Here is a 47423-nt window from a genome sequence, read left to right on the forward strand (position 1 = left end):
GCCAGCGCCGATGGTACTGCGTAAAAGTGGGAGAGTAGGCCGCTGCCGGATTTATCCAAAGCCCATGTTCTTTGAGCATGGGCTTTTTTATTGTTTAATATTTTCCATCAGATAATTATTCTTGTTTTTTTTCGTTCATTTCTTGAACTAACCCGGTAAAATATGGAGCAAAAAACTGTGTTGCACAATAAATGGAGAGAGAACGTGTTTTTCGTATCTCTGATAGTTGCGGCTTCAGTTTTTCCTTTTTCCGAAGCATTGGTTAGTATTTCCGCCGGATTGCTCTTGTTTCAGTCTCTGGCTTTCCAATTGAGTAAGAATAGAAATAAAGAGCTACAGTACCGAAGTATTATACTGTATCCAATTTCGATATTTGGAGTTTATTTAATCGGTACAATTTTCACACTGGATTTTTCTTTCGCATTATACGAACTGAAAAAAGTTGCCTTTTGGCTAATTATACCACTTGCCTTTTATTTGTCTCCCCGGCTTTCGGATAAGAGAGTTTATTTGGTTTTATTGATATTCGTAATTTCGGTTACAGTTGCCAGTTTGTTTTCTGTAGGGAAAGTTGTATTAAATGACTATTTGCAAATTGGCGATTTTCGCTCAAATAGTATGGTTTCACACATCAGATTTTCGTTTCAGGTTATACTATCGCTTATTTTGGTTTCGTGGTTTGCCCTTAATAGCCGTAAGATTCCAATTAAGATCCATCCATTAGTTTTTGTTGGGGTGTTTTTGTGGTTAGGCTTTTTTCTTTTCTTTTTGAAGTCGTTGTTGGGGATTCTCGCATTCATCGGAACATTGTTGGTTTTTCTTGTTTTTATGGTTTTTTACACCAAGCGTAGAAAGCTGAAGTTGTTGTTGATTGCCCTTGTGTTGCTGGTTATTCTAATTCCTTCGGTTTTTGTTGCTAATGTGGTGAAGGGTTTTTACAACTTTGAGAATATCGACGCAAGCGAGGTGGAAAAATACACCCCTTCTGGAAACACCTACAGTCATAATTTTGAAGATGGCACACGGGAAAATGGACATCTTGTTAATGTGTATGTTTGTGAGAAAGAACTTCGGCAGGAGTGGAACAAGCGCAGTGAAATAAAATACGACGACGATTTGAATGGATACATGCTTGGCGCAACGCTTATTCGATATTTAACTAGTTTAGGATACCGGAAAGACAGTGTAGGCATGAGTAAGCTGACCGAAAATGATATTCAGCTTGTGCTTGAAGGGGTTACCAATTACAAGTTTAAAAACTATTCGTTTTCTATTTACCCACGGATTTATGAAACTGTTTGGGAGTTGGATTACTACACCCGCACAGGCGATCCCAACGAAAAAACATTAGCTCAGCGTATCGAATTTGTAAAGGCGTCGGTGGTTCTAATTAAAGAAAACCCGCTTTTCGGGATTGGAACGGGAAATTGGGTGAAAGAGTATAATGAGGTTTATGACCGGATGGAAACGAAGCTTTTGCCCGAGAAGCGTGGTCCTTCCCACAATCAGTATCTGAATTACCTGGTTAAGTTTGGCCTTATTGGTTTTTTGTGGATTATTTTCGCAATTCTGTACCCGGTTTTTCGATTAGGACATCGCACTAATTTTACATTTATTTTGTTTCTGATTGCTTACGCGTTTGCCAACCTTGGCGATGCCAACCTTGAATCACACATGGGATTGTCATTTTTTGTGTTTTTCTACAGTCTATTCTTGTGGAATTCCACCAGCGAAATGAAGAAATCTATTCTTTAATTCCAATTACAGCTAAATACAACTATATGGCTGGTATTCTATTGATTAAGAATACTGCCCTTTCTGGCTGCATTTGTGCTTTCAACAATTTCATAATTTTTTTCAACATAACTTAAAGTGTTTGCTCCAATTCTGTAAGTAATATGCAGAAAACCAAAACACATTCATTTGTTGAGGCGATACATTTGTTCTGTATCCTATTTCTAAGAATTAACTGATATCACAAATGAAGATGAGTACTATTCGCAATTGCACTTTATTCCTTTTCGCCTTTTTCATAATTTCATGTCAACAAACAGATGAAAACTGGTTTGACAATGCTTCGAAAACTGTCGACAGACAACTGTCATTAGCATCGGAGCATTATACTCCCGAAAATAATCCACGGTCGATTTATCCAGATGGTACCGTTCGCTTGTGTCACCTAAAAGACTGGACTGTTGGTTTCTTTCCCGGTTCTTTATGGTACGCCTATGAATTAACCGGAAATGCTTCGTTAAAAGAGCAGGCCGTTAAGTACACTGAAGTTTTGGATTCTATTAAATATTGGACCCATACTCACGATCTTGGGTTTATGCTGTATTGCTCATACGGCAACGCATATCGTTTAACTAAAAATGAATCTTACAAAAATGTACTTAAGACGGGTGCCCGCTCACTTATTTCACGGTACAATTCCAATGTGCAAAGCATTCGCTCATGGGATTTTGGTGAATGGCAATTCCCGGTTATTGTAGATAACATGATGAATTTGGAGTACCTGATGTGGACTGCAGAAGCGACCCACGATAAAGTCTATTCAGAGATAGCTGTTAACCATGCTAATACTACGCTTGCCAATCATTTTAGAGATGATTTTAGTTCGTACCATGTTGTTAGCTACGACACCTTAAGCGGCAAACCCATAGAAAAAGGAACGCACCAGGGATATTCAGATGAATCTTCGTGGGCAAGAGGCCAGGCATGGGGTTTGTACGGGTACACAATGATGTACCGTTTCACCAAAGACCCTGCTTACCTGCAAATGGCAGAGAATATTGCTAAGCTGATAATGAGCCTCGAAACCATGCCAGATGATAAAATTCCATACTGGGATTATAACGCACCGGATATTCCGAACGCCCCCAGAGATGCTTCTGCTGCTGCTATTACAGCAAGCGCTCTTCTGGAATTGTCTGAATTCACCAAAAACGGCCAGCCCTATTTCGACTATGCAGAGTCGGTATTAATGAGTTTGTCATCGCCTGAATATTTAGCTAACCCGGGGGAAAATGAATTTTTCCTATTAAAACACAGTGTGGGCGCATTGCCGAATAATTCGGAAATAGACACACCTATTAATTACGCAGACTATTATTACATCGAATCACTTCTTCGTTATAAAAACCTGAAAAAAATCTAAACGAAAAAAATGAGCATGAGAATGGAATTTACACACCAAACGAGATGATTAAAATCTCATGCGAATTCCGTCTGTTGCCATAAAAAACTTAAAAATTAAAACAGATGAAAACAGGTATTCTGTTAACTGCACTTCTGGTCGCAACTGCTTTTTTAAATCCGGTTTTTGCCGGTGATACTCCAAAAGTATATGAGATACTTAATCTCGATTTTCCTGGTTTTGAAAAAGTAAAACAGCACGTCGAAAATAAAGATTATACAAAAGCACAGGAAGCACTGCTCGATTATTATCGGCAGCGAACTTCAATCAAACATCCGGATGTAAATCGTGAGGATAAGCAAAAAATGAAGGGTAAACGTCTTGATGAATCGACCCTTGAAAAAGCCAATAACGGACTTAAACACCATTTCTTTGTTCATAAAGGGTATGGTTATTTTGATTTTGGCGATACTATTAACTGGCAATACTGGCCGGTGAAAGACAACGAAATACGCTGGCAGTTGAACCGAATGTACTGGTGGATTCCGATGGGAGAGGCCTACTGGTCAACCGGCGACGAAAAATATGCTAAAGAATGGGTCTGGCAAATGCGTGACTGGATTAAAGATAATCCGCGCGGGCTATCTAAAGAAAACGACCGTTTTGCCTGGAGGCCTCTGGAAACAGCACGAAGAGTGCAGGATCAGACAAATCTGTTTAACTACTTTATCGATTCTCCTAATTTTACGGCTGACTTTTTAGTGGAGTTCCTGGTTAATTATTACGTGCATGCTGAATGCATTCGCCAAAATTATTCAGAAAGGGGCAACCATCTTTTATTTGAAGCTCAACGGTTGATTTACGCCGGTGGCTTTTTCCCTGAATTCATTAACGCCGGTACCTGGCGTAAAGAGGGAATTGACATTCTGAATACCGAAATTGAAAAGCAGGTTTACGCCGATGGCATGCAATACGAGCTTTCGCTGAATTACCACATTGCCGCCATCAACATTTTTTTAAAGGCGCTGTATATGGCTCAGTTGTGCAATATGGAAGACGAGTTTCCCAAAAGCTACTCAGCCTGTATCGAGAATATGATAATCGCAATTGCCAACGCATCTTTCCCCGATTATACCTACCCGATGTTTAGCGATGCTAAAAGAGTTTCAGATGGTAGCATGCAAAAAAATTATCAGAGTTGGCTGAAAGTTTTTCCTGATAATGAGGTTATCCGTTATTTCGCAACCAAAGGAAAAAACGGGAATGCGCCTGGCCATCTTTCCAAAGGGCTTACTAACAGCGGAATTTATACTTTTCGAAACGGGTGGAAAAAAGATGCGACCGTACTGATATTAAAGGCTTCTCCGCCGGCATTTTGGCACAGCCAGCCCGACAATGGAACTTTTGAGCTGTGGGTTAAAGGCCGGAATTTTATGCCCGATGCCGGCTGTTATGTATATAGTGGCGACGACGAGATTATGAAGCTTCGGAACTGGTATCGTCAAACGAAAGTACATCAGACATTAACGCTGAATAATGAAAACATAAATGTTGATGCACATCAAATTCGCTGGTCGGTATCTCCTGATTTGGATGAACTGAAGTACAGCAATCCCAGCTATGATAATCTGGACCATGAGAGAAACGTATTTTTTGTCGACCAATCATTTTTTGTACTTGTTGATAAAGCCATCGGAAAAGGTACCGGGCAAGTTGATTTGCACTACCAATTAATAGAAGGAAATGCAAATGTAAATGCCAAAGCAAAAAGCATTGCCACAACATTTGATGATGGAAACAATGTAATCATCCGGTGCTTCGGGCCAAAAACAATGGAACTGATTGAAGAAGAGGGTAAAGTTTCCTATTCGTACCGGAAGGAAATTGAACGGCCGGCTGTGGCTTTCAGGCAACCGAAACCGGACGGAAAAACAGTAAAGTTCATTACCGTAATCTGTCCGTTTGACGGGCAAAAAGCTCCTGAAATAAAAGCTGCCTTTATTACTTCAAAAGACAATAAAGAGCAGGTTGAATTGGTCGTTAACGGCAAAAAACATCTATTAGATATTTAAAAGAATAAGCTTCGAACCACAATACTCAGTTAATTCAACTCAGACATTATCTATTAATTTTTAATCAATATGAAGAACCAAATAACAAAACTCGTTTTAGCCGTATGTATTATGGCTATGTCGACTAGTATTTTTGCCCAAAAACCGCAAAACGTGCCCTACAAAGCTGGATGGGAAACGGATTTTGAAGACTGGCAGGTGGTGGATGTAAAATATCAATCGAAAACCTGGAGATGGAAAGCCAGCGAAACCGTCACAATTACAGATAGTAAAAAAGAAAATGACGACTGGTTAATATCTCCGGCCATTAATTGTTCAGGTAAGAAATCTCTTAAAGTAACCTTCAATGCCGGTTGGAACAAAGCTCAATCATCAAATATCGGGCTTTATTGCGCTTTAAATTATGATGGTAATTTCGATACGGCTGAATGGATTTTGGTGGAAGATAATATTATTCCTGACAGCCATCCTTACGGATTTAAGTCTGATGACTACCTGCGATACAGTAAAAATGTAAAAGTTAGCGGAAAGGAAATTCATTTCGCCATCAGGTACCATTCTAACAATTCTCCTGAAGATGTTCAAAATGAAATTCGTATCAGGCGCTTTAAAGTGGCTGGTAAATAATTATAACTAAAATTAAACATACAATGACTACAACTACAAACATTACAAAATCAGCATTGCTGCTATTATTAACGCTGGCAGCCACATTTGTAACCAAAGCACAAACAACCGTTTATTCCACAAATTGGAACGACTCATTTGACGGGTGGACAGTAATTAACGACAAAGAAGACTCAAAAACGTGGGATCACAGGGGCTCAACCGACGGACTACAGGTAGATAATGAGTTAAATGCCAGAAGTGAAGAGTGGATTGTCTCTCCTGAATTCGATTTCTCAGACGGTTCAGCTTATTCGCTGACTTTCGACAGGGCACAGGCCGATAATCCGACTCCCGCCGGAATTCTCGATGTATATTTTGCAGAAGACTGGACCGGTGATGTTTCTACAGCAACCTGGCAACTGATTGGCGAGGATATTACAAACGGTTTGCCGGTTGGATGGGACGGTGGAGCCGGTTACCGTGAATATACAAAGCAGATTAGCAGTTCTTCTGCTTCGGTTCGCATTGCTTTTAAATACCACTCTGAAACCGGTTTTGATGAAGTAGACAACAATAAAAATCGTATTCGCATAAGAAATTTTGCAGTAACAACCTCGGCTAGTGTCGACAAGTGGGAATTACCTTATGTTGCTGCTTGGGCTTCTGATTTGGAAGACTGGACTGTTGAAGACAGAGGAACAATCGGGAGAGTTTGGAAATGGAACAGATCTTCTACTGTTAGTATTACCGACAGTAAAAAAGAGAACAACGGCTGGCTAATTTCTCCTGCCATTAGTTGCGCCAGCAGCAGCCCCAAAGTTATCTCTTTCAATGCGGGGTGGAACAATGCCCAATCGTCAAACATATCGTTGTATTATTCCGTTGATTATGATGGCGACTTCGAAAGTGCTACCTGGGTACAAGTTGATGAGAACATTATTCCTGAAGCACACGAATTTGGGTTGGGAGTGTCATCAATGTATAGTTATAGCAAAACAATAGAACTTGAAGCCGCTGTTGCTCACTTTGCTATTCAATATGCACCTTTTGGAGAAGCAGGAGACTCTCAAAACGAAATTCGCGTTAACAACTTTACGGTTGAAGAGGGCACAACTACAGGCATTGACCAACACAAATCTGCAACGTTAAATATATATCCGAATCCGGTTAAAGATGTTCTGAACATTACTACGGTAGGACATTGTAAAATTGATATTTATAACCTTACCGGGCAGCTGGTGAAAAAAACTGCTGGCGAGCCAATGCAAATAGATGTTTCAGCCTTAACAAATGGTCAGTACATTATTACGGTAACGCAAGGTAATGAAGTGACTACTTCCAAATTTGTCAAACAGTAATAGTCCTAACGAGATAAAGAGGTTGCCAAAAAGAGAACTGGCGTTGAACTAGTACTTTCAATTTGTAGCCCGTAACCTGCGAATCCCTTTAAACCTTCCTGTAAAATGGGAGGTTTAAAGGCTTCTGTGGTTGATGTAAGAGGCGACTATGTTGTTACTTGTAATTTGTAAGTTCTTCTGTTTTGACTAACGCTTTTTGGGGTGCCTCTTTCTCGTTAAAAGTAGAGCGTATGAAACAAACATGAATTTTCTTCATTCAAAATTCACAAAAGGGAATGATTAAAATTTATGTGAGTTCCTGAATGTCTTCAAATTTTTTGAACATTCATAAATCAAAAAAATTATACCGATGAAACGGATTTCTATATTCTTATTCCTGGTTCTGATTTGCCGGATATTATTATTCGGGCAGGAGTATAATTACAAATCAACTTTACCCCAAAGTTCTAAACCCGGTCGTATTAAGCTTGACGCTAACGGAACTCTGTTTGTTACTCATCCTCTTACTCACCAGGTGCTACAAATAAATATCGAGGACGCCTCTGTGATAGCTGAGGTAGGAGTTGCTGATACACCGGGGCGCAGCGCCACATTATTAGATACGCCAACAGATATTGATACTGACAGTGAGGGCAATATTTACATAGCCGACAAAGGCAACTTTCGCATTGCAAAATTCTCTGCTGATTTAACGTACCTCGAAGAGTTAGAGCTTGGTACTAAAGCTCCGGAAGGAGTTACCGTTGGCCCCGATGGCAAACTGTATATTTGTTATTCAGGAAGTGAAGTCGGGTTGGCTATTTATAATGAATCGATTCTCGAACAAAATATTACTACTCTTTCAACCGATCGCTTCAGAAATCCTAAAAAAGTTCGGTTTACTTTTGATAGTCAGCTGTACATAGTGGATCGAAATACAGGCATCATTAAAGTATCTTCTTTTACTAATGAACAGGCAAATGTAAGTCAACTGATTAAAAAAGAAGACGGCGCAACAGTTCTCGTCAGAAATGAGGATTGTGCTTTTTCATCGCAAGGCTCAATGATTGTAACCAGCAACGGCGATAATGATTCACATGGCTTGTACCAGGGATTGTATCGGTTTAACAGGATGGGGCTGTTTGTTGACAGAATTGGTTTTGCCGGAGCAACTGAAAGTAACGACGGTTTCAAGGCTCCTGTTGGTATTGACATTGACAGCAATGACAACATTTACATTGCCGATTACAGCAACAGTCGGATTCAGATATGGGAAGCCACTGATGTTAATGCCCCTGAATTTATGAGTTTTAATATAATCAATAATTCAACTACCGGTGTCACTTTTTCTTTTTCGTTAAACGAAGCAGGCACGTTATATGGCATTATTCAGGAAACTTCTCTGTCAGCGCCCGAAATAGAAGAAATTCGTAACCCAACAACTGAACAAATAGCATTTCAGGTGCCTTGTCGCACGCCCAATCAAAGTATAAACTATTCCGAGGGAAATCTCAGTACAAATACAGATTACACCATTTACTACATTGCGGTTGATGAAGCAGGCAATACTTCATCCCGTTTTAATTCCAGCGTGTTTTCAACAACGGCTCAAATTAACCATTTAGTGAGCCTGGAGAAGAATGTTACTTCGGTGAAATTAGCACTTAATGCTTCAATGGTGGGTACAGTTTGGTACACTATCGAATCTTATTCGGGGCAGGAGCCTGCGTACACTACTTCCAACCAAATCAAAAACTCGCCTGACGGGAAAAGGTGTAATTATCCAGATGCCGGAAAAGATATTGAATTAAGCATTAATAATTTGTCTGAAGCATCAATATACCGCATTTCATATTTTATTGAAGGCGAAAACGATGTGAAAACGCAGGTTTCCCATTATGTATTTAGCACCTTCAATAATTTTGAAAAGATGCTGCAACGCTATCGTTATTGGTGTGTGGGAGATAATGAAGTCGATTATGAAAATAGTTTGATTCAGGCGCGTTACCGAGCTATTGTTGCTGCCGGCGAAAAGGCTTTGGGAAATCTCTATTTGTACGATGTTAACAATCCCGGGAATGTTTACGATTTGGTAAATAGCAGCGACGATATAAAACACATCAGGGAATTGATTCGCGAAACCCTGTTCCCTTTGGCATTGTTATACAATACACCCGGTTCGGTTAATCTTACAAATGCGTATTATAAAAATCCGGACACAGAACGACAATTGATGGACTTGTTCCGCTACCTCAACGCCCGCGGCTTTGCAGAAGGATGCAACAGCAATTTTAAAGGCGGCGGTGTTTATCTTGGCTTAACCGGCTATTTTTATGCATCAATGCTGATGAAACAAGAGCTTGATAAAGCCGGACTTCTGGAGCAGGTTAGTGAGAATATGCAATGGTGGACGCGTTGGGAATTGTTAGAAATAGCGCCTCAGCCATGGTCGTACGAACAAAAGTCGGCTCTCAAACAAGCTGATTATGTCAGAACCTTTTACAACAATCATTTAATGACCATTTTAACCTTGCCAGACCATCAGCTGGATCGAAATTCAAAAATGTTGTTCCTGTCTGATATTTACAATGAGTCCTGCGAAATATCGTACGGCTGGGGTGGCTATATAAAGCCTGATTTTACCGGCTATCATCATCATGGAATCTGGGGAAGTGCCTACGTTACAGAAGCGCTCCACGTATCGTCGCAAATGAGCATGATTACAAAAGATACACCCTATGCTTTTAGCTTAAGTGCCCTAAATAACCTGAGTGAAGCAATGTTAGCGTATCGTTTTTATTGCAATACATATGATAATCCCGTTGGAATTTGCGGGCGCTTTCCTGCTAATCAGGGCAATTTGTTGTTGCACACTCCTGCATTTGCTTACCTGGCTGAGTCGGATATCAACAGCGAAAAAACAGTGGAATTAAAAGGAGCTTTCAATCGCTTAATGGCGGCTCCTCAGAGTTTTTTGATTAATACCCTTGCTCCCGATGTACGTTCAGACATTCAGTTTAGAGGAGGAATAGGCGGTTTACAGAAAGTTGTTGAATTGTATGCTGCTACTGAAGCTGAAAATTCCCCGGAAGGGAACAGAACTTTTCCGTATGGAAACTTGCAAATTCATCGGCGAAACAACTGGATGGTTAGTGTGAAAGGCTTTAGTAAATATGTTTGGGATTACGAAAACAATGGTGAGCAGAATTGGTTTGGCCGCAATCAGTCTGCAGGTGCTCTTGAGGTTTTTGCAACCCGTGAATCTGAGTCTGATATTGTTACAGCCGAAGCAAGTGGTTGGTCCGAAGCTGGGTATGACTGGAATCATGTGGCTGGAACAACCACGTTCAATCTTCCAAACTGGACCGATCATGACAAATCGTATATTTGGGCGAAATTTTCGCCTGAATCTTTTGTAGGCGGGGTGTCATTAAATAAGCAGAATGGAGTTTTTGCCCTCAAGTATGTAGATGTGAGAGAAACCGGCTGGGTAAAGCGTGATTATAAACTGAATGCCAACAAGTCTTACTTTTTTTTTGATGACCAGGTTGTTTGCCTGGGGTCTGACATCCAATCCATTCATCCGGATTACGAGGTGCATACAACCTTGTTCCAAAACTACCTGGAGGATACTTCAACGCCTTCTGCAATAAATGGGAACGAAAGCACAGGCACTGGCCTCAATTATGTTCAACCCGAAAGTAATCCGGTGTATCTGACTGATGTTACCGGCAACGCCTATTTTGTAAAAAACGGAGCCAATCTGAATGTGACCCGCTCTTTACAAACATCGCGCGACAATCGGGATAAGAATGATACCGAAGGTAATTTTGTTAAAGCGTGGATCAATCACGGAAAACCTGATGGCGCCGGCTATGAATATCTGTTGTGGGTTCAGGCTCCGGACGGCAGAATTAAGGAACTTGCAACCAATCCGTCAGAATATTATTCTGTGGATCAGAAAGATGACGTGGCGCACATTGTAACGCATCATCAAAAGAAAATGACTGGTTTTGCCATTTTTAAAGGCAATGAAATAATCGACAAGAAGCATATTTACAGCACGTCTGACGATTGTCTGATTATGACGCATCAGGTTGATAATAACACGTTGAACATAAGTGTTGCACATCCCGATTTGGGGTGGCTGGATAAAGATGAAAGCCTGTATCAGTGTTGGAGTGTTAACGACGGCAATCGGTGGCTGAAACCACAGGAACAACCGGTTGAGGTAATTTTAAGTGGCAAATGGACTATTGCAGAAGAACATCCTTCGGCGATATTTGCCGGCTATGATGAAATAAAAAATCAGTCGGCGTTTTTATTTAAATGCTACAACGGGGAGAGCATCGACTTGGAAATTCACGCAGAAAATGCCACTGCAATACAGCGTCTTTTAGACGATTTTCGGGTGGAATTGTATCCCAATCCCAGCAATGGAGTATTTACACTGGAAATATCAAAACCTGCAGAAAAAATGGAAATTGTAAGCAGTTGTGGAAAAGTTGTATCGTCTTACAACCAACTGCCAGCCGGAACACATCGTTTTGTGCATCAGTTTAAATCCGGTGTTTACTTTATTCGTCTTACGGACAATGCGTACTCGGCAACTAAAAAACTAATTATTCAGTAATTGGTTGTTTTTCGTTTTTAATGTTTGAAATTCGGCGTTGGGTTAACTAACCATCGTTTGGAAAGAAAGGGAAGGTTCATAACATAATTGAAAATGTACAGTTGTGTTAGGAACCTGATTTTTTCCTCTCCAGTGACAGGGACGATTTGCGGAAGATTCTGTTTGTTTTTAGGAAAGATGGGCAGGTTCTTTTTTTAATCCGTAACTGCACCATTTCAGCTTTTCGGTTACTGTTTTTTCCAATAGAAGCTGGTTTGTTGAAACCTTTTCTCTGCTTTCAATTTTATGCCAAAGGTGATAGGTAATGGCCTGAAATTTTATTTTTTTGAAAATGAGTCCCTGGTTAAATAGTCTGGCCACCAGTTCAGTGTCTTCCATTCCCCAACCCTGAAAATCCTCGTTCCAGCCATTTACCGCCAGAATGTCTTTCTTCCAAACGCCAAGCAATCCTCCTCGCAGTCGCGATGAATATTTTAACGGTTTTAAAAATTTATTTATAAGGGGGAATCGAAGCGAATTTAAACGGTTCGTTTCAATTTCTTCTGACAATAGCGGAAATACAGCATTCGCGCGCTGATTTGCTATTCTTGAATCTGTTGCTGTTTTTTTTAGAAAAACCCGGGAGCCAATGAGCGCTTCGTTTTTTCTGGCATGGGTTTTAAAATCCCGAATAAAATTTTTGTGGAAGAACAGGTCGCCATCAGAAAAAATAAGGTAGTCGCCCGAACTCGATTTTATGGCCGAGTTCCGAATGGCCGCAGCTCTGAATCCTTTGTCTTCGTGCCAAACATGGAGAAGAGGCACCGGAAATTTTTTTTGAAATGTGTTAATAATTTGCAATGTGTCATCCGTTGAACCATCATCCGCAATAATTACTTCTGTCGGCAACACCGTTTGTCTTTCGATGCTTTTCAAAATTAAAGAAAGGGCTCCGGGGCGGTTGTATGTTACAATGATAAGTGACGTTTTCATAATTTACAGAATCTTTCGGTAAAAATAATCAGATTCAGCAACTGCTTCTCATTTAGTAAAAATAATTGCACATTTTTTAGAGCGAGTAGGGCGCATGTTTTTTTGCAACGAGAAGACAAAAAAATACGAACTTTTTAGTGCTAATATTGTTCTGGGTTAAAAGAAAAAAGACAAAAAAGTATGGAAAGGAGAAAATTTATTGCCGCCATTGGTGCCGTTGCTGTTGCTTCGCCTTTTATCGGAAGCTTCACTTCTTGTGCGTCAGAAACAAAAAGTTTTGAAGGACACAAGTTCCCCGAATTAGGTTATGATTTTAACGCATTGGAACCTTATATTGATGCACAAACCATGGAGCTGCATTACACAAAACATCATCAGGGATATTTTAATAAATTTATGAAAGCCGCAGAAGGCACAGAGTTGCTTAACACCCCGATGGAAGATATTTTTGCGAAAATTAGTCAGCAACCCGGAGCAGTCAGAAATAACGGAGGAGGTTTTTACAATCACTCGTTGTTTTGGGAAAATATGACTCCTTCGAAAACTGAAATTTCGGCGGAGCTGAAACAGGCTATAGAAAATGATTTTGGTTCGGTTGAGGCATTTCAGGAAGAGTTTGGAAAAGCTGCAAAAACGCGCTTCGGAAGTGGATGGGCGTGGCTTGCGGCCGGTACTGACGGAAAACTGTTTGTCACTTCAACGCCGAACCAGGACAACCCGTTAATGGATGTTGCAGAGAAAAAAGGTTCTCCGTTGTTGGCGCTCGACGTGTGGGAACACGCCTATTATTTGAACTACCAAAACAGACGGGCGGACTATGTGGACAATTTCTGGAATATTGTAAACTGGGACGTTGTTAAAAAAAGGTTCGATTTGGCGAAAGCCTGAGATTTAATTGGAACATTAGCGGTGGCGCATTATTTTTGAGGTCTCAAAATCAAAAAAATGAACCATCGTTTTGTTTTTATAGGCGCAGGTAATTTGGCTACCCGGTTGTCAACCCGGTTTCAGGAAAAGGGCTTTTCCATCGAACAGGTTTACAGTCGCACTGAAGATTCCGCTAAAGCACTTGCCGACCGGCTCCAAACAGCTTACACAACCTCACCTGAAGATATTATTTCAGATGCAGATATTTACTTTGTAGCGTTAAAAGATTCCGCTTTTCAAGAGGTCCTTCCAAAACTGGATATTCAGAATAAACTGCTGGTTCACTGCTCCGGAAGCATGCCGCTTTCCTCGCTTGAAGCGTATTCTGAAAACATTGGCGTAATTTATCCGCTTCAGACTTTCTCCAAAAAAAGGGAAGTCAATTTTTCGGAAATCCCTGTCTTTGTTGAAGCCAATTCTCCCGAAAACGAAAAGAAGTTGCTTCAGGTTGCAGGCGCAATTTCAGAAAAAGCCACGGTCTTGGATTCTGAAAACCGGATGTATCTGCACCTTTCGGCGGTATTTGCCTGTAATTTTGTAAATCATTTTTATACAATTGCCGGCGAATTGCTGAAATCGAAAAACATTTCGTTCGACGTGTTGCACCCATTAATTCTTGAAACCTCGCAGAAAGTTCAGGCAATGGAGCCTGCTTTTGCCCAAACCGGGCCTGCTGTGCGTTTTGATAAGAATGTTATTGCAAAACACTTGAACGTGTTAAGAGAGTTTCCCGAGTTTGGGAATTTATATGAGATAGTTTCGGAAAGCATTTTTAAATTTCATCAAAATAAATAATTCATGTCATTTTTTAAAGAAGAGCTCAAAAATGTAAAAGCCTTTGTTTTCGATGTTGATGGCGTATTGTCGAAAGACACGTCGCCCCTCAATGAAAAAGGAGAGCCGGTAAGAACAGCAAATGTAAAAGACGGGTTTGCCATGCGGGTTGCAATTGCCGCCGGATATCCGGTTGCCATAATTACCGGAGGTTTTGTGGAGCGGGTTCGGCTGCGGCATGAGCATTTGGGCGTGAAATTTTATTACGAAAATGCACACGACAAGGTGGAAAGCCTTGAAGATTTTTGCCGGAAAACCGGAGTTGCCCCCGAAAATGTACTTTTTATGGGCGACGATTTGGTTGATTATCATGTTATGCTTCGGGTCGGAATTCCGGTGTGTCCGCACGATGCAGTGTATGACATAAAAAGTGTTTCTAAATACATTTCTCACAAAAATGGTGGCGAAGGTTGTGTGCGCGACGTTATTGAGCAAACTCTGCGGGCTCAGGAAAAATGGCTGATTGATACGGCAACAATTAAAAATGCATTCTGATGAACTGGCTGCCCCGTTACAATTATATTCTGGCGTCAAAATCGCCACGCAGGCAGGAACTGCTCCGTTTGTTGGGCCTAGAGTTTTCCGTGAAGATAAAAGAAGCCGACGAAGTTTTCCCGGATGGATTATCGAAATGTGAAATTCCCGAGTTTCTTGCCCTACTGAAAGCGAAACCCGTTTTGCCAGAGCTTCAGGAAAATGATTTGCTGATTACTGCCGATACTATTGTTTACCTTGAAGGTGAAGTTTTGGGTAAGCCGGCAAACGAGCAGGAAGCCATACAAATGTTGCAAAAGCTGAGCGGAAAAGAGCATCAGGTTATTTCGGGCGTTTGTTTGTCGTCGGTTCATAAACAAGTTGCTTTTCATGCAGAAACAAATGTTCGTTTTAAAGAGTTGAAAGAAAGTGAAATTCAATATTATGTGACCACCTTTAAACCCTTTGATAAGGCAGGTGCCTACGGAATTCAGGAATGGATTGGCTTTATCGGAATCACAAATATTGAAGGGTCTTTTTATAACGTTATGGGGCTCCCCATTCAGAAGCTTTACGAAGAGATTCTCCGGTTTTAGGCGATTAATTGTATTTGAATAGTTATTGTTTTCTGTTGGAGAAAAAACATTTCGTTTTGTCTTACGAATTTTTGTTCCATCTTTTTCTATAACATGAAACTGTTCTCTTTTAATTTAATATAAAGTTGGAGGGGTGTGTTGAAAATTACCACTTCGTTTATTTTGATTTTTTAAATTTTTTATACTTTATTAGCTAAATAATTGTCGGATGTTTTAAACATCTGCTTTTTATATTAGGAGAGTTATTTTTGTTAATACTGAGGAATAGTTTTTAAGTTATATTACTCTGATTGTGTTTTTATTGGGAAGAATCGAAGTAATATAATTGAATCAGAGTAGTTTGTTGGTGTGAAAGTGTGGAACTGAAAAAAGGATTTTTAATTCATTTTTTTCAGTATAGGTTTTATGTCGTGCTAATAGCGCGATGTTTTTTTTATTGTTGCTTTTATGTCAGAAATTGGAGAATGGAAACGAAAAATGAGGCTTAGTATCTGTTTCGTGGAAGATTATTAGAACTTTGTGATGCAGTAGAGCTTTGCTGTATTGAGCTTTAATAACCATAAATGCTACCGGAACGCGTCCCATAGATTATTCGATTGGAGCGTTAAAAATATTTTTGTTTAATACATAAACTGTTGAAAAGAGAAAAACTAAAAACTGACTTGCTGATACTGTTGAAAAAAGGAGATATGCTCGCTTTTGATACTATTTATAAACAGTACTCTAAAAGGTTATATGCTTTTGTCTTTCGATACTTGAAACAGGATAACGATACAGAAGAAATTGTTCAGGAAGTTTTTTTGAAAATATGGGAGTCTCGGAAGAAGATTGATTTGTATACGTCATTTGATTCTTTTCTTTTTACAATAGCATACAACAGTACCATCAGCCTGTTAAGAAAAAGGGTTAACGAAAAAAAATATCTCGACCACATAAAAAGTCGGCAACAGGTCAATAATGCGGAAAATATAATTGATGATATTCACTTCAAAGAAATGAGCAGGCAGGTGGAAGTATTGTTAGACGAGTTAACCCCGAGGCAAAAAGAAGTGTTTGTGTTAAGCCGGGAGGACGGACTGACACATGACGAAATAGCAGAGAAATTAGGCATCTCTTCAAATACAGTAAAAAATCATCTGGTAGCTACTTTGGCGTTTCTGAAGTCGAAACTGAAAGGAGATTTGATGATAAAACTATTATTTATTTCTCTTTTCTTCTAAAAAGTTACATTTTCTATAGTCCTGTTTTCAGGCTTGTGCGTATAACTGTTCAAATTTATAAAAAGCAGGGGCTTAGTTTAAGTGTTGTGCCAAACAGAAATGTTTACTGCTCGTGCAATTTTTTAGAGAGATGAGAGAGGAATTACTCATAAAATTTTTGAACGACGAATGTACAGAGGATGAGTTAAAAGATGTAATTCATTGGATAAAATTCGATTCATATACTGACTATTCGAAAGAAATGGGATATGGTCAATGGAATAATTATGATTATGAATCAGATGCAGAATTGCCGGAAGAAAGAAAACTTGAGTCGTTACTGGATCAAATACATCACAAAATTAATGTAAAAGAACATTATAAAAGTGAGAAGTCAGTTGCCCTTTTCACCAAATGGATGACAAGAGTCGCTGCTGTTTTGCTATTGCCTGTATTGGCATTATACATTTATACAATTACATCCAAACCTGACACAATTTCGCAACTTGAGGAATTTAGTGTTGATTCTCTTGAAATAGTTGCACCAACCGGTTCTAAAACATTTGTCCAGTTTTCCGACGGGTCAGAAGTCTATTTAAATCATGGAAGCAAGCTGAAATATCCACAAAAGTTTGCAGGAGAAACCAGAGGCGTTGTGTTAAGTGGCGAAGGTTATTTTAAAATAGCACATAATCCTCAAAAACCTTTTGTTGTAAAAACTAGAGGTGTCAATGTAAAGGCTGTTGGTACAACTTTTAACGTTTATGCTTATCCCGACGAAAAAACCATCGCAACAACTTTAGTCGAAGGCAAAGTCATCCTTGAGAAAAAGGCTCCCGGGATAACTCCCTCCCCAATAGGATCCATGGTTCCCGGTCAGCATGTTGAATATAATACAGAGAATGGAAACATTAACAGCACTATCGGTGATATAGAAAAATATATATCATGGAAGGATGGGAAATTGATATTTAAGCGAGATAGTATAGCACGAATAGCAAGCAGACTTAGCCGATGGTACAGTGTAGATATTGATGTGGCAGATAACGATGCCAGAGAATATACATATACCGCAACTTTTACTGACGAACCTCTCTGGCACATTCTTGATTTGTTGAAGAATGCAGCTCCTATCGAATATGAAAAAGTACCTCGTAAACGCTTGCCTGACGGAACATACTCCAAACAAAAAATTATAATATGGAAAAGAGACTAATTAACTTCTAACAAAATGAATTTGCCTATGGAGAAAAATTGAAGCGGAAAAACAACAGGGAAATGCGCCAACACTTCCCTGTGATATGTGAAAAACAAACTCCTGTTATCCGAAATCCAACAGGAGATTTTCTAACTAAAAACATTACAAAAGTATGAAAAAATTAAGAAAGAAGATGGCACGGGAGAGCTGTTTCCCATGCTTTTTTAAACTATTAAAGGTTATGAAACTGTCACTTATATTGATTTTGGTTTCTACTTTAAGCATTTTTGCCGGAGAGTCATATGCACAAAAGAAAAAGCTTACTTTGAAAATAGAAAATGCTAAGGTAGAGGAAGTCTTGTCTGATATTGAAAGGCAAAGTGAATTCTATTTTTTTGTTTATAGTGAAAAAGTGGTTGATGTAGACCGGAAAGTTTCAGTTGACTTAAAAGAAAAAAATATAGAAACGGTTCTGAATACACTTTTTGCTGAAACTGAAGTAATATATTCAATTGAAGATCGGTTAATCGTGCTATCTACTCCCGAAGTAACCGGAATTAAAGAGGTAAAAAGTGCTCAGCAGCGCGCTGTTTCCGGGCTTGTTTCCGACTCAGGAGGCCTGCCTCTGCCGGGCGTGTCAGTTGTGATTAAAGGTACTACCCGCGGTACAGTTTCCAATACAGACGGAGAGTTTACATTGCCTAACGTTCCTGCCGGGTCAACGCTTGTGTTTTCTTTTGTGGGAATGCGCGTCGAAGAGGTGGTTGTTGGAGACCAGACCAGAATTGATGTGAAAATGGCTGAAGAAACAATAGGAATTGAGGAGGTTGTAGCTATTGCGTATGGTTCAGTAAAAAAGAAGGACTTAACAGGTTCCATTTCTACCGTTAGTGCTGAGCTTATTGAAAAGCAATCAAATTCTACGGTAACACGCATGCTCGAAGGTGCTGTTGCTGGGGTACAGGTGTCGGCCGTTGACGGACAGCCGGGTTATGATATGGGAATCCGTGTTCGTGGGGTTGGTTCAGCAAACCTCAACAGTTCCGGTGCTTTGGTTGTTATCGATGGAGTACCTGCTCAGACCAATAATCCGTTATCAACCCTTAATTCTTCTGATATTGCAAGCATTACCGTATTGAAAGATGCGGCCTCAACTGCATTGTACGGTTCTAGGGGAGCCAATGGAGTTGTATTGGTTACCACAAAAAAAGGAGATCAGGGAAAAACTAAAATTTCTTTTTCTTCGCGTATTGGTGTGAACTCAGTAGGCCCCTATAAACTCGGAAAGATTGATAATGCGAAAGATTATTATGAATTTGCATGGAGATCAATTTATAATTCTTACCGTTACGGAGTTGACGGAACAGGAAAACCACAAGACTGGACAACAAATGTGAATAACCCCAACTATTCGCACGAAGAAGCCGCTGAATTTGCAAGTCAACACCTGTTCAATTATATTAATTCCGAAACTGCTTTTGGTCGTAATAAACTAGGTAATTATATGGCATATAATGTTCCGGGGGCCGTTTTTACCCCTGATGGGACAGGAACAAAAGCAAGCGCAACAATGACGGGGGCATATCTAGTAAATCCGGATGGAAGACTAAATCCTGCAGCCAGCTTGTTATATTCCGATAATTATAGCAATGAACTGCTCGAGAATGCGTTCCGGAAAGAATATAATGTTGCAGCCAACGGAGGAAATGAAAAAGTTGATTATTTCCTGTCTGCAGGCTATCTTCAAGATCCTTCGTACATTAGAAATTCCAGCTTTGACCGTTACAGCGGGAGAGCCAAACTGAATGCAAAACTCTATGACTGGTTGAAAGTGGGTACAAATGTTGCCTATACTCGTACTTCTACCGATTTGATGACAACCACTTGGGGACGTAATCCCGGCTCAAATCCTGGAAACGTTTTCCGTTACATTAATGGAACATCTCCGATTGTTCCGGTGTATGCTTATAACGAAGACGGAAGTTACCGAACACAAGACGACGGCACAATTTATAATGCATACGAAGGCAGCACATATTCTCCACTAGGAACTACAGGAGCAACCTACGCAAGTACTCCCATTATTTATGCAATGGATAAAGATACCTATCGCGAAAAAATGGATGTATTAAATACTCGGTCGTATATGGAAGTTAGTTTTCTGAAAGATTTTAAATTTACTTTTAATTTCTCTTTGGACAAAGAAGATTTCAATCAGACAAAATACTTGAGTAGTGTTGCGAGCTATTATGGCAGGGCATATCATGGAGGTATGTACAAGAATATGTACGACAGGATGATTATCAATACTCAGTCTATACTGGGTTACAATAAAGATGTTGATAAGCACCATTTTGATGCAATTGCTGTTCATGAATACAATGATTGGCACGAGGAAGCAATACGTTGGGGATCTAGTTATGAGTTGATTCCCGGGTTTATGTCTGTTGCGAATTTTGTTGGAAAATATGTAAATGTAAGAGGGTTGGGAACTCCGTATTATTCAGAAGACATTGAACGTATGGAAAGTTACCTGGGCCGGGCAAACTATATTTTTGATGAGAAATATTACCTGTCAGCTTCAGTACGTGCCGATGGTTCTTCAAAATTCAAGAAAGATCGCTGGGGAACATTCTGGTCTGTTGGCACAGGCTGGCGTATTACTTCCGAACCGTTTATGGAAGGCACAAAAAACTGGCTGGATAATTTGAAATTGCGTGCCAGCTACGGTGTGATCGGTAATGCAAACGCCATCGGACGATACAGCGGTTACCGTACATGGGGTTATGGAGCAAAATATACTACAACTTCGGCTGGTACAGGAACTCCAGCATCTTACACATTGAGTCCCGGAGGAATGGTGAATGACGCGTTAACATGGGAAAATACAAATACCTTCGACTGCGGTATCGACTTTTCTTTGTTTAACAGGGTGTATGGAACATTCGATTTCTACAACAGGGTAACTGATAATACCTTCTACAATCAACCTGTTAGTTATATGGCAGTAGGTCAGGAATCGTTACAATCCAATAGTGCTACATTGCAAAACAAGGGAATTGAAATTGAGTTAGGAACAGATATTATACGCAACAGGGACTTTGTTTGGAATGTTTCTTTAAACGGAACGCATTTTACCACTGTATTAATCGATGTCCCGGCAGGTTCTATTCCTGAGAAAACAGAAGGACTTCCTGATAACACATACGAAGCAAACGGTGAAGGCTGGAGCACAACTGGTTCTGGAAATGCAGCCAGCGGAGCCTACTATTTGCGTGGTGAGGGTAGAGACTGGTATAACCTGTGGATATACAAATACGCAGGAGTAGATCAGGAAACAGGGCTTCCTTTGTATTATCATCGTGTAACCGACGAAGATGTTACTGCCGGAACATATTCAGGAGCGAAGGCGGGTGACGATGTAAAAGTGAAAAATTACAACCAGGCGTCTAAATACGAGGTAGGAAGTGCTATTCCGAAATGGATTGGCGGTCTTACGACTTCTTTGAAATACAAAGATTTTGATTTGTCTACTGTATTGGCTTACCAATTGGGTGGTAAATTTTATAGTGTAGAGTATGGAAACGGATTGTATCGTAGCAGTTTTTCGCTCTCGTATAGCCCGGGAGCTATTGCTGAAGATTTGATTGGCAATACCTGGACTCCCGAAAACAAAGATGCAAAATACCCGATGCAGTGGTATGATGCAGACAATTATGACGGAGCTACTTTTGGCTCTTGGAAATATACCGATTTGTCTTTATTCTCAGCATCATACCTGAGGGTGAAAAATATTACACTTGGCTACAACATTCCTAAACGCTTACTATCAAGAATTGGTATTGGAAACCTGAGAGTTTATGCTTCAGGAGACAACCTGTTTATGATTTCTGCTGCAAAGGGAATTGATCCCAGTATGTCTTTAACCGGTGGTATGGAAGTTGGAGCTTACACTTATCCAACGATGCGTACTATTTCTTTCGGAATAAATCTGGACTTGTAAAATTTTAAAATTGTTTGAAACATGAAAAAGTATTTTTATTTAATATACATTGTTATCATAGGGGGATTTTTATTTTCCTGTAGCGACAAACTTGATGTTACACCTCCTAATAATCTGACAGATGAGCAAATTCTGAAAATTCTGGCTTCCGGAGATGAGGATGATATTGAGCTTGTAATGAATAGTTTGGCTTCAGATTTAGATGCAAGCTTTCGATTGAACGGTAATTTTTCAGGATTCAGCGGCAATGCTTTAAATCCGCTTCAGAATCAGGATTTATTCGGAAATTTGCGCGGTAATGATATCGTAATGGGTGAATCCGAATTGGGAGCAAGCGGGTATTATCAATCGTTTTATAATATTGATTCCAGCTTTGAACCCTGGAGATCGACAGACAGAACATTCAATTACACCTGGTGGAAACTGGCTGCCACTCCTCACATTAATGCAAACAAAGTATTACAATATCTGGATACTGAAACCGTAGGTGCAAACAATACATTGAAGGATTATCGTGCTCGTTGCCTGACTGTTAGAGCGTATGGTTATATGATGTTGATGGAACGTTACCAAAAAGCGTATTTGCACGGAGGAAAGGACGGTAAAGGAATGCCGATTTATACCGAGTATGGAATCAACACTCCTTTGGCTCCTGCTTCTGCAACAGATACCTACGATTTCATCAAAAAAGACCTGAAAGAAGCGGTTAATCTGTTTACTGAGTCAGAAATTGGCGAAGGCGCAGACGGCTATACGATGGAAATTACGAACGATATTGATTGCGCTGTAGCACAGTTTTTACTGGCACGTGTCGCATTGTGGACCGGCGATAATGAAACTTGTATCTCTTCGTGTGATGCAATACTAAATAAATATCCGGAATTGATCCAGGAAAGTGCGTATGGTGTTCCTACTTCAAGTAAACGTGCCTTGGCCGAAGGGACCCAGGATGCAGAAGCTTTAAACAATGCTTTTGCCAGTCTTGAAAAAAATCCTGAATGTATATTGGGATGGGTTGATGGCAACGGAGCTCAGACATACCAATACAGTAATTTTAACTGCTTTGGCGAAGGTTCTGGTGGATTAAGTTCTTATTTCATGCGGATTGATGACAGGTTATACAACAAAATCGCAGAAAACGATTATCGTAAAACTGTTTTTCTTGATGATACGTTAACCTATGTTTATCCGACAGATGGTATTAGCAGGCTTATTCCTAAATACACTAACTTGAAATGGGCAGCAACTATTTCGTTGCAGCAGTTGGAACGTAACAATCAGCTAAATTGCGATTTCTGTTATTACCGTTCATCAGAAGTTCTGTTAATGAAAGCAGAGGCTCAGGCAAACAGCAGCAATGAAACAGGAGCCAAAGAAACGTTGAATATTCTTTTGGCCGCCCGCACAAAAGACGGAACACCAACATTAACCTGCGATAATTACCCGGCAATGGCTGGCTTGTCAGCGTTAGATATGGTGAAACTGCAGTGGCGTATTGAAATGTGGGGTGAAAATGGAACCGAGTACAGCAATAGTAAACGTTGGAACGTTAATATTGACAGAACTGGTTCGACCACACACTGGTCAAGTGGAAAAACATATAGTGTAGATCATATGACGTATGAAATTCCAATTGAAGAAACATCTACAAACGGGAATTGGAATAATTAAACATGAGTTTATTCAATTCACTGAGTAGATAGTACTAAAACAATCAATTCTTAATATAAGGTGAAATTATTAACGGGCGGAGCTGCTTGCCCCGCCCGTTTTTTTCTGGTTACATGAACGGTGTTAAACACATCGTGAGCTGCTGTTATAATTAATTTTACCTGACGAGTGAGTCCTGTTTTAAAGAGTTTCCTTAAATACAGCCACTTTTTTTATATCAATTTTTGGTATAACCATTTGGCCTTTTTTAACCATGGAACAGTCTGGGGCGTAATGCATTTTTAGAGCCGATTTCGCCCAAATAGAAGTTCGAGACAGCAATTGAATATTGTCTCGGAATAAACAAGAAACAATTGAAAATCACACTGATGAAACAAGCATGGAATTTTATCACGCAAAGGAGTATAACTAACGTGCTGGTTGCATGAGTCACCATTAGAATAAACAATAATAGACGAATGAAAAGAAGAACTTTTATAATTCGAGGTGCGGCACTCTCCGCCGGATGTGTTGCAATCGGAAATATCCCCGCGTGGGGAACAGATTCACTTTTAGCAGATAATGCCAGCCATAATGTGAATTTATCAAATGCATTTAGAAATCCGGAGTCGAAGTATCATCCGTTTGTTCGGTGGTGGTGGAACGGCGATAAAGTTCAAAAAGAAGAAATTATCCGGGAGTTACATTTGTTAAAAGAAGCAGGCATTGGAGGAGTAGAAATTAATCCGATAGCATTTCCGTCATCGGGCGATGATTTGGGCATTAAATCGCTGACATGGTTGAGCAACGAATGGATGGACATGCTGCAGGTTGCCTTTGATGAAGCGAAGAAGCTGGATATGGTCTGCGACTTAATAGTAGGTTCAGGCTGGCCCTTTGGCGCCGAGTCATTACCGCGCAACGAACGGGCGCAGGTAGCAATTATTTATGCTGAAACGTTGGAAGGTCCGACTACTTTTGAAACCTCTCAATTTAATATTTTTGACACGGTAGACCCGGGAGTTACCGACCCGTGCCCAAGCCGTACTTTTGAAATCCTGTCGTTAAAACTGGTTCCGGAGCCGATGAGCAGCCTCAATCAGGTGATCGATCTGTCGGAAATGCGAAATGAAAAGGTAATAAAAGTAGACATTCCGCAGGGCAAATATGTGTTTTACGCATTGGTGAAGGTTGATTCTTTCGCTAATGTAATCAATGGCGCTCCTGGAGCGGCAGGACCTATCCTGAACCATATGGACAGCAATGCTGTTCGCAAATACCTCAATCATATGTCTGATACAATTCAAAAACGGACAGGCCCGCTTTCTGACCATTTGCGTGCGTTGTTTTCTGATTCTATGGAGTTGGAAGGTTGTAATTGGAATGAGGATCTTCCCGACGAATTTAAGAAACGCCGCGGCTATGATTTAATGCCTTATCTTCCGTTTACGATGTTTAAAGTGGGGCGTTTGGGCGCCGTAATTGATCCAAATTACGGGGTAACAAAAGCCGGTGATTTTGCAGAGGAAATCAAACGGGTTCGTTTCGACTTTGAATTGACAAAAGCCGAATTGTTGTACGAACGGTTTACTAAAACTTATCTTCAGTGGTGTAAAGATTTGAACGTTAAGTCGCGGGCACAGGCTTACGGTCGGGGATTTTTTCCATTAGAAAGCAGCTTGGGGTACGACATTCCTGAAGGAGAATCGTGGACAACCAACTGGCTGAAACATCGCGTAGGCGAAGAAATGTCAGACGAAGACTACCGTCGCGGGCGCGGATATACAATGATTAATAAATACGTTTCTTCGGCAGCTCATCTCACCGGAAAGAGAGTGGTGAGTTGCGAGGAGATGACCAATACATACAACGTTTTCAACATCACACTCGAACAGTTGAAGATTGGTTCCGACATGAGTATCATGTCAGGCATTACGCATTCAGTATGGCACGGCTTTAATTACTCTCCGGCAGAAGCCCCATTTCCGGGATGGGTACAGTACGGTTCGTATTACAGCGAAAAAAATAACTGGTGGCCATATTTTAAATACCTTAACGAATATAAAGCACGCCTCTCTTCTCTTTTGCAGAATTCCGATATGTACACCGATATGGCTATTCTTCCGGCTAATTACGACATGTGGGGCGAAATGGGCGTACAAACCGATCCCTTCCCCGAAAGGTTGAATATCTCGTACACCTCGATAATTTGGGAATCGATTAACAAAAATGGCGGAGCAGCCGATTATACCACAGAAATAATTATTAACGATTCCCGGGTGAAAAACGGTAAACTCTGTTATGGGCCAAAGGAGTACGGCACCCTTTTCCTGCCTGAAGTTACAAGTATAGGAATTTCTACCTTACAGAAATTGCATGATTTTGTTGCTACCGGAGGGCGCATTTTCTGTATTGAAAAATATCCCGAAAAATCATTGGGATTGAAAAACTGGAAGCAGCGCGATGAACAGGTTGCGGAATTGGTTGAAAAAATGAAAAAATTTAAGGATAGGTTTATTCTTATCTCAAAGCCCGAAGACAACCGTTTTCTGGAGTGGTACAAATCCCTGATGAAAGAGTACAATCTGCCTCACTACTTGACAATTGAAAAGCCAAATCGTTTTTTCATGCAAACCCGCCATAAGGCAGACGACGGAAGCGAAATGTTTTTCTTCCAAAATGTTCATAAGCACGACAGTTATAAAACCAGGGTTTCGTTTCCAAAATCGCTTGCCAGGAGCCGGTATCCATGGGTTTGGGATCCGGAAACCGGTAACAGCTTCCGCATTTATTTAAGCGAAAATAGTTTTGAAATAGACCTGGGGCCCGCAGAAACTCGAGTTATTGTTTTCAGTAAAGAGAAAAACGGGGCGGAATGGAAACCCCTGCCGGTAAGTGGCGGTAATGTTGAAACTATCAACAACGATTGGGAAGTAGAACTCAGGCACAGCCGTGAAAACTCCATTCAAACATTTAAAATGTTTGAACTACAGGATTTGAAAGAAACAGATTACGTGAATTTTACAGGAACCGCTGTTTATCGGAAATCAATTAATTTCAACAAAGAGAGTTCGAATTATCTGAACCTGGGAAAAGTCTGGGGAGTTTCAGAACTGTTTGTCAACGGGAAATCCTGTGGCGTAAAATGGTACGGTAACCGGATTTACAACCTTTCAGGAATACTCAGGGAAGGAGAAAATGAAATAGAAGTGCACGTAATTACGTCAATGGGGAACTATGTAAAAACGCTCACCGAGAACCGCACTGCCCAGAGGTTTACAATGTTGAGGACTAAAAACCAGCCCATTCAATCCATGGGAATACTTGGCCCTGTGACCATTTATTAAAAGCATTTTGTATTAACTGATATTTTAAATTTCAATTATGAACAAATTAAGAATTATTGCACTAACTGCTGTTTTGTTTTCGTGCATCCAACTTTTTGCCGCCGATTACAATGCATCGGTTTTCGGCATTAAATCAAATGGAACTACCTTAAACACAACGGCAATTCAGAAGGCGATCGACTTTATTCATGAAAAAGGAGGCGGGCATCTGCATTTTTATGTGGGGCGCTACCTGACCGGCACTATTGAATTAAAATCTAATGTACATGTTGTTTTGCATGAAGGTGCAATTTTAGTCGGTTCTACAAATATTTACGATTACAATATCGAAACTCCAAACACAGCTTTTGTGTATGCGAAAAATGCAGATAATATTTCAATAACAGGTCGTGGAGTTATTGATGGACAAGGACGAGAAGTGGCTTACAGCCTAACAGACCAGGTTCATAAAGGTATTATTACAGATGAATTGAAATACGACCGCCCGGCAAGGCGGCGCCCGAAAGGAATTTATTTTCGTGAATGTAAGAATGTGAAAATAGAAGAAATAACCATAAAAAATGCCGCTGAGTGGGTACAGGTATATGATCAGTGCGAGAACCTGGAAATCAATAAAATTACCGTTGATAGCAAAGCTTTTTGGAATAATGATGGTCTCGATATTGTGGATTGCAAAAATGTACTGGTTGCCAATTCATTTATCGATTCTTCTGACGATGCTATTTGTTTTAAATCGCACGATGCAACAAAAATGTGTGAAAATGTGGAGGTGAGGAACTGCGTTGCACGGTCGAGTGCCAACGGAATTAAATTTGGCACAGTGACAAGCGGAGGATACAAAAATTTCAAAATAGTGAATAACAAGGTATACGACACCTATCGGTCTGCCATTGCTATTCTTACTTCCGATGGAGGTGTAATTGAAAATATTTTTGTGGATAGTCTTTTTGCCTACAATACCGGTAATGCAATTTTTCTTCGGATTGGAGAACGTTGGGGAAAAAGAGGCGTGGGGTCGTTGAACGATATTACCATTCAGAATATGTATGCCGAAATTTCTGCTACAAAACCCGATGCCGGCTATCCTTACGAAGGCCCGGTTGAAGATCTGCCCCGAAATATTTCGCCGGCAAGCATTGTGGGTCTTCCCGGACACGATATTACCAATGTAACTCTAAAAAATGTTGAAATTGTGTATCCCGGCGGAGGAAACAAAGCGTACGCATACAGAGGAACGAAACCTGCCGATTTGGACGGAATACCGGAAATGGCCGACAGATATCCTGAGTTTTCGCAATGGAAAGAACTGCCTGCCTGGGGTTTTTACGTGCGGCATGTCAAAAATCTGACTTTTGAAAATGTTACGCTCAGAGCAAAAGAGAAAGACTATCGCCCTTCGGTTGTATTCGACGATGTAAAAGGAGCTGCTCTGAAGAGTGTTGAATATGATTTTCTGGGAAAAGGCAAAAAACTGGTGAAATATAAATCAACGGGTATTATTCAGAAATAGTAATACGTAGCCCAATTTATTCAATAACAAAACAATAGAACCATGAATAAGATGAAATTATTAATAACAGTAGTAGCCGCAGTTTTTGTTTTTCATGCATCGGCCAAAGATTATTTTGTGTCTGATTTTGGAGCGAAAGCTGATGGTACAACTCTAAATACAAGAACCATACAAAGCGCCATTAATTTTATTAGCGAAAAAGGAGGAGGCCGGTTGATTTTTCAGGTGGGAAATTATGTAACAGGGAGCATCTATCTGAAGTCGAATGTTACACTCCATTTAGAACCAGGTGCTACTATCTTAGGCTCAACCAATCCGTTCGATTATGTGATTGACCCCACCACAAAGTGGTGTTCAATGATTTTTGCGGTTAAACAGGAAAACATAGGAATTACCGGAAAGGGAACCATTAACGGACGCGGTTTCATCACGGCCAATAACCTGGTTGAATATATTCATCGCGGAATTTATGAGGATGAGTTAAAACTGGACCGACCCCGCGAATGGAAGCGTCCGCAAAACATTAATTTCAGAGAATGTACAAACATTGTAATCACCGGTATTACATTGCGCGATCCTGCCAGCTGGAATCAGACTTACGACCAGTGCAAAAATTTGTATGTAGATGGAATTACTGTAGACAGCAAGTCGTATTGGAATAATGATGGGATTGATATTGTTGACTGCGACGGAGTTGTAGTGAAGAACTCCTATTTCGATGCTGCCGACGATGTAATCTGTTTCAAATCGCACGATGCAAACAGCATTTGTCAGAATGTGGTTGTTGAAAATTGTGTAGGGCGTTCAAGTGCAAACGGAGTGAAATTTGGAACGGTTTCACGTGGTGGTTTTCGCAATTTCAAAATTAAAAATATAACCATTTTCGATACATTCCGGTCTGCAATTACATTTGCTGCCGTAGATGGCGGTTTGGTTGAAAACATTGAAGTAGACAGTGTACGTTCAATAAATACCGGAAATGTAATTTTTCTTCGTATTGGCGACCGGTGGAGTAAAGGGAAAAAACCGAGTATGAAAAACATCCGTATTTCAAATGTGTATGCCGAAGTGCCGATTACAAAACCCGATGCGGGTTATAATTACGAAGGGCCTGTTGAAGATAACCCAAGGAACATTTCCCCGGCAAGCATTGTCGGATTGCCAGATTACAGAATTCAGGACGTAAAACTGAAGAACATCGAAATTGTATATCCGGGAGCAGGAAATCCGTTGTACGCTTATCGTGGAATAACTTCTGCTGAACTGGACAGCATTCCTGAAATGCGAAAAAGGTATCCCGAGTTTTCGCAGTGGAAGGAGTTGCCCGCCTGGGGTTTTTATGTACGTCATGCCGACGGAATAGAATTCGAAAATGTAAAACTGGTTGCCGAAGAGAAAGATTATCGTCCGTCGATTGTGATTGACGATGTGAAAGGTGCAACTTTTAACGACGTAGAATTTGTTGAACCCGGAAGTGAAGGGAAGGATCAGATCATTCAAAACAGATCTGCCAACGTTGTTATCGAGTAATTTCAGAATTTTTACAGAAAGAATATAAAAGCAGAGTACAATGAAAAAATGTAAAATATTTATAATCAGTATTTTCGTATTGTTGTTTGCGCTGAGCCTTTCGGCTAAAGACTACAAAGCATCACTTTTCGGAGTGAAATCAGACGGGGTAACTTTAAACACAGGGTCTATTCAGTATGCCATCGATTACATCAGCGAAAATGGAGGAGGCCGCCTGGTTTTTTATGTGGGCCGATATCTTACCGGAAGTTTTTACCTGAAATCCAATGTAACTATTCAACTGGAGGAAGGCGCGGTTTTAGTCGCTTTTCATTCAATTTACGATTACTTTGAGGTGAATGGAACCAATGGCCTTATTTTGGCCGATAGCGTTGAAAACATTGGCATCAGTGGGAAGGGAGTTGTTGAAGGCAACAGCAGTGCCGTATTAAAAAGTATAGACGAACAAATAGAAAAAGGGAATCTTGAAAAAACAGCAAAGCAGGCAAAACCGGTGTTGGCAAATTTCAACGATTGCGGTAACGTAACAATAGAAGGTGTTATTTTGCAGGATGCGTGTGGTGATGTCCAGGTTTTTTCAGGTTGCAAAAATGTTCAGGTGAATAGTGTAACCGTAAAAAGCACATCAGTTCTCGAAAGTAAAGGAATTGTGTTTTCAAATTGTACCGGATTTGCTGTTAACGATTCCTATTTTGAGACTTTGGGAGAAGAACTAAGCTCAAAAGGAACTTCAAAAAATGTTTCGGTTTCGGGCTCTGTCAACTCAAAAGGGAAAAAGTTAAAAGCATCCAAGTAATCCTGCCATAACGGTTTAAATAAACTACTAAGGGCTTGCATGATTGCATTTAAATATGAAACGAACATGAATTTTTGTTATTCAAAATTCACAAAAAGAAATGACTGAAATTTATGCGGGTTCCTGAATGTCTTCAACTTTTTTGAATACTCAGAAACCAAAAGATATTATACAGATGAAACGAAAAATGCTAGACGGTGGTGTGTCCTTGTTTTTTACATTTAATTTTGATAAAGTGAGTAAACTACGAACCCTGTTCCTTCTTCCTGTTTATTTTGTATTGTTTTCATGTTCTGAAAGCACAAGTGTTTTTGTTTCTCCTGCAGGGAATGATAAAAATAGTGGTACCCTGGAAAAACCGTTTTTAACCATTCAAAAAGCTTTGGATGTGGTCAGGGAGAAGCGGATGTCAGGGAATAATGTACCGTTCAACATTGTGCTGAGGGAAGGCGATTACTATTTTGCTGAAACACTTGAATTTGCCGATTCAGATAGTAATTTGATTATTGCTCCATATAATGGCGAAAAAGTTCGGTTTACAGGTGGAATATCTGTTGAACCGGAAAAAGCCGTTTCGGTTTTGGGAACAGACAAAGAAAAATATTTTTCAAGAGAGAGTCGCGAACATATTTGTATGGTTCATCTGAAAAAGCTCGGAATAACAGATTATGGCGAGCTTCATCCGTTTGGCTTCCTGCGGCCTGAAAAACCATCGTGGATGGAGGTATTTATTAACGGAGAACCGTATCATTTGTCGAGGTGGCCAAACGATTCTTCAATACAAATAGGAGAAGTAATAAACAGTGGGGCTGTTGAGGCTGAAAAAAACAATGGAGAAGAAGGAGGAACTTTTAAGTATAGCGTGGAGCGCCCGTCGAAGTGGAGATATTCAGAGGATATCTGGATATTTGGATATTTCAATTACGGTTGGGCTGACGATGCTGTAAAACTGGCAACAATTGATACCACCGAAAAAACGTTTACCACAGTCCAATCGCACATTTACGGATTTAGTTCCGGGAAACCATGGAACAGCTGGTATGCATTTAATTTAATCGAAGAAGTTGATACTGTCGGCGAGTATTATGTTGATCGCAAAGAAGGGATACTCTACTTTTATTCACCTGAAGAAACTGAAACAATCGAAGTGTCTGTTTTTAAAGATCCGTTCCTTTCTATGAAAAGAGCATCAAGTATCACCGTTAAGGGAATTACTTTTGATTGTGCAAGGTGGTCTGCAGTAGAAATGTCCGGAACTCAAAACTGTCTGTTCTCAAATTGTACTTTTAAAAACTTAGGCGGTTATGCTGTAAATATTGAGAATGACAAATCCGGAGCGTTAAATGGAGAAAAAACAGTTACGGGAAAAAATAATGGAATCGATAACTGTTCTGTTTTTCAAACCGGGTTGGGTGGAATCAGGTTGGGTGGGGGCAATAGGGAAACCCTTGAGGGATCCGGTGACTATGTTTCTAATTGTACAATCCATAATTTCAATCGAATTGCAAACACGTATTGCCCGGGCATCAGAATTTACGGAGTGGGAAACCGCATTTCTAACAACGAAATTTTCGATGCTCCCCACGCTGCTATTTTGTTGAAGGGGAATGATCACCAGATTGAGTACAACGAAATTCATGATGTGTGCTTAACCACTGACGATGTTGGTGCGCTTTACTACGGTCGAAATCCTTCGGAGAGGGGGAATGTAGCCCGGTTTAACTACTTTCATCATCTTGGAAATAAGTATCGCACAACTGCTGTTTATCACGACGATGGCGCATGTGGAATGAAAGTTTACGGGAATGTTTTTTACAAAGCAGGAACCATTCCTTCGCTAATTGGAGGGGGAAGTGACAATATGTACACCAATAACATTTTTATTGATTGTCCCATCGGAATAAAAGTTGACAACCGAATGCAGGCGTATGACTGGGCAATACCGATGATTGAAAAAGGTGGTGTGATTGACCAGCGATTAAGCAAAATTAATTACAATCGGCCTCCATACAGCGAGAAATATCCAAGGCTCGCAAAGTATTGGGACGATAATCCGGCACTTCCGAAGCGAAACAAAATCGATCAGAATGTATTTGTAGATGTAAACGAAATTATCAGGGGCGATAAGAAGTTTCTAGATTTTACTGAACGTAATTACATAACAACAGACGATCCCGGATTTGTAGATAAGGAAAATCAGAACTTTAAATTGAAGAGTTCATCCGTAATTTTTGAAAAAATACCCGGGTTTGAACAAATACCCTTTGAACAAATAGGGGTGACAAAAATGAATTAGTAATTTTTGCATAACAAGACAACCTTTTCATAAAAAGAAACCGAGACTAATAATTTAATAACTAAGAACGATACTATGAAACGAACATGAATTTTCTTCATTCAAAATTCACAAACAGAAATGATTAAAATTTATGTGAGTTTCTGAATGTATTCAAGCTTTTTGGCCATTCAGAAATCAAAAAAAATTATACAAATGAAACCAAGAGAGAGAGTATTAAAAGCATTTAAAAAGTTGCCCGGATTACCCGACAGAATTCCTGTTCAGTTTGATTTATGCCGCCAGCTGGCCGACTACTTTGGAGAAAAGCTAAACATCCCGGTAAACTACACCGATAATTTGTACGAAGACGTAACTTACCGGATTAGTGCCAACGAGTTACGTGTTGCTATGGGAAGCGATGTTGTTGTAACGGGTGCTTCTGTTTCCAATGATTATAAAATTGAGAAAGATGAAAATGGTCATTGGTTGAATGAATATGGGATGAAGATGAGGAAAGGAGCAATTTACGTAGAGGTAGTTGATTACCCGTTGGCAAATGCGCAAACAAAATCAGACATCGATAATTTTAAATTTCCCGACCCTCTTGCCCCTGGTAGATACGACGATGCAGAGAGGCTGATTGAAAAATATCATGATGACTACTTGGTCTTTGGCGATATAGAAGTAACTGTTTTTTCGCTGGCCCATCAACTGGCCGGTATGGAAAAACTGCTTATTGATATGATGATGGAAACGGAATATGTTGTTCCGTTGTTCGAAGCATGTGGCGAATTTCAGACACAAATTGGATTGCAGCTAATTGAAAGGGGAGTGGATGCTATCTGGTTTGGCGATGACTTTGGAACCCAATCCAGCCTTATTATTCCTCCCGAAATTTTTCGGTCGCAGTTAAAGCCAATTTACAAAAAAATGATCGACCGGTTTAAAGCTGCTAACCCCAACGTTATTCCCATTTTACATTGCGATGGTGCAGTAGCTGACTTGTTAGACGACATACGGGAAATAGGATTTGAAGTTTTTAATCCCGTACAGCCCGGCGTTCCCGGGCATCTTCCCAAAGATATGAAGGAGAACTTTGGCGATAAATTTGCTTTTTGGGGAGCAATTGATCAACAGGATTTACTCCCCAACGGAACAGATGACCAACTGGAAAAAGACATTGTTGAAAAGATGAATATCCTGGGAAAAAATGGTGGATATATGATTGCTCCGGCTCACATTTTGCAGAATGATGTTTCTCCGGAAAGAGTACAGAAATTTATCGAGTTGTGCCTCAAACACGGGAAAATATATGAGTAATGAAAAGTTTTAACAGGTGCAAATATATTTGAAAACAGACGGCTGCCTGTAATAGTAGCCGTTTGTTTTCAATAAATCGGTAGGCAGTTAAAATTTGCTTTTTTTTTGTGTGAAATGCCGGAGCACATGTTTGGTGTTTTTATTACTACAGAAATGAAGGAGCTTAAATGATTTAGTATGAATTATAAAGGAATTGTATTTTTATTTTTACTGGCATTAAATGTCATTGTTTTACCTGCATTTGCATGTACTAATTTAATTGTTTCAAAAGGTGCTTCCCAAGATGGTTCGGTGATGATAACTTATGCTGCCGATTCACATATCCGTTACGGAGCAGCCGTTTTTTTGCCCGCTGCCGACCATCAGCCCGGCGATGTTTGCGAAGTGTATCATTACGAAAACGGAAAGTTTATGGGAGCAATCCCCCAGGTGGCTCACACCTATTCGGTGGTTCATTTTATGAATGAATTTCAGGTTGCTGTTGGCGAATCAACATTTGGAGGGATGGGAGCATTGTACGGTCAGAAAGACGCCATTCTTGATTACGGATCGCTTATGCGCATTGGCTTGCAGCGGGCAAAAACAGCACGCGAGCTGATAAAAGTAATGACCGAACTGGTTGCCGAATATGGTTATGCGTCTGGTGGCGAGTCATTTTCTATCTCTGATTCAGAAGAGGCATGGATTATGGAAATGATTGGTAAAGGCAAATTTGGCAAGGGCGGTGTCTGGGTGGCACGCCGTATTCCTAATGATTGTGTTTCTGGTCATGCAAATCAGGCACGCATTACAACTTTTCCTTTTCAAAAAGCAAATAATTGGGATGATTTTCAGCAAACAGTATATCATTCCTCCGACGTGATCTCTTTTGCCAAAGAACATGGGTTTTATAAAGGCGAGGACAAAGATTTTAGTTTTGCCGATGTGTATAATCCAATGACTTTTGGCGGCGCCCGTTATTGCGATGCACGTGTTTGGTCATTTTTTAGAAAAATAAATGAGGACATCAGAAATAACCAGAATATTACTGATTTTGCAATGGGGAAGCTTGAATTTGATGACGCGTTTTCTGACGGAAGCGCAAACCCCAATGGCTATCCGTCAAATCGTCTTCCCTTGTGGGTAAAGCCTGATTCTGCAATTTCTTTGCAACAGGTTATGAATGCCATGCGCGACCACTACGAAGGAACTCCGATGGACATGACCAAAGGCGTTGGTGCGGGCCCGTTTGAAAGCCCTTACCGGTGGCGCCCGATGGAGTTTGAAGTGGACGGGCAAAAATATTTAAACGAAAGAGCCATCGGAACCCAGCAAACAGGATATAGTTTTGTTGCACAGTCACGCAACTGGCTTCCTGCACCTGTGGGAGGTATCATATGGTTTGGCGTTGACGATACTGATGGCTCTGTTTACACTCCGTTTTATTGCGGAATTAAAGAAGTGCCCGAAAGTTACCGCGAAGGAAACGGGTCGATGATTAGCTGGTCGGAGACGTCGGCTTTCTGGACTTTTAATCAGCTTACCAATTTTACTTACACGCGCTACAATACCATTCATCCCGAAGTAAAAGAGTACCAGCAAGAATTGGAGACCCGGTTTGTGGAAGAAGTACAGCTGGTTGATCTATTGGCGGAAAAACGTTTTGACGAAAACCCGGATTCTGCAAGAGATTACCTCACTCAATATTCTGTTTATACCGCAAATAAACTGGTAAAGGACTGGAAAGATTTCTACCACTACCTGTTTATGAAATACATGGACGGAAACGTGAAAGAAGCAGAAAACAGGAGATTGAAAGATAATGGAAACGGAAAAAATATTCCACCTAGACCCAACCATCCGGGTTACGGAGAAGAGTGGGAGAGAATGATGATTCAGGGAACCGGCAATTTGCTGAAAGTACCCGTGGAAAAGAAATGAAAATAAAGAAATCAATCAATTCATTAATAGTAGTAGAATGAAAAAAATAGTAGCCCTTTTTATCGCGGTTTGGTTTGCCGGAACATCTTTTGCGCAAATCAAAAACGAAAATCTAACCCAATATGTAGATCCGCTTATTGGAACCCGGGAAATGGGACATGTGTTCCCCGGCGCCTGTGTGCCGTTTGGTATGGTGCAGCTTAGCCCCGATACGGACACTATTCCATTTGCTGTGGACGGGAAATATACCGGAACTGTATATCGCTACTGTGCCGGCTACCAATATAACGATCCAACCATTGTCGGATTTAGTCATACCCATTTTAGTGGAACCGGGCACTCCGATTTGGGCGATTTTTTAATTATGCCTACTGTTGGGAAATTGCGACTGAACCCGGGAACCGCAGATCATCCCGAATCTGGCTACCGTTCACGGTTTAGTCACCAAACAGAAAAAGCGGCTCCTGGATATTACCGCGTAAAACTTGATGATTATAAGATTGATGCAGAGGTGACCACTGCCGAACATGTTGGGTTTCATCAATATACATTCCCCGAAAGTGACGATGCCCACATCATTCTCGATTTAACACACGGCATCTACAATTACGAAGGAAAAGTGCTGTGGTCGCAGGTCTGGGTTCAAAATGATACCTTGGTTACCGGTTATCGCATTACCAGTGGTTGGGCACGAACCAACTATCTGTATTTTGCTATGGTGTTTTCAAAACCGATTGAAAATTTTGGGTGCAGAAACGAAGAGGATTTGGTTTATAAAGGCTTCTGGAGAAAATTCGACCAGGAGAATAATTTCCCGGAAATGGGCGGGCGCAAGCTGAAAACGCATTTCGATTTTAAAACCAGCGAAGGAGAAAAGGTAAAAGTGAAATTTGCAATTTCTGCTGTTAGTACGGAGGGCGCTTTGAAAAATCTGAAAGCAGAAGTTCCGCATTTCGATTTTGAAAAAGTAAAAACAGATGCCAATGCGAAATGGCAAAAAGAACTGGAAAAAATAGCCATTGACGCAACCCCTGAAAAGAAAGTAACTTTTTATACTTCGCTCTACCACACGTTTATTAATCCGGTGGAATACATGGATGTGGATGGGCAGTATCGCGGAATTGACCACCAAATTCATAGGGCTGACGGTTTTGTGAATTATTCTGTCTTTTCGTTGTGGGATACCTACCGCGCGCTGCACCCGCTGCTCACGTTGATTCAGCCTAAACGTACATCAGATATGATAAATTCGATGTTGGCTCATTACGACCAGAGTACGCTCGGGATGCTTCCTGTTTGGAGCCATTTTGGAAATGAGAACTGGTGTATGATTGGTTACCATGCAGTGCCTGTAATTGCTGATGCTTGGGTAAACGGTATTCGTGGTTTCGATCCGCAACGTGCGCTGGATGCGTGTATTTCTTCCTCCACAAATAAGTATTACGGAGATATAACTGATTATTTGGAGTTGGGCTACGTTCCGTATGATAAAAATAAAACCGGCTCTTCGATGACATTGGAATACGCATACGACGACTGGACTATTGCTCAATTGGCAAAATCTATTGGGAAAGACGACGTAGCTAAAGTTTATGAAGAGCGTTCGCAAAACTGGAAAAAACTGTTTAACGACGAAACAGGTTTTGTGGGTGCCAAAGACAGTAAGGGAAACTGGAAAGAACCTTTTGACGCACTGCAAACACACGATGAAGGGTTTATTGAAGGAAACTCATGGAACTATTCACTTTATGTTCCGCAAGACATTGCAGGTCTCATTCGGAAAATGGGAGGGAACGATTATTTCTGCGATCATCTCGATTCTTTGTTTAGCATGCATTTGCCCGACAAATATTTTGCGGAAACAGAAGATATTACGCGAGACGGATTAATTGGTTGTTATGTTCACGGAAACGAACCCAGCCATCATGTTGCTTACATGTACAACTGGGCAGGCAAACCCTGGAAAACGCAGGAACGTGTTCAGCAGATTATTAATACCATGTATTTAAACAAACCAGACGGGTTATGTGGAAACGATGACTGTGGACAAATGTCTGCATGGTACATATTTTCTTCCCTTGGATTTTATCCTGTTTGCCCTGGCTCAGGCGAATATTCAATTGGTTCTCCCTCAGTTAAAGAAGCGAAGATTCAGTTGGGTGAAGGGAAAGTTTTGGTCGTAAAAGCGCATAACGTTTCTGATAAAAACATTTACATTCGGTCGGTTACTCTAAATGGAAAGCCATTAAAAGCGCCGTCTGTTTCCAATAAGGAAATTAGAAATGGTGGTGAATTGATTTTTGAGATGGGAAGCCGTCCTGACAGAAAATTGTTTGGTGGAAAACAGTAAACTGATTGATTTCAGTTTCAGAAGGAATTAGGTTTGTTATTTCTATTGAAAAATGTTGGTACATTTTGATTTGTTCATTCAGATAAATAACGTATTTTGAAGGTTAGAAAGTGATAGGAGAAAAGTTTACCGTACATTGATGTAACGAGGAGCAGATTGTAATAAGATTGCTTTAAAGAATCAGATAGTGAGATGATTCTTAATTGGTAAATAGTTTCCAGTTCGCATGTTTTGTACGGACTACTGGCCTTTTAATAATGTGATATGTTCAAAAACAAAATGTAAATGAAAGATTTAAAACACCCTTCCTCTTGGAAATACTCCAGCAGCATCGACGAGGGCTTTTTTGAGGTAGTTACTCCTGAAAATTCGGCATGTAAGCTAACCTGGGTTTTTCGTTTAAACCTAAAAAAGGGAAAGTCTTACAGTCTGAGCGATAAAAAGCTGGAGTTGAATGGTGTTGTAATTAAAGGGAGCGTCAGTATCAGGCATAGCTCAGGTGAACGTGGGTTGGATAAATTTGATTCGTTTTATTTGCCGGCAAAAGATCAGCTAACCATCATGGCAAAAGACGACTGTTCGCTGTTTTTCGGCGGAAGTTTGTACGAAAGGAGAGGCGAATATTTTGTTCGGGAATATGATTTGTCGATTCCGCTTGGAGGGATACACCAGATTCATGGCACGCCACCGTTCAGCCGGGAGGTGTTTATGACCGTTTCTGAAAAAGATGTAGCTTCCCGGTTAATCTGCGGAATAACTGTCGGAGAGCCGGGAGCATGGACGAGCTGGCCGCCACATCAGCACACCCTGGATTTGGAGGAAGCGTATTGTTATTTCGATATTCCCGACCGAAGTTCTGTCCTTCACTGTTGTTCCAGGCAGCCCGGGAAAATAGAGTTTGTGCATCCAGCGTCGGCAGGCGATTGTGTAATTGTTCCCGAGGGGTACCATCCAACGGTTGGAATACCGGGCGTGAAGAGTTGCTATTTTTGGGTTATGGCGGCACATTCTTCCCAAAGCAGGAGATACGACTTGGCGGTGAACGACCCAATTTATTGATAGACTCGAAAAATTTAGCAGATTACAAGCCGGTTTTTTTAGCCTTACAATAGTAGTACAAAAACATACAGCGATAAAATCTTAATTCTCTCTGTATGTTTTTGTTAAATAGTATTCTTGTTGTGAGGGATTTTTTCTTGTTGTAATAAGTCAGTGTGCTAATCACTTATTTGTAAAATAGTTACAAAAAAGTATGTTTTAGAAACTTATTGCTTCTTTTTTTTTATCGGATTTTCCTCTAAATTTGATACAATGTTCAGTGTTGAGACAAGGAGAGAGCTTCAAAACGGAAATCCGGAAGCGTATAAAGAGGTATTCCGGTTACTGTATCCTCGCTTGAAAGGCTACTGTAAACTGTTTTTGGATGATGATGATGAGGTAGGAGACATCATCCAGGAGACGTTTATTAAGCTTTGGGAAAAACGCGATTCAATTGAACTAAACGGAAGTGTAGAAAGTCTCATCTTTATAATGACAAGAAATCGGTGCCTGAACGTTTTAAAAAATAAGCGTTTGGAATCCCAGAAAATCGATACTGAAAAACTGAATGTAAATGACCTGCAATACCTCTATCAGTTAGACTTTTCGGAGAAAGAAGAAAGAAGCCTCGAAGAAATGCTGATCCTCTCTTTTCAGGAGGAGGTGGAAAAGCTCCCTGCCAAAATGAAAACCGTTTTTGTTAAATGCAAAATTGAAAACAGGAAACAGCAGGAAGTTGCCGAAGAGTTGGGGATTAGTATTAAAATGGTAGAGAAACACATTGCCCGGGCAAAAGAGCAGATACGCCGTCAGTTGCTTAAAAAACATCCGCTTTTGTACATTTTAATCCTGTTGTTGCTGTAGTCGTTTATTTTTCATAATGGCTTGCAAAAGTTAAACAGAAGCGCCTTTCAAAATTTTTTCAATTTGAATGTTATTTTTTTGTGATCAGAGGTAGGGTTTTGGTGTGCGGTATTGTACTCATTATAGAATATATGTTATGAGGCAAATCGCTTATAAATATTTTGAAGACCAGGCCACAGAAGCAGAAAAAAGAGAGCTGCTGGAATGGCTGCGGCATAAAGAGAATCGATTAGTTTTTAGTAAGTTTAAGTTAGACTGGGAGAGTGATTTGGGGCACGACTGGTTTCCTGTTGGTGGAGGAAAAACCTGGAGTCGGCTTCAAGAAGAGCTTTGGAAGAGAAGCTTTAGCAGATGGCAGGATTCAAGAAAAACCTATAAATTTTTGAGGATTGCTGCCATCTTCTTTTTTGTTCTGAGCGTCGGCAGTTTCTCGTGGTTTTACATCAATCAGCGCCACGCTATGCCCGAAATATTTACCAGCGTTGTTACTGACAACGGACAGATGTCTAAAGTCGAGCTGCCCGACGGTTCGAAAGTTTGGCTGAACTTTGGTTCCCGAATTTCCTACAGTAATTACTATTCTGCAGAAAACAGAAAGGTTACGCTTTTTGGAGAAGCTTATTTTGATGTTGTCAAGAACGAAGATTTGCCGCTTATTGTTGATTGTAATGGGTTGCTTGTAAGGGTTCTCGGTACAAAATTCAATGTAAAAGCATATAATGAACCTCATGGCTCAATAGAAGTTGTGCTGGAAAAAGGGCAGGTAGAACTGGAGAATCCTAAATCGGGCGATGTGTTTTATAAAATGAAACCGGGAGAAAGGGTTCAGATTGATATGTTAAACAATCGCTATTCTGCCGGAATGGTAAATACTTTTCGTTACACATCCTGGAAAGAAGGAATTATTAATATCCACGATCAGTCTATTGAAGAACTGATTAAACAACTGGAAAAACGTTATAAACAGCAGTTTGAACTTGCAGATGACGTAAAAAGACTACGCTATACTTTTACCATCGAAAATGAATCTCTGGGAGATGTCTTAAAACTGATGGAACATATTACCCCCATAAAAGTGAAGCAAAAAGATGATATTATTACTATCAGCGCTGACGAAACTAAATTAAAAAAAGCTGGTGGCTAAGAAAAAACCGGAGATGCGGCAACATCTCCGGTTGGCTACTTACCATCGGCAAATGGTAAATAAATTGTTGTACTAAATCATTGTAAAATTATGAAGAAAATCCGAATTATCGGGAGAGATATCTCTCCTTTTTGGAACAAATGCTTTAGACTTATGAAACTAACATTTTTGTTCTTTTTTATCGGGCTGATGCATTTATATGCAAGTGTGTACAGCCAAACTACTACGCTTTCGCTGGAAATGCGAAACGCGAGAGTGGCCGAAGTTCTTGACGCAATCGAGAACCAGTCTGAATTTCGTTTTGCATACAGTTCTGGTTTTGTTGATCTCAACCGGGAAGTAACTGTTGACATTCACAACAAAACAATCGACGAATCACTTAAATTAATATTTGCCGGAACTGGTGTAGAATATGGTATTTTTGATCGTCACATTATTCTTTACCTGGAAGGAATGGATGCCTCTGGTAACCACCGGAAGGGAATGTCTATGACCGATCAGCAACAGGCCGTTTCCGGACAGGTAACTGATACCAACGGGCAGCCTTTGCCGGGTGTAACTGTTGTGGTAAAAGGTACTACTCAGGGTACAGTAACCAATGCCGACGGAAACTACTCTTTCGCCGGTGTTTCGAGTGATGCGACGTTGCAGTTTTCGTTTGTGGGTATGCGTACCGAGGAAGTTGAGGTAGGTACTCAAAGCCTTATAAACATTGTACTGGAGGACGAATCTATCGGCATTGAAGAAGTTGTTGCCGTTGGGTACGGAACAATGAAAAAGAATGACTTAACCGGTAGTGTCAGCCAGGTTTCCGGAGAAGATTTGAAAAACGTGGGAGTTCGTTCCGCTGCAGATGCTTTGCAGGGACGGTCTGCCGGGGTAATGGTAACTTCTACCAGTGGAAGCCCGGGGTCTATGGGAGCTGTCAGAATCAGAGGTGTCGGAACCGTTAATAACAACGACCCGCTTTTCGTAGTTGACGGACTGCCTCAGTCAGGCATTGGCTGGCTTAATCCCAACGACATCGAATCAATCGAAATTCTGAAAGATGCTTCTGCTACATCTATTTACGGTGCACGTGCGGCAAACGGGGTTATTATGGTAACAACAAAATCAGGTAAAACCGGCGAGCAATATTCAAGTAGTGTTTCGTTCGACATGTACGTTGGTTTTCAGAATCCTGAAAAACGGTACAATATGTTAAACGCAGAGCAGTTTATGGAGTTTAAAAACAGAGCGTACACCGCTACCGGGCAGGCGCTTTTAGACGATTTTTCCACTGCTGAAAAGAGGGAGCAAATTCTTCAGTTCCTTGAAAAAAATACCGGAAGCCGGGAAGGTACCGACTGGTGGAATGAAATTATGAATAAAAATGCTCCGATGCAAAGTTACAATGTTGCAGTTTCCGGAGGATTAAAGAAAATGAATTACCATTCGAGCCTTGGTTACATGGGGCAGGACGGTATTGTAAAGAATTCCGATTACGAACGTATCTCCTGGAGGAATACGTTGAATTCAGAATTGACAGACTGGTTTAAATTGTCGGCAAACGTTGGTATTATTTATGAAGATCGCCGTAATATCGATGAAGCAAATCCTTATTCCGGAACAATTTTCTCTGCCATGACGGCGGACCCGATTACTCCCGTGTATCGCGACAACCTTGTTGATGTTCCTTCATTTCTTGCTGCTAAGTTGATGTCGGGGTACGAGCCCAGTAATCCGTTCTCAAAATATGCCGGTATTCTTTATTCCAATAAACCTAACCCGGTGGCGCAGGTAAATCTAATGGGCCAAAGTATTTGGGAAGGAATCGCCATAAAAAGCGGGTTGAAAAGTGAGGTTTCGCTGTTTCCTTGGTTAAAATTCAGAACTAATTTTGGTCTGGATTTGAGCAGAGGTATTTCAAAAGGTTTCACTCCTTCGTATTACCTGAACGGGTATCAGAATTCCACAGATGCAAGAGTTAGCCGGACGTACTACAACACCAATTACTGGGTTTGGGACAACACCCTTACTTTCGAAAAAACATTCGATTTACACCATGTGTTGGCAATGGTTGGTACTTCTGCAGAGCAGAATAAATACGAACAAACAGGCGCATCAAAAGACGGAACAATCAATAACAACGAAGATCAGCGCATTTTAAACGCAGCAACGAAAAATCCGGCAGCCAGTGGCTACGATGTTACAAGCTCAATTAACTCCTATTTTGGCAGGTTCTTTTATACTTACCACGACAGGTATTTGCTGACCGTTAACGTTCGCCGCGACGGATCGTCAAATTTTGCAGAAGGAAACAGGTGGGGAGTTTTTCCGTCGTTTTCTGTTGGCTGGATTTTCAGTGAAGAAGAGTTCGCCAAAAAGTACGATTTCCTTTCTCTGGGAAAACTTCGTTTAGGGGCTGGTGAAATAGGAAACCACAACATAGGAAGTGGAGCTTACTTGTCTACTTTTGGCAACAGCGGCTACTACGTTTTTGGTAACCCGAGAATGCCATTTTTAAGTGGAGGACGCACCGGCGTTGGAAATCCCAACATCCAATGGGAAACCACAAAACAGATCAATATTGGGTTGGATGTAGGTCTCTTCAATAATAAAATTACGTTCACTACCGATTACTTTAAAAAGACAACAGAAGACATGTTGGTTCAGGTACCGCTGCCAACATCGTTTGGTTATCCCAATACTCCGTGGACCAACGCGGGAAGTGTAGAAAATAAAGGGTTCGAATTTGAGGTGAGCTACAAAGAGAGAATTCGTGAATTCAGATTTTCTGTAGATGCCAACCTTTTTACGTTTAAAAATAAAGTGATAAGCCTTGGTGGTGGCGAGCCCATTAACGGATCTACCCACCTCGGAAACATGACACATACCAGAACCGAAGTTGGAATGCCTATTGGTTATTTCTACGGCTGGAAAACAGACGGTATATTCCAGTCCCAGTCAGAAATAGATGCGTATGTAGGCGCAGATGGAGCACTTATTCAGCCAACTGCTTTGCCGGGTGACCTTAAGTTTTTGGATATAAACGGAGTGGATGAAGACGGCAATGTGGTAGAAGGGCCGGACGGCGTATTAAACGATGCCGACAGAACAATGGTTGGTAACCCGTTCCCTGATTTTACATGGGGCTTAACGCTAGGTGCCGAATACAAAGGATTCGATTTGTCAATCTTCTTCCAGGGATCGGTAGGAAACGACATTCTTAATATTATTAAATATGATATTCGTTCAGGAGCCGGATGGTACAATGCTCCCGACGATATGCTTGACATTGCCTGGAACGGAGCCGGTACATCAAATACCCAGTTCGCAATTAGTGCCAATTCAAGGCAAAATCTTCAAATGTCAGATTGGTATGTTGAGGACGGAACCTATGTGCGATTAAAAAATGTTCAGCTTGGCTACACAATACCCAAACAGTTGTTGAAGAATTTGAACAACAGCATCAGAGTATGGGTTGGAGGCCAAAACCTGTTGACAATAACCAATTACACCGGGCTCGATCCTGAAATTGGTTCTTCAGATCCCAAATTTATGGGTATCGATCAGGGATTCTATCCGCAATCCCGCATTTTTATGATGGGTGTTAATGCAACATTTTAATTTTTAAAACTTAAACAATGAAAAGCAAATATTATTTTTTGGTCATATTAATCTTTTGTATTGCCGGGTGCTCAGAAGATTTTCTGGATAATCCGCCAAAAGGGTCTTTCTCTGAGGAGGTGTTTTTTAAGACTGAAGATGCCGGGATAAAAACTGTTGTTGGTTGCTACAAACCAATGGACGACCATTGGAACTTTCAGGTAATGTGGTACGACGTGGGGAATATTATTACCGATGATTCCAATAAAGGAGGCTCCGATGCCGGTGACGGTATCCGGAAAACCGAAGTAGGGAGTGGAAGACCTCTGCCAACAAATGTAATGTTGAATAATTTGTGGAATCACCGATACAGTGCCATTGCAAAATGTAACACTGCTCTCGAAAATATTACACTGGAAACACCGCTGATTAAAGCTGGCGGAGCTTATGTAACCGATGGGGAAAAAGCCAGATACATCGCTGAAGTTAAATTCTTACGTGGATTTTATTATTACGGTTTGGTTACTGTCTTTGGCGGAGTTCCGGTTGTTACAACAACCCTTTCTCCAGATGAGAAGAATTCTTTAACGCGGGGAAGTATCGATGAAGTTAAACAGCAAATTTATAACGATTTGCAGGCGTGCATTGACGAGCCTAATATGCCCACCAGCGCCTCTTTGCCAAGTGCTGAATTTGGCCGGGTAACAAAAGATATTGCCTATGCTTTTAAAGCGAGGGTACATATGTTTTTCGACGAATATGCACCGGCAAAAGATGCAGCCTGGCAGGTTATTAATTCCGGAACATTTGGACTTCAGGACGATTACCAGGATCTGTTTAATAGTTATGAAGACGGATATTTCTCAAAAGAATCTGTTTTTACAATTTTAAGGGAATACAATCCCGGTTATACCGGCTCCAGTGTTGTGCCGCAGATGAATATCGGCCGAAATAATTTAGGAGGCTGGGGAGGCGACTGCCCCACTCAGGATTTGGTAGATGAATACGAAGTTGGAGATGCCCGGTTAATTCATACGGTTATTCAGGATGGTGACGAATTTATGAAGAATGACGGATCAATTGAAGTTCATAATTATACCGGATACGATAATAATACCGGTTACCACAGCAGAAAAGCTTATGTTCCTCACCAACGCAGACCCGACGGTGGCCTTTGGCAGATCGACTGGACGTTCTACCTGATTCGTTATTCAGATGTATTATTAACCTACGCCGAAGCACTGCTGGAAACAGGAGGTGACAAGCAGGAAGTGGCTAACTATATCAATATGGTTAGGCGGAGAGCTTTCCTAACAACATCGCGCACCGACGACTGGGCATATATGCGCCAGATTGTGATTCCGGAAGTTACCGAACAAGAGTTCGAGTCAAATTACAAGGTAAAAGCTTCAGACGATTTGAAAGCCGCAATTAAGCACGAACGGAGGGTCGAACTCGGAATGGAAGGCCTCAGGTATTACGACTTAATGAGGTGGGGCGATTTTATCTCAACCATGCAGGCATTCTCTAAGCTTCCGTATGCAAACGGTAAAGGAGCAAAAGTAGATAGCGAAACATGGCCTTACCCGATTCCTCAAACGGAAATTGATAGAACTGCTGGCTCCATAAAACAGAATCCGGGATACGATTAATAAATACGTAGAATAAATTTTATAAAGTAGATTAAGATACTTGAGTGGCTGCCAAAAAATGATTGCATTGTCGGGATTTTCCGGAAACGGGGTGTTCAAAGTCGACAGGTATTTTTTGGCAGCTTATTTTTTCTCCAAATAATTGAATTAGAAATTAATTGTCGGAAGGATTGTGAAAAAAATGAATTTCAAAGAAGTGCTTCTTCGGGAAATAACTCAGATCTGGTAATTGAGTGTAGCATTTTGAATAAGCGTTTTGTTGTGTTCATGCTTTTCTTTCGATGTCAAATATTAAATACCATGACCAATATTAACCGAAGGAAATTTGTAAAAGCCACGGCCCTGGCAGGTGCCGGGCTGACCATTGTACCCGGCACCGTGCTGGGCAAACGTTTCGGCCACGTATCGCCAAGCGACAAGCTGAACATTGCCGGAGTAGGCGTAGG

Annotated in this window: 29 protein-coding genes; 28 read left to right on the top strand and 1 reads right to left on the bottom strand. The window is 40.7% G+C overall.

The features are described 5' to 3' along the window. Positions 1-162 precede the first annotated feature (162 nt). The 6 genes from BUB08_RS18850 (at position 163) to BUB08_RS18875 (ending at position 11787) form a co-directional block, all read left to right on the top strand. A complete protein-coding gene (locus BUB08_RS18850; protein WP_073003482.1) occupies positions 163-1755 on the top strand; it encodes an O-antigen ligase family protein in 1593 nt (530 codons plus the stop codon). 226 nt (positions 1756-1981) lie between these two features. Next, a complete protein-coding gene (locus tag BUB08_RS18855; RefSeq protein WP_245820226.1) occupies positions 1982-3157 on the top strand; it encodes a glycoside hydrolase family 88 protein in 1176 nt (391 codons plus the stop codon). A gap of 104 nt (positions 3158-3261) precedes the next feature. Further along, positions 3262-5208, top strand: a complete 1947-nt coding sequence (gene hepC / locus BUB08_RS18860; RefSeq protein WP_073003484.1) for a heparin-sulfate lyase HepC — start codon at positions 3262-3264, stop codon at positions 5206-5208. Positions 5209-5277: 69 nt separating this feature from the next. Beyond that, positions 5278-5835: a choice-of-anchor J domain-containing protein gene (locus tag BUB08_RS18865; RefSeq protein WP_073003485.1), complete on the top strand. Its 558-nt coding sequence runs from the start codon at positions 5278-5280 to the stop codon at positions 5833-5835. A gap of 23 nt (positions 5836-5858) precedes the next feature. After that, the gene (locus BUB08_RS18870) at positions 5859-7175 is read left to right on the top strand and encodes a T9SS type A sorting domain-containing protein (RefSeq protein WP_073003486.1); all 1317 of its coding nucleotides are present in this window, start codon (positions 5859-5861) and stop codon (positions 7173-7175) included. Positions 7176-7524: 349 nt separating this feature from the next. Then, complete coding sequence (locus BUB08_RS18875; protein WP_073003487.1) at positions 7525-11787, top strand: chondroitinase family polysaccharide lyase; 4263 nt, start codon at positions 7525-7527, stop codon at positions 11785-11787. 168 nt (positions 11788-11955) lie between these two features. Here the strand turns inward: BUB08_RS18875 and BUB08_RS18880 are convergent, their stop codons facing one another. Continuing rightward, positions 11956-12759, bottom strand: coding sequence for a glycosyltransferase family 2 protein (locus tag BUB08_RS18880; RefSeq protein WP_073003488.1), 804 nt, complete (start codon positions 12757-12759; stop codon positions 11956-11958). 180 nt (positions 12760-12939) lie between these two features. On the opposite strand from BUB08_RS18880, the gene BUB08_RS18885 reads away from it, so the two are divergent. From BUB08_RS18885 to BUB08_RS20170, 22 genes are all read left to right on the top strand, one after another. Continuing rightward, positions 12940-13647: a superoxide dismutase gene (locus tag BUB08_RS18885; RefSeq protein ID WP_073003489.1), complete on the top strand. Its 708-nt coding sequence runs from the start codon at positions 12940-12942 to the stop codon at positions 13645-13647. A gap of 57 nt (positions 13648-13704) precedes the next feature. Next, positions 13705-14481, top strand: a complete 777-nt coding sequence (locus tag BUB08_RS18890) for a Rossmann-like and DUF2520 domain-containing protein (RefSeq protein ID WP_073003490.1) — start codon at positions 13705-13707, stop codon at positions 14479-14481. A 3-nt stretch (positions 14482-14484) separates the two neighbouring features. Then, the gene (locus BUB08_RS18895) at positions 14485-15015 is read left to right on the top strand and encodes a KdsC family phosphatase (protein ID WP_073003491.1); all 531 of its coding nucleotides are present in this window, start codon (positions 14485-14487) and stop codon (positions 15013-15015) included. Next, positions 15015-15590, top strand: a complete 576-nt coding sequence (locus BUB08_RS18900) for a Maf family nucleotide pyrophosphatase (RefSeq protein WP_073003492.1) — start codon at positions 15015-15017, stop codon at positions 15588-15590. The genes BUB08_RS18895 and BUB08_RS18900 overlap by 1 nt, the downstream gene beginning before the upstream one ends. A gap of 635 nt (positions 15591-16225) precedes the next feature. Then, positions 16226-16810, top strand: a complete 585-nt coding sequence (locus tag BUB08_RS18905; RefSeq protein ID WP_073003493.1) for an RNA polymerase sigma factor — start codon at positions 16226-16228, stop codon at positions 16808-16810. Between the two features lie 130 nt (positions 16811-16940). Then, positions 16941-18005 (top strand): FecR family protein, encoded by a 1065-nt coding sequence (locus BUB08_RS18910; protein ID WP_073003494.1) that lies wholly within the window; start codon positions 16941-16943, stop codon positions 18003-18005. Between the two features lie 223 nt (positions 18006-18228). Beyond that, positions 18229-21990, top strand: a complete 3762-nt coding sequence (locus BUB08_RS18915; protein WP_073003495.1) for a TonB-dependent receptor — start codon at positions 18229-18231, stop codon at positions 21988-21990. 21 nt (positions 21991-22011) lie between these two features. Further along, positions 22012-23661 carry a RagB/SusD family nutrient uptake outer membrane protein gene (locus BUB08_RS18920; protein ID WP_073003496.1) on the top strand — a complete coding sequence of 550 codons (1650 nt, stop codon included), beginning with the start codon at positions 22012-22014 and terminating at the stop codon, positions 23659-23661. 458 nt (positions 23662-24119) lie between these two features. Beyond that, complete coding sequence (locus BUB08_RS18925; protein ID WP_073003497.1) at positions 24120-26987, top strand: glycosyl hydrolase; 2868 nt, start codon at positions 24120-24122, stop codon at positions 26985-26987. A gap of 37 nt (positions 26988-27024) precedes the next feature. After that, positions 27025-28497: a glycoside hydrolase family 28 protein gene (locus tag BUB08_RS18930; RefSeq protein ID WP_073003498.1), complete on the top strand. Its 1473-nt coding sequence runs from the start codon at positions 27025-27027 to the stop codon at positions 28495-28497. Between the two features lie 42 nt (positions 28498-28539). Continuing rightward, on the top strand, positions 28540-30027 hold the full coding sequence (locus BUB08_RS18935; RefSeq protein ID WP_073003499.1) for a glycoside hydrolase family 28 protein: 1488 nt from the start codon (positions 28540-28542) through the stop codon (positions 30025-30027). 40 nt (positions 30028-30067) lie between these two features. After that, positions 30068-30823, top strand: coding sequence for a glycosyl hydrolase family 28 protein (locus BUB08_RS18940; RefSeq protein ID WP_073003500.1), 756 nt, complete (start codon positions 30068-30070; stop codon positions 30821-30823). A gap of 175 nt (positions 30824-30998) precedes the next feature. Continuing rightward, complete coding sequence (locus BUB08_RS20530; RefSeq protein ID WP_217651661.1) at positions 30999-33119, top strand: right-handed parallel beta-helix repeat-containing protein; 2121 nt, start codon at positions 30999-31001, stop codon at positions 33117-33119. Positions 33120-33314: 195 nt separating this feature from the next. Beyond that, positions 33315-34421 (top strand): uroporphyrinogen decarboxylase family protein, encoded by a 1107-nt coding sequence (locus tag BUB08_RS18950; protein ID WP_073003508.1) that lies wholly within the window; start codon positions 33315-33317, stop codon positions 34419-34421. Between the two features lie 177 nt (positions 34422-34598). Continuing rightward, entirely contained in the window at positions 34599-36341 is a 1743-nt protein-coding gene (locus tag BUB08_RS18955) for a dipeptidase (protein ID WP_073003501.1), read from the top strand. A 37-nt stretch (positions 36342-36378) separates the two neighbouring features. Then, positions 36379-38691: a GH92 family glycosyl hydrolase gene (locus BUB08_RS18960; RefSeq protein ID WP_073003502.1), complete on the top strand. Its 2313-nt coding sequence runs from the start codon at positions 36379-36381 to the stop codon at positions 38689-38691. Positions 38692-38976: 285 nt separating this feature from the next. Beyond that, positions 38977-39750 (top strand): 5-deoxy-glucuronate isomerase, encoded by a 774-nt coding sequence (locus BUB08_RS18965; protein ID WP_073003503.1) that lies wholly within the window; start codon positions 38977-38979, stop codon positions 39748-39750. 252 nt (positions 39751-40002) lie between these two features. Further along, positions 40003-40593, top strand: coding sequence for an RNA polymerase sigma factor (locus tag BUB08_RS18970; RefSeq protein WP_073003504.1), 591 nt, complete (start codon positions 40003-40005; stop codon positions 40591-40593). 136 nt (positions 40594-40729) lie between these two features. Continuing rightward, positions 40730-41737: a FecR family protein gene (locus BUB08_RS18975; protein ID WP_073003505.1), complete on the top strand. Its 1008-nt coding sequence runs from the start codon at positions 40730-40732 to the stop codon at positions 41735-41737. 153 nt (positions 41738-41890) lie between these two features. Continuing rightward, entirely contained in the window at positions 41891-45346 is a 3456-nt protein-coding gene (locus tag BUB08_RS18980; RefSeq protein ID WP_217651662.1) for a TonB-dependent receptor, read from the top strand. Between the two features lie 17 nt (positions 45347-45363). Further along, on the top strand, positions 45364-46977 hold the full coding sequence (locus BUB08_RS18985; RefSeq protein WP_073003506.1) for a RagB/SusD family nutrient uptake outer membrane protein: 1614 nt from the start codon (positions 45364-45366) through the stop codon (positions 46975-46977). Positions 46978-47277: 300 nt separating this feature from the next. Continuing rightward, positions 47278-47423: twin-arginine translocation signal domain-containing protein (locus BUB08_RS20170; RefSeq protein ID WP_139249798.1), on the top strand; the 146-nt coding region annotated here is incomplete at its 3' end.

The sequence above is a fragment of the Mariniphaga anaerophila genome (assembly GCF_900129025.1).
Lineage (GTDB): Bacteria > Bacteroidota > Bacteroidia > Bacteroidales > Prolixibacteraceae > Mariniphaga > Mariniphaga anaerophila.

Coding starts and splice junctions, on each gene's coding strand:
- BUB08_RS18850 (WP_073003482.1), top strand. CDS start 163: ATGGAGCAAAAAACTGTGTTGCACAATAAATGGAGAGAGAACGTGTTT.
- BUB08_RS18855 (WP_245820226.1), top strand. CDS start 1,982: ATGAAGATGAGTACTATTCGCAATTGCACTTTATTCCTTTTCGCCTTT.
- hepC (WP_073003484.1), top strand. CDS start 3,262: ATGAAAACAGGTATTCTGTTAACTGCACTTCTGGTCGCAACTGCTTTT.
- BUB08_RS18865 (WP_073003485.1), top strand. CDS start 5,278: ATGAAGAACCAAATAACAAAACTCGTTTTAGCCGTATGTATTATGGCT.
- BUB08_RS18870 (WP_073003486.1), top strand. CDS start 5,859: ATGACTACAACTACAAACATTACAAAATCAGCATTGCTGCTATTATTA.
- BUB08_RS18875 (WP_073003487.1), top strand. CDS start 7,525: ATGAAACGGATTTCTATATTCTTATTCCTGGTTCTGATTTGCCGGATA.
- BUB08_RS18880 (WP_073003488.1), bottom strand. CDS start 12,759: ATGAAAACGTCACTTATCATTGTAACATACAACCGCCCCGGAGCCCTT.
- BUB08_RS18885 (WP_073003489.1), top strand. CDS start 12,940: ATGGAAAGGAGAAAATTTATTGCCGCCATTGGTGCCGTTGCTGTTGCT.
- BUB08_RS18890 (WP_073003490.1), top strand. CDS start 13,705: ATGAACCATCGTTTTGTTTTTATAGGCGCAGGTAATTTGGCTACCCGG.
- BUB08_RS18895 (WP_073003491.1), top strand. CDS start 14,485: ATGTCATTTTTTAAAGAAGAGCTCAAAAATGTAAAAGCCTTTGTTTTC.
- BUB08_RS18900 (WP_073003492.1), top strand. CDS start 15,015: ATGAACTGGCTGCCCCGTTACAATTATATTCTGGCGTCAAAATCGCCA.
- BUB08_RS18910 (WP_073003494.1), top strand. CDS start 16,941: ATGAGAGAGGAATTACTCATAAAATTTTTGAACGACGAATGTACAGAG.
- BUB08_RS18915 (WP_073003495.1), top strand. CDS start 18,229: ATGAAACTGTCACTTATATTGATTTTGGTTTCTACTTTAAGCATTTTT.
- BUB08_RS18920 (WP_073003496.1), top strand. CDS start 22,012: ATGAAAAAGTATTTTTATTTAATATACATTGTTATCATAGGGGGATTT.
- BUB08_RS18925 (WP_073003497.1), top strand. CDS start 24,120: ATGAAAAGAAGAACTTTTATAATTCGAGGTGCGGCACTCTCCGCCGGA.
- BUB08_RS18930 (WP_073003498.1), top strand. CDS start 27,025: ATGAACAAATTAAGAATTATTGCACTAACTGCTGTTTTGTTTTCGTGC.
- BUB08_RS18935 (WP_073003499.1), top strand. CDS start 28,540: ATGAATAAGATGAAATTATTAATAACAGTAGTAGCCGCAGTTTTTGTT.
- BUB08_RS18940 (WP_073003500.1), top strand. CDS start 30,068: ATGAAAAAATGTAAAATATTTATAATCAGTATTTTCGTATTGTTGTTT.
- BUB08_RS20530 (WP_217651661.1), top strand. CDS start 30,999: ATGAAACGAAAAATGCTAGACGGTGGTGTGTCCTTGTTTTTTACATTT.
- BUB08_RS18950 (WP_073003508.1), top strand. CDS start 33,315: ATGAAACCAAGAGAGAGAGTATTAAAAGCATTTAAAAAGTTGCCCGGA.
- BUB08_RS18955 (WP_073003501.1), top strand. CDS start 34,599: ATGAATTATAAAGGAATTGTATTTTTATTTTTACTGGCATTAAATGTC.
- BUB08_RS18960 (WP_073003502.1), top strand. CDS start 36,379: ATGAAAAAAATAGTAGCCCTTTTTATCGCGGTTTGGTTTGCCGGAACA.
- BUB08_RS18965 (WP_073003503.1), top strand. CDS start 38,977: ATGAAAGATTTAAAACACCCTTCCTCTTGGAAATACTCCAGCAGCATC.
- BUB08_RS18970 (WP_073003504.1), top strand. CDS start 40,003: ATGTTCAGTGTTGAGACAAGGAGAGAGCTTCAAAACGGAAATCCGGAA.
- BUB08_RS18975 (WP_073003505.1), top strand. CDS start 40,730: ATGAGGCAAATCGCTTATAAATATTTTGAAGACCAGGCCACAGAAGCA.
- BUB08_RS18980 (WP_217651662.1), top strand. CDS start 41,891: ATGAAACTAACATTTTTGTTCTTTTTTATCGGGCTGATGCATTTATAT.
- BUB08_RS18985 (WP_073003506.1), top strand. CDS start 45,364: ATGAAAAGCAAATATTATTTTTTGGTCATATTAATCTTTTGTATTGCC.